This is a genomic window from Ruegeria sp. K3, from assembly GCF_056531845.1.
In genome coordinates, this window is record NZ_JBQFMM010000009.1 from 55,490 (window position 1) to 111,535 (window position 56,046).

The window sequence follows — 56,046 nt, forward strand, 5'->3', positions numbered from 1 at the left end:
AGCGGTTGCGGCGCAGGATCAGCATTTCAGTGCGGGTGATGGCGAGGAAGCGGGTCATTGCAAATCCTCCTGTGCGTAGTGGCGATAGAGGTCTTCCAGCTTGGGCGGGGTCATTTCCACATCCGCCACCGCGTCGCCCAACCCGGCGATCCGGCGCAGCGCCTCCATCTTGTCTTCGGGTGCGCAGAGCAATTCAACGGATGCACAATTGATCCGGTTGCCACCCAGTTCGGCGGCCAGCACATCAGGATTGGCACTGGCGCGCACCTTCAGGCGGATCGGCAGACCGGCCAGAGCCGACAAATTGTTCAGGGTGTCATCAGCGACCATCCGGCCCTTGCGCATGATGGCGATGCGATCAGTACGGGCCTCGACCTCGGTCAGCGCATGGCTGGCGATTAGAACGGCGGTGCCTTGGGCAGCCAGCTCGTCGATGATGGCATAAAGGTCCTGCCGCGAGATCGGGTCCAGCCCGCTTGTCGGCTCATCCAGCAAAGCCACTTTCGGTTGACCCAACAGCACCTGCGCCAGACCCAGACGTTGCCGCATGCCTTTGGAATAGGTACCGATCCGGCGGTCCAATGCGTCGCTGAGACCAACGCGCTCCAACAGGCCAAGCACGTCGGCCTTTGCACCTGAAAGCTGCGCAAACAGGGTCAACTGCTCGCGCCCTGTCAAAGCGGGATGAAACGACACCGCTTCGGGCAGATAGGCCGTCTCGCGACGCGCCTGCGCGCTGCCGGGGGTGGCATCTCCGATCCGAATGGCTCCGCCATGGATCGGCGTCAGGCCGAGGATAGATTTGATCAGCGTCGACTTGCCCGCACCGTTATGGCCCAACAGCGCAACGCGCTGACCGGGGGCAAGAGACAGGGTGATATCGTCAAGAACGCGGTTTTTTCCACGGTCCTTGAGAACATGGTCGATTGACAGGGCCTTATCCGTCATGAGGCACCTTTTTCATAGCTGGGGGTTCAGGGGCTTGCATCAATGGGTTGCTGTCAATCACACCCCCCGGCAACAGCGCCGGGAAGGCCGATTGAGACCAGCGCACCAGCTGCACGGCAGGGGAGCCGAGCAACAATTTGGCTGAGGGTTGGGTCCACAGCACATGGTCCATACTGTCATTGGGGCGATAGGGGGCATCGGCAATGCCGTTGCCATCCACATCATAAGCGGCGAAATCGGACCAGTAGTTGCCGCGCCCGTCCCCGGACCACTCGACCCATTTGGTCGAGACATATTTCACCTGCGTCCGGTTCCCGATGAATGAATTGCCAACGATGCGGTTGCGCTCGCTGCCAGCGGTAAAGTGGATGCCGATGCCGCACCCCTCAAACCAGTTATCAGTGAACTCGTTCTTGTTCGAGTTATAGAGGAAGGTGCATTTTTCCTTGGCACCTTTCACTACGTTTCCGGTGATGGTGCTTTTGTTGGCATAGTTCAGCATGACGCCATGTTCGCGGTCGCCGATCGAGACGTTATCGGCCACGGTCACATTGGTCGTGAACATCACCGCGTAGCCCAGATCATTGCCGATCGAGACGTTGTCGCTGACCACCGAATTGTCGGCATACATGTAATGCACGGCAAAACGCAGATCGCGAAACAGGTTGCCGGTGAAGGTGTTCTTCTTCGACGAGTTTACAAAGATTCCGTCGCGGCCATAGCGGATATCGTTGTCCTCAACCACCGCACCCGGCGCGTTCCAGACATAGACGCCATTGCCACGCTCGTTCATGCGCTGGTCTTGCCGCCCTTCAATCCGGTTTCGCCGGACGATACTGTCCTTGGCCCCATGGATGTCGATGCCATAGAGATTGCCCAGCAGCACATTGTCTTCGACCACCGGCGCATGGGCCGTCTTGGTCAACTGGATGCCGCTGTCGATCCCGTCATGGTCCGAGCCCGATCCGATCACCGTCAGCCCGCGCACCGTCACACCCGGCCCGGTCACGGTGATGACGCTGCCTTCGCCTTGTCCGTCGATGGTGGCCTGTCCCAGCCCGTCAATCGTGACGGGCCGGTCCAGAACCAGCGTTTCTGTGTAAACGCCGGGGCTCAGGCGGAGGGTGTCCCCATCCGCCGCCTGCGCCAGTATCTCGTTGATGGCCCCTGCCCGGTTGGGCACATCCCAATCCGCCGCCCAAAGGGGCGAGCCGAGCAGGAGCGGTATGAGCAGGGACCAACGCATGGTTATGCGCTCCGCGGCTCAACGAACATCCGGCCGCGCATCTCCATATGCAGCGCGTGGCAGAACCACTGGCAATAGAACCAATGCACGCCCGGACGGTCGGCAATGAAGGTGACCGACGCGGTGGCTTGCGGCGCAACCTCCATCGCGATGCCGAAGTTCGACAGACACAACCCGTGGGTCACGTCATCCACGTCATCCAGGTTGGTGACATACAACGTTACCTCGTCACCCTGTTTGACGGTGAACTTCTCAAGGCTGAACACCGGCGCGGTCGAGGTCATGTAGACCCGCACCTTGTTGCCATCGCGGATCGGCTCCTCGGCACCCTCTTCCAGATCTACACCATCAGCCTCGGCCTGTTTGCGGGCATCTTCCCACATCGGGTCGTTGCGATCCCAGACATTGACCGGGTTCACTTTGGACCGGTGCACGAGGATCGAGTCATGCGGTTCCGCAAAGGTCGGCCCGTCATGGACCACCTTCATCTTATCACCCGAGATATCGATCAACTGCTCGTTTTCCGGCTTCAGCGGCCCGACGTTCAGGAAGCGGTCTTTCGAGAACTTGTTCATCGAAATCAGCCACTTGCCATCAGCCTCAGCCGTTTCGCCCATCGAGGTCGAATTGTGGCCCGGCTGATAATGCACATCCACTTTGTCGAGGATTGGATCAACATCCGCACCACCGTAGGCTTCGATGGCCTTGGCGATGTCCCACTTCACCACCTGGCTGTCCAGGAACAGGGTGGTGTAGGCGTTGCCTTTGCCATCAAACGCGGTGTGAAGCGGGCCAAGACCCAGCTGCGGTTCCGCCACGATGGCCGAGCGTGGATCGGCATTGTCGGCAAACAGCGCATCGACCTTTTCCACATCGATCACGGATACGGTCGGGGACAGCTTGCCGTTGATCATGATGTGTTTCTTGTCGGGTGCTGCGTTCACTCCGTGCGGCGAGTTCGGGATCGGGATGTAACGGGTCAGGTTACCGCCCGCCTCTTTGCGCCCGTCCACGACCTTGACGCCGTTCAGCTCCTGATAGTTGCCAGCAGCAATCGCGTCTTCGATGCCTTTCAGGTTGAACACGACCACGTGGTCCAGCTCATTCTCGGTCATCTCGGCCAGGTTCATACCCATTTCCGAGTTATACGAGGTCGAGAATGCGTATTTGCCCTGATAGTCGCAGTCAGTGTTGTCGAGGTTGCCCGACACCATCACCTGCCATGCGATCTCCATCGTGTCACCGTCGATGGCAGTGAAGATGTTCACATATTGCGACGGATCATCGAGGATCTCGCCATCATTGACCAGCGGGGCCTCGTGTTCGCCATTGGCGAAGATATAGCCGGTGCGCGGGTATTTCTGCGGACGCAGACCGTGGATGTCATGCGCGTTCGGGATTTCGATGATCTTGTCGCATTTCATCACGTCGCAGCGGATGCGCGCGACGCGTGTGTTGGCCTTGTCATTCATGAACAGATAGCGGCCATCATAGGTGCCATCGGTGAAGGACATGTGCGGGTGGTGCAGGTCGCCATTGTCGTAGGTGACTTTGCCATTGGCGGCCAGGTACTGCTTGGTCTCTGGCAGCAGCCCTTCGGTCAGGATCTTCAGCGACTCGTTGGTCTGGCCCCAGCCGGTGGCCGAGCAGCGGTTGAATACCGGAATGCGCATCAACTCGCGCATCGACGGCACGCCGAGGATACGCACCTCGCCGGTCTGACCCGAGGACCAGAAGCCGTAATATTCGTCCAACTCGCCGGGCTCCAGCGCGGCATTGGCGGCGGCGCTGGCCTCTTTCGCAGTCATCAGGGTGCTGCCCAGACCGGTCCCGGCCAACACGGCGCCGGTTGCAGATGCACCCAGCAGTCCGCGGCGTGTGACGTTCAGTTTCTTATCGTGTTCCGACATGATCGTTCCTCCTTTTTAGGAAACGGTTTGCGGTTTGGCGTTCGGATGGTTCGCCGGTGGTTGTCCGAGGGGGGTTTTCGGTTGAACCGACCCTGTTTTGGCCCGCCGTTTCAACTGGCGGATAACGACGGGACATTTGTCCTCGGACTGGTAGAGCACCTGACAATGCAGGCAGGTGACGCACTCGTTCGGATTGATCTCACCGGTTGGGTGGATCGCCTGAACGGGGCATTCGTTGGCGCAGGTCTGACAGGGGGTGCCGCAATCCTTGTAGCGGCGCAGCCAGTCGAACATGCGGATACGGGCAGGGATCGCCAGCGCACCACCCAAGGGGCAGAGATAGCGGCAATAGAACCGTTCGATGAACAGCCCGATCCCCAGCAGGGTCAGCGCAAAGACCACGAAGGGCCAGTCGCGCATGAATTTCAGAATGATCGCGGTCTTGAACGGCTCGACCTCGGCATAGGTTTCAGCCAGCGGGATCGAGACAAAACTGATCCCGAACAGCACGAGGAAGATCATGTATTTCGCGGGCCAGAGCCGCTCATTCAGGCCCCAGGGCAGTGTCCATTGCGGCACCTTGAAGGCCCGCGCGATCTTGTTGGTCAGTTCCTGAAGCGCGCCGAACGGGCACAGCCAGCCGCAATAAGCACCCCGACCCCAGAACAGCAGCGCGGCAGCGACAGCGAACCATTGGATGAAGACCAACGGGTCCAGCAAGAAGGCATCCCAAGAGAATCCCGTGCGCAAGCTGCCTGCCAGCGCCATCAGGTTCACCACGCTCAGCTGCGCATTGGCGTACCAGCCGATGAAGAACAGCGTCATGGTCAGGTATCCGATGCGGAACCAATAGAAGACGCGGGCGTTCATGGTGGCGTGGAACTGGAAGAAGAATGTCGCTGTCAGCACCAAAAGCATGACGCCCAGCACCCCGATCTCAACCGTGCGATCCTTCCAGATGCGTTTCCAAAGCGCGGCCTTGGCTGCTGCCTCGCCGGTGGCGTCATCGACGACTACAGGGGCCGTAACGGGCAGCAGATACTGCTCGGGCAGTTTGTAGCCCAGATCGAAGGTCAGAAAGGTCTTCTCAACCGCGCCCACAGTCCGCTGCGCCAACAGTTGCAGGCGGAAGGGCTCGGCCGGATCAAACTCGGCCTCAGCGGGGATCTTGAAGATGTCCAACTCGGTAAAGGTGGGCGCATCCGCTGCCGCAACCTTGCCCAACCGGCGCTGTTGCTTGTCAAAGAACCGGACCGAATTGTCGCCCTGGATCAGCTGTATCCGGTCAAAGATACCGCCCCGGACATAGCCCGAGCCCTTGAAGCTGTAGGCCCCACGCCCCAGCACCAGAATGGCCTGCTCGCTTTCGTCCAGCCAGTCGACCATGTTTTGATATTCGGCCTCACCCAGCAGCGACTTGCCGATCGACGGCACGGATACCAACGCCATATGCATATCAATATAGGTGTCATCTGGTTCGCCGGGTTCAGGGCGTTTGATGGCGCGCTGATCTCCGGTGGCTTCGAACGCAGCGTTGACCTGCCCGATATCCAGCGTTAGTCGCCGGACCGAGCCGTCGCCGGACAGGGTGGTCCAGTCGTATACCGCATCCTGCGCCAGATCGACTTCGCGTTTCGGCCCATCGGCCTGCAGCGGAGACAAACCGCCCAACCCCAGCGCCCGCGCCACCTTGATGCCGCCGCGCACAAGACTGTCATCAATCACCATGATCGTGACGGTGGCCCCCGAGATGATATCGAGGTCATGCCCCTCACCGCCGGTTTCAGCCTCAACCTTCAAGTCCAGACCGGCATAGCCTTCGGTCAGCTCAACCATGCGCGCGTTGGGGATGCCAATCAGAACGATGGGCTCCGAGTGTTTGACCAGTTGCACACCGGTTAGCACCGCTTGATCATCGATGGCGGCGACCACATGGATCGGTTTGCCGGAATAGCCGGTGGTGCCAACGAAGTCAGAGGTTAGGAAGGCCCAGGCAACGGTCTCGCCGGCCTTCAGAACGGGTGCAACCGGAACGTCATCGCGGACCGGCCCAATGGCATCAGCACCGGGGGCCAGATCGGCGGGTTCAATCTCGGGCAGGAAGCTGGCAAGGCTGTCGGCATGGGCACTGATCGCCATTAGGCAGGACAGGGCAAGGGCCAGCATTATATGGATTGCGCGACTTACGACCACGGCGCACCTCCGATACTTAGGGTGGACACCATGGTCGCGCGCAGGGCGCGTTCAGCAGTTTCTTGGGTCGGGCGCGGAGGTCCCCGGGTTTCGGGCCACAGCTTATGCGACTTGTACAACATGGAAGATTTGCTGTTCTGAAGCTGTACAACACGGAAGTTTCCGATTTGCGGTATCTGCACCAGCTCGGGTGCGGGCGCTGCACTGGTGACAGCGCACAGCGCGCAATCGGCGCATTTTGGGCAGTACGCGGTCGGGTCTTCGGTGTCCTCCTCAAGATCAACTTCAACCCAGACCGCGCCGCCTTCCGAGCAGATCTCCATCCAGACACTTTCACCGGGACTCGCCAGCGCCGGTCCAAAGGCCTGCAACAACAGAAGGAATATGCCTGCCAACCCACATGCCGCGCGAGTTGCGCGTACAGGGAGATTGTGCAGAGGGATCAGGGCAGGCATGGAGTCTCCGACTCGGAAAGCTATGCCTTTGGGGTATTGGATTCTACCGAGTCGCGACTTGACTTAGGTTAGGTGAAGCAAATTTCTGATTTTCTTTTCAAATCAATCGTCTGCCTCATCCATCAGGCCACGCACCCAGCGCCCTGCCAGCCATGAGGCGGGCACGCCCAAGGGGATGGACCATAAGATCGCAGGTACTGGTTCAATGGCACCAAACCCCGCGCTGTGCAGGATCAGCCCAGCCAGAAACAGGTTGATGGCCACGGTCAGAGCCGTGGCCGGATAAAGCAGGATGGCCAGCTTCCAGACCGGCCATTTGCCTTCAGTGGCTGGTGCCTTCCGAGAAGGTGATTTTGTTCCAGACATTGTACTTCCCAGACGGTTTGCGCATCGGTAGGCGCCGGACCTCTTCCAGCGTTTGCGCGTCATAGACGATCACCGCGCCGTCATCTTCCCAGATCGAAACCAGCGCGTGACTGCCATCCTTGGTGAATTCTACATGCGCCACGGTTTTGCCCGGCGCGGGGCGCAAAGTTTTCACGATTTCAAGGCTTTGCTTGTCGATCACGTGCATGGCATCCTTGTTCGGGCCAAAGAACACATCGGCCCAGACGTAAGGCGAGTTCTCATGGCTGCGCATGAAAAATCCTGGCCCTTCGGTTTTGATCCGCTTGACGGTTTCCCATGTTCCCATGTCGATCACCGAGACCGTGCCATCGGTCAGATGCGGCGTAGCCATCACGGTGGTGTCGCCTTGCTGCCAGGTGATCCCCGAACCTAAGTGAGGCATACCCGGCAGGTCCAGATCTGCGATCTTATGACCGATCACCAGATCAATCACCTGCCCGCCCTTGCCATCACGCGAGGCGCCCATAACGTATTCATAACTTTGATCGAAAAAGAAATCGTCCAGATAATCAGGCGTGGTGATCTTGCGCACGGGGAACGGGTCGGGGTTCTTGAACTGCCCCTCGATGCGGAAATCGTGGCCTATACCGGATTGCGGCGGGTTGGCCCCGTAGAACACCTCCCAAATCTCGGGGACATCCTTCAGCGCCAGAACAAAGCTTTCGCGCGGCGGTGCCTGATAAACGGCGGAAACACGGCTGGGAACGCCCTTTTTGCTTTTGACTTCAATGACTTTCGCGACCGACAAGTCCTCTGTCGACAGCAGGGTCAGCGAGTTCGGTAAATAGTTCGCTACCGCCACCCATTTGCCGTCACCCGACATGGCGATGTTGCGGCTGTTTAACCCCGCGCGCACGCGGCCCACCTGTTTCAGCGCCCAGATATCATATTTCTGCACCCAGCCATCGCGCGACATGATGAAGACATAGCGCCCATCGGGGCTGAACTTCGGCCCACCATGCACGGCGAACGGGGTTTCGAACCGATCCAGAACCTCGAACGTATCGCCGTCCAGCACGCTGACATGATGATCGCCTGTTTCCACCACCAGCGTGATGTTCATCGGGTCGCTGTCCCAGACAGGCGCGTCAACCGATACGTACTCATCATCCAGAGTCCGGCTGGCCATGATATCGGCCTCGCCCCATTCGGGATCGGTCTCCAGCGGAGATTTCAACCATCCCGCCAGTTCCTCGATCTGCAACGCGTCCAACTCGTGCGAAAACGCAGGCATCTGGGTGGCCGTACGCCCTTCGGCAATCACCGCCGCCACGCGTGGCCCACGCATCCGTTTCAACGTCTCGGGGATCAGCGCCGGACCGACCCCACCCAGACGGTTTTCGCCATGACATGAGGCACAGAATTCAGCATAATCCGAAGGTGCATCAGCCCAAGCTGCGCCGGTCAGCAGCAGCGAGCAGAATGTGCCGATTTTCAAGGTGTCAAAAGAATTGATGCGCCGGATCATGGCTTTTCCCTCGGAACGGCGTGACCTGCAGACGCTCGCCTGCGCCCTGCACGCCGATTTCTTCGTTTGATAGATAGCAGGCCGGGTCCTCGGCCCACGGGTCGCCGGTCAGTTGCAGAGCACGGATGCGGGTGTTGCCGCCGCAGACATCCTTTAACTGACAGGCCCCGCAACGCCCCTTCAAAGGACGCGGACGGGTACGCAGCATCGCCAGCATCGGGTCATCGCTGGTCCACAGCTCGGAAAACGGTTTGGTCTTCACATTGCCGACCGTGTAATCGGACCAATAGGTGTCGGGATGCACGCGGCCCAGATTGTCGATATTGGCCACGCCCAGCCCGCTGGAGTTTCCACCCCACGCCGCCAGATGCTCTCGCACATGCGCTGCCTTATCGTCGTCGAAATGCGCCCGGACCCAGTTCAGGAAATACCCGGCATCGGCATCGTTATTGCCAGTCACGATATCCAGCGAACGACCGCCCGAGACGGCTTCCCACGCACGTTCCAACAACAAATCCAAACCCTTACGGGTGCGCAAATGCTCGGCATCCTCGCCTCGGTTCTTGTCACCGCGCCCGGCATAGACGAGGTGAGACAGGTAGAACTTGTCGACACCCTCGTCGTCGCACAGTTGCAGCAGGTCAGGCAGGTGGTGCTGTGTGCCCTCGGTCAGGCAGAAACGCAGACCCACTTTGATGCCGCGCTTCTTACATTCGCGAACACCGCGCAGGGCGTCGGCAAAGGCCCCTTCGACGCCCCGGAACCAGTCGTTTGTGGCCCCGATCCCGTCCAGCGAAATGCCGACATAGTTGAAGCCCACGTCGGCGATCATGTCGGCGGTTTCGTCGTAAATCCGCGTACCGTTGGTCGACAGTGCCAGCATCGGCACCAGATCGCGGGCGCGTTTGGCGATGTCGAAGAAATCGAACCGGTCCAGCGGTTCCCCACCCGAGAGGATCAGGGCCGGGATGCGGAATTGGCCCAGATCCTCAAGGGTTACCATGGCTTGCTCGTGACTGAGCTCACCGGGGAACGCGACATCTGCTGAAACGGTGTAACAGTGGCGGCATTTCAGATTGCAGCGCCGCGTCAGGTTCCAGATTACTACCGGCTTCACCGGGCCGGGACGGCGTCTGCGCACCGGTGTCGGTTTGACGAGCTGCTGCATGTATTCGGTCAGGCGGAACATGTCTCAGCCTTTCTTTTTCAACCGCAGCCCTGTCTTCTTCAGGATGCGCGTGGAATAGAGGATGTCCTTGGCCCGGCAGGCACCACCCAAAATTGCGGTGATCTCGGCGCGTTTTTCCTCGACCTCGTCCCGGTCAGAACCGTGGACCATGGCGAACAGGTTATATGGCCAATCGGGCAGGGCGCGGGGACGTTCGTAGCAGTGGGTGACAAAGGGCAGCGCCCCGATCTGAGTGCCCAATTCCGCAATCTGGCTGTCGTCTACATCCCAAACAGTCATCCCGTTTGCCGTCATCCCCAGCTTGTAGTGGTTCGGAGCGGCGGCGATGCGGCGGATAACACCATGGGATTTCAGCTCTGCCAGACGATACAAAAGGGCATCCTCGTCCAACCCAAGCGTTTCGGCAACGGCTGCGTAAGGCGCAGGCACAAGCGGCAGACCGCTTTGCAGCGCTTCGATAATCTCTCTATCCTGAACGTCGATCATGCTGCCACCCGGAAGCCGATGAAAAATTCCTGTAGTTTGGGGAAACGGAGAACTTCGATCTCCGTTTCCCGTTCGATCGCATCAGCGGCGGCTTCGATCCCCTCAGGCGTTTCGGTGGCCAGCACGAACCACATGTTCAGCCGGTGCGTACGCTCATAATTATGGGCAACCTCGGCGTGCGCATTGACTTTGGTCAGGACGGTATCGAATTCATCCTCTGGCACTGCCATGGCGCACAGGCAGAACGCTCCACCCATTGCAGCGGCGTCGAAAAACGGGCCGAAACGTGTGATGATCCGCTGCTCTTTCATTCGTGCGAGACGGGTTAGGAGTTCGTCTTCGGCAATCCCAAGTTCCTTGGCTACACTGGCAAAGGGATGCGCGGTCAGCGGCAGGTCATCCTGCATCCGGTTCAGGATTGCGCGGTCGGTTGCGTCCATAATCATGCTGCTGCCTCTTTCGGTTGGATCAACGCGCCGGTCTGTTTGAAACAACGGGTCGAGAACAGCACTTTGTTCCGTGCGCCTGCCAGTTCGGGCAGAGCGGCGGCTGCGGCCAGAACCTCCATCGCTTCGGGGCGCGAGCGTGCATGGATCATGGAATAGAGGCGATAGGGCCAGACATCCTTGACCGGGTTGCGCTCATAGCACAGCGTCACGCCGGGATAGGCCGCCAGCGCCGGTCCAGCCGTGTCCACCTGTTCGGGCGGCATGTCCCAAACAACCATCGCATTGGCTGACCAGCCGAGCGCCCGGTGGCGCACGATAACCCCGAGACGAGAGATTATACCTGCTGTTTGCAGCGCTTCGATACGCCCCATTACGTCGGAATCATCTCTGCCCAGCGTTTGTGCCAATGCGGCATAAGGAATCTCAGTCAGGGTCAGGCCCGAGCTGAGCGCCTGCAGCAACTCGCGATCTCCGGGCTGCATGGCTGAGCGATCCACCTTACGAAGGCCAGGAACATTGCGTGTTTTTCCCGACATACGAAAGCCCAAATCGACGTTGAATGGACGTACGAGGCGCAGGTCCAGAACCCGCAGTCCGGAACGCTGCGATATCCGTGCAAGGGTGTCATCGACATGGGTGCGATCCGGGCCGGTTGCGACGAACCAGAGGTTCCAGTCATCCTCCCGCTGGTAGTTGTGGTTCACGCCCGGTTCGGCGTCGATCAGGGCTGCAATCTCTTCCAACCGATGTTCGGGGGCCGCAACAGCGGCCAAGGTGCTGGCCGAAACCGCGCCCGGAGCGATGGTGGCACCCACGCGTGTAATCCGCCCGGTGGCCTGCATGCGAGTAAGGCGATCAATCACCTCGGCTTCGTCCAGCCCTAGCAAAGACGCCAACACCTGAAACGGACGCTCTGTTATCGGAAAGTCGCGCTGAAACTCGTCCAGCAAACGGCGGTCGATGGGATCGGTGATGTGTTGCATGTCAAAGCCCCATTCTGTGCGCCCGAGCGGTGAAGAAAATGCCGGATGGGCTGTCGGCGTCGATCTCGCGCAGTTTTTCAAACGTTTGCGTGTCGTAGACCATTACTTTGTTGGCGTCGCGCACGCTGATCCAGACCTCATGCCCTCGCGGAGTGAACTCCATATGCAGTACGGCAGGGCCGGGTTTGAATTCGTGAATGATCTCCTTGGTCACAGAATCAATAACCTGAATGGTGTCGTTCAGAGGGTGGGCAAAGTTCACCCAAACCTGCCGCCCGTCAGGACGGGCCATGGCAAAGACCGGCTGACCATGGGTCTGCGTACGTCCGGTTTCGGTCAGAGTGTCGGCGTCGATCCACAGCACCTCGTGATGGCCGACGGCGGGCAGCACAAATTCGCGCCCGGTCAGCGCCCAGCCTTCGAGGTGGGGCATCTTGTAGACCGGCATTTCCTCTTGTCCGCGCCCATAGTTGGGCAGCACGCGGATGGGTTCGGGCGTCTCGGCCCAAAGGTCCAGCGCGGTCAGGCCATCCTCGCCAAACAAGCCGGTGATATAGGTGCGGCCATTGGCGGTGATCAGCGCGTCATATGGGTTCTTGCCCATTTCGGGAATCTTGGTGATCGCGGGTGCGCCGTTGGAGAAATCAGCAATCCAGGTCTCGCCCGTGTCCCACATGGTAAAAACAAACCGGCGGCCGGGTGCATCGACCAATCCGATGGTTTTGCTATCGGTAGGAATGTCCGCGACCATCTCCAGCGTTTCCGCATCGAAGACGCGTACACCGCCAGGTTCATAATTCGATACAGCGACCAGCTCGCCGTCATCCGAAATGGCACCGCCAATGGCGTTGCCCGCCTGCACGACCCGGTTCACGATCTGGCGGGTGACGATATCCACCTTAGTCAGGCCGCCGTCTCGTCCAAATACATAGGCAAAGCGCTCATCGGGTGAATAGACCAGCGAGGCATGGGACAGATCGCCCAGACCTTCGATCCGCGCCAGCGCTGCGCGGTCGGATTGGTCCACCAGAAGAACCGAACCCTTGGCGCGTTCGATCACAAGTCCTAGGTCGCCGGTCGCCGTGGGTTCAGCCTGGGCGGTGGTCATGAGCAAAGTGGCGGCGAGGGTAAGGATGAGCTGTTTCATTGTGCCTCCTGTGCCAGCAGGTAACGGGCGATCCATTCGGCCTCTTCTTCGCTGATCAAGGGCCGCCATGGGGGCATCGCGGTGTCGGGGATGCCGTCGAGGATCACGCCGGTCAGTACCTCGGCATCGTAGTGTTCCAGTGTTTTGGACCGCAGATCGGGGCCGAGGCCGCCTTTCAGCGATAACCCATGGCATGAGCCGCAATCCTGATGGACAAGGCGTTTCAGTGCGTTGGGGTCAAGCGTGTCAGCAGCGAAGGCCGTGGTGGCAACAAGCACTGCGGAAGTGAGAACAGCACGTGCTGCCCATCCTTTGCGTCCTCTCACAGCCGGTTGCTGTGCCGGCCTTCCGGAACCGAACTTAGCCATGCGCCTGCTCCAAAAGGTCGGCCACAGGCCGTTCTGCATAAAGTGAAACTACCTTGCCGATGATGAACAGCGTGGGCGCCTTTAGCCCGGCCTTGCGCACATCAGCGGCCAGCCGATCCAGCCGGGATACCATCCGGCGCTCATCAGGTGTGGTCGCTTTGCCAACCGCCAAAACCGGAGTTGAGCCGGGCAGGTTCTCGGTCATCAGTCCCATGGCGATCTGGCCGATATTGGCGACGCCCATATAGACGACTAAGGTCGAGTCCGGGTCGGCCAGACGTTTCCAATCCAGATCCAGCACCTTGTCGGCCTGTCGGTGCCCGGTGACATATTGCACCGATGTCGCCAACCCGCGATGGGTCAGCGGCACACCTGTCGAACAGGATGCCCCCTGCGCTGCGGTAATGCCCGGCGCGTATTCGACTGGGATGCCGTTTGCCATCAGGTGCGCGGCCTCTTCCGAGCCGCGTCCGAAGATCATCGGATCGCCGCCCTTAAGGCGAGCAACGGTGTGACCGGCGCTGGCTTCCTCGACGAGGATTTCGTTGATGCGATCCTGCGGCACGGTATGACACTTGGGGGCCTTCCCAACCGGGATCAGCCGTGCGCCATCAGCGTGCAGATTGAGGATATCGGCCGAGACCAGACGGTCATAGACCACCACGTCCGCCTCTTGCAGCATCCGCAGCGCGCGCAGGGTCATCAGTTCGGGGTCACCGGGGCCTGCGCCAATCAGAAAAACCTTACCGCTCATGTGCAAACTCGCTTGGTCTGAATGTCTTCGGAGCCCGGAATTCCTGCGCGATCAGGGGACGTTGCTGGGTGAGCCGGGCGTGTCATGCGGCCAGACTGGCGTAATCGGAAAGGAACCTCCTTGACTAAAGTTAAGGAGCGCGGGAATTGCCCCGCGCTCCTTTCGGCTTGCCTGTATGATTGCCTCGGCTCAGGGTTCGACGGTGATCATGCCGATCATGTTCTGTGTCTCCCAATGTGGGCCACACAGATAGTCCTGCGGACCCGGGGTGAGGAAGGTCAGGTCAACCGTCTCCTCAGGAAACAAACGATCGCTTTCGGGCTCGCTGCCGTCTTTCAGTAGGACCGAGTGACTGGTGCGCTTATCGACATTCACCCAGCGCACGGTTGTGCCCGGTTTCACGGTTAGCTCGGCTGGGCAGAACGTGTATTTGTACATCAGCACCACATCGGCATCCTCAACGGCGGAGGAGGGCTGACCGAACAGCTCGACATAGCGCTCTTCGGCTTCGGCACACAGCGCGGCGGTGTCCTCTGCCCATGCGGGCGCGGCCAGAAGCAGCAGCGCAGGGAGAAGGTGTTGGGGTTTCATTGTCCAAGTCTCCTCTTTTAAGCGGAAGGGGCCGGATTGCCCGGCCCCTCTTCCTTATTGTTTGACGACGTTGATGAAGGCATTGTCGTCGTCCAATGCCAGGCTGGTATCCAGCGTCACGTGGTGGAACCGTGCGGCGGCAAAGTCATCGTGGATGGCAAAGCCCACCGTATAGGTCTGACCGGCCTCCAGCGGCACGTCACCAGCTGCGCCCGAGTTCAATGGGCGCGTGAAGACCACGGTCCACATACCTGCATCAAGGCTGGCCGAGGCGGCGATCTCACCGTCATTGACCACGCGCTGTTCCAGCAGATAGCCGTTGGTGGCGCTGCCGTCCGCGTAGACGCGCATCAGATCCAGATAGGTGCCATCGGCCAGATACTGCTCGATCTGATCGGCGGCCTGCAGCTTGTCCCAGCCACCCAGCGCCTTACCGCGGCGGCCTTTGATCTCGACCTCGGTGCGGCTTTCGCTGATGTATTTGGTCACAGTGTCCTGCGTGCTCAGCCGACCCGAGACATCGCCGTTTGCGGCAATCGCATCGGCACCCGGATCAAAGGGCATATAGGAGTTGTCCGCGTGGCACGAGGCCCAGCAGCCGACCTGATCGCCCAGCTCAATCCCAGTGCCGGTGATCATCATGGCCACCTTGATCTGGTTGTCCGGGTCCATCTTGCCGCCATCGACAAAGGGGGCGGGGTTGTGGCCCGCATCCGGCCATTGCAGACGGATATACAGGGTCTCATCATCATGCGCGGCTTGAACGGTGGCGTCTATCACGCCGCGTTTGCCCGGGATCGGGGTTGGTTCCAGATCCCCACCGGCCACGATCTTGTTGCCGATCGCGTCCAGTTCGGCAGCGTGACAGGTGGTGCACTTGTCTCCGCCCTTGGTCAAAGGACGTGCTCCGCCGTGGGATCTGCCGTTCTGAACCCATTCAAACGAGGCCTGACCGGGATAGAACAGTTTCATATCTGCACCGGGGACTGCGGCCCAATCGATATTTGTGCCAACATCGCTGCCGCCACCTGCCGGGGCTGCGGCATCTTCGCCAGAAGCTTTGGCACGCTCTTCCGCGACGGCTGCGTCAACCGCTGCTGCGATCTGGGCCTGTACGGCCTCTTGCTGGGCTACACGCGCGGCTTTCTCAGCCTCGGCATCGGCAGCTTCCTTGGCTTCGATGCGTTCGAGACTTGCCAGGTATTCGGCCGGGATTTCGCGAATGAAATCTGGGTTCGGCGCTTCAAGCTTTTCCAGATACTCTTCGTCGGCCCGGTCGCGGGCGTCCGAGTGCGCAATCCCCTTGTGGCAGTCAATACAGGTCTGACCGACGGTCATCGCGTTTAGGTGCTGCTGACGGGCGCGGGGTTTCTGGAACTCGGGCATCATCGACTCGAAGTCATGGCAGTTGCGGCACTCGCGCGAGTCCGTGGATTTCATCCGCTCCCATTCGTTCATAGCCAGATGTACGCGCTTGGCTTCAAACTTTTCGCGCGTGTTTATGGTGCCGACCACCTTGCCATACAGTTCTTTGGACGCCTTGATCTTGCGGATGATCTTGTGAGTCCAATCCTTGGGCACGTGACAGTCGGAACAGACCGCGCCTACGCCCGAACGGTTCACGTCGTGGATTGTGCCGGTGTATTCTTCGTAAACGAAATCTCGCATCTCGTGGCACGAAACGCAGAATTCCTTGGTGTTGGTAGCTTCCATAGCGGTGTTGAACCCGCCCCAGAAGATGATGCCGGCGGCAAAGGCCGCAGCGATCCCGGCCACGGGCATTCCCCACAGGAAATACCGGCGCCAGATTGGTTTTTTCTTTTCCGGTTCGGAGGTCATATCCGGTCTCCGTTTTGGCTTCTTTTTCTGGCCCTGGATGTCAGGCCTGTGGATTTGGCTGATGAGTCAAACGAGGAAAGGGCGGGCGAGGGGCCCGCCCTTTCCGGTGCTGAGTACAAAACCCGTCAGGTGACGTGGTTCGAACGGTTGTAGACGTTGAACTTGCCGGTGGGTGCAAACAGTCCTTTCACGCGGCCGATCTCTTCCAGCGTCTTGGCGTCGAAGATCACGATCTCACCATTTGGCTCTTTCGAGGTCGAGCGGTTCCACTTGGACACCCAGACCTCGGATCCGTCTTGGTTGAACTCGAAGTGGACGGCGACGTTGCCTTCCTCTTCTGTGATCTGGATCGTTTTCACGATCTCACCGGTTGCCTTGTCGATGACCTGCACCGATTGCTGGATCTCAGGCTCGGGGTGCTTGGTCTGGTCGGCCCAGATGTAGTCCGAGTTCGGATGGGTCCGGATGAACAGACCGGGTCCGTCGGTTTCCACCTCGTAGCAGACCTTCCAGGCATCGTCCGGGCGGCCTTCGGGGTCGTTGCCCCAAACGGTAACCGTGCCTTCGCCCAAGTGGGTCGTACCGGCAACAGGACCGCAATTCGGGTCATCCCAGTTGGCGCCCGGGCCGGGGTGCGGCAGCGGCGCGGTATCGATCATAGCTTCCAGCTTGTGAGTCTCGGTATCGACCACGACCATCTTGTTCGACGCGTTAGCGGCGATCTGGAAATAACGGCCGGTCGGATCAAAGAACCCGTCATGCAGGAACTTTGCGCTGTCGATCTTGTCGATCCGCAGGTTGTCCAGATCGGAGTAGTCCACCTGCCAAAGCTGACCGAGCTCCTTGACGGCCACGATCCATGTGGGCTCGTTCGGGGTGGTGTAGATGGCGGCCACGCGGGCCTCTTCCACATAATCCCCGTCCACGTTGTAACCCCGGGTCGAGACAACCTTTTTCGGCTCCATGGTTTCGGCGTCGACGATGGCGAAATGAGGGGGCCAGTAGGCGCCACCGATGACGTATTTACCGTCACCCGATACCGCCACGTCGCGCGCGTCATAACCAATGGTAACCTCGGCAACCAGCATGTTCTCGGGGTTCTGCCACAGGTCGATCTTGGTCATCTTCCCGTCGCGGCCCATGGTGTACCAGAAGCGGCCCGGATTTTCGGGTTCTTCCAGTTTATGGTGCTCGGACGCTTTCAGGACGTGCACGGCGTAACCGGTCGGGATATGCGCCAGCACCTCTTTGGTGTCGCCGTCGATCACGGCCACTTTGCCCACGTCACGTTCGATGACGACAAAGAAGTTTTCCCAGTTGCGGCCATGCAGCGGCTCGGTCGGGTAATCTTCGGGTTCGACATAGACCTTGCGGGTCGCCATCATCTGTTCAAGCGACATTTCCGGCGGTTGGGGCGGCTCCATCTGGATGTAGGTCGCCATATCGCGGATTTCTTCTTCGGACATCACGTCCGAGAAGTTGTTCATCCCGCCTTCGGTGCCCCATGCGATGATTTTTTCCAGTCGCTCCTGCCCCAGTTTCAGGGTGCCAGACTCGGTTACGGTACCATCGTCATTCTTCGTTTCAACCAGAGGCTCAAGGCTTTTGCCGGTTGCCCCTTTGCGCAACACACCGTGACAACCGGCGCAGCGCTCAAAGTAAAGTTGTTTTGATGATTCAAAGGCTTCCTTGCTCAGGGTTGGCTCTTCGGCAAAGACTGGCGCAGCGACGCTGCCCAGCAACATTGCCAAACCGACCCCTAAGGCGCGGCCAGTTCTGTTGTAGCTGATTCCAAGTGACATGATCACTCTCCATTTGCTGGTGAGGCAGGTCCTAGGGTGAAACATCACGCGTTTGTCATCCTTGACGAAAGTCAACGGAACGCGCGCAAATTGGAAATTGACGGGCTATAATGAGCCATAAAACAAAGGGAAAACCTGAGTTTCAGGGACATGTTTTTCGGATGCTTGATTTCGGTTAAGTCCATCACTGGTCGGCCTTGCTAAACCTGTTCCAACAGCCATTGAGGCCGAGGAGAACAGGCATGTCGGCAGTGATCGCGCGCGTATTGGGCGAGGGGTTTCGCATCTTTTTCCTGTCCGCCGGACTTTTTGGTCTGTTCGCGGGAGGCGCGTGGGGTTTTTGGTTGATGACGCAGACCGGGTTGGTCGGATACGAAGACCCAACCTATTCCATGAGTCCCCCAATGTGGCACGCGCATGAGATGATCTTTGGCTATGCCACAGCAGCTCTGGGCGGGTTCTTTCTGACGGCTGTTCCCAACTGGACCGGGACCCCAGAGGCGCGCGCCCGGTTCATCATGCTGGCTGCAGGTCTCTGGTTGGCCGGGCGGGTAGCGATGTGGTTCTCCGGTGCGCTGCCGCCTGTTCTGGTCGCTGTGTTCGATCTGGTCTTTGTTCCAATTCTGGCGGCAAAGATTGCTACTCAGCTGATCCGACGCCCCAAACCGCAGAACATGGTATTCCTTTTGCTGCTCAGTGCGATCTGGATTGCCAACTTGTTAACCCATTTAGAGTGGATCGGTGTGACCAGCGATACGCTGGACATCGGATTGCGGGCGGGGTTGCTGACGCTCTGTAGCCTAATCGCGATACTTGGTGGGCGCATTACGCCAGCTTTCACCCGAAATGCGATGAAACGCGCGGGAGAGCCCGAATCCAACTGGCCTATTTCGGTAGGAGCGTTTGATAAAGCCGCCATGGGGCTTGCACTGTCACTGCCGCTGAGCGTGCTCGTCTTTGGAATCGGACCTGTATCAGGCGCTATCGCGCTGATGCTTGGCGTTGCTCAGATCCTGCGCATGGCACGTTGGCGCGCACGCTGGGCACTGCGGCAGCCGATCCTGATCGCGTTGCATCTGGGGCTGGGCATGCTGGCGCTGGGCCTGATCCTGTGGGGGCTGGCAGTGCTGGGGTTCGGCAGCGAGATCGGGGCGCTGCATATTTTGGGCATTGGTTGCGTCGGCGGCATGACCCTTGCCGTGATGAGTCGGGCCGCCCTCGGCCATAGTGGCCGTGCCCTCGTGGCCTCGCCACCCATGGCGATCGCTTACGGTTTGATGGCGGCAGCCGCAGTTTTGCGCTGGGTCGGGTCGGCGTTTGACCAGGGATATCTGGTTGCGATGCTGGCCTCAGATGGGCTGTGGATCTGCGCCATCGTCTTGTATCTGGTTGCGATGTGGCCCGCGTTGACCGGGCCACGTCTAGCGGCCTGAGCAACGGTTCTTAGATTAAGAAGGTCGGAGCAACGCCCTGTCATTTTTAATATGCCGTTGCAGCAAAGTATGGATTTGTCTTCCGCGTTTTGGAATCTGGCGGGCTGCGATTGGTTGATGGTCTGGCAAAGCTAACTCTGGGAAGAGCGCAACAATTTCGGCCAGCGCCTCGGGCTGTATTCCTTTCAAGGCTTGCTTGCCTGTGAATAGGCTTTCTGACGGCGCGCCTTCCGCAAGCACGATCTCATGCCGGTCGAACAGAATATGGAAATACACCACGCCCTGAGCTGTCTCGTCGACGGTTATGCCATGTATGCCGACCAGCTTATGGGCTGGGACCAGAACCTCCTCGCTGTCGAACATGCGAACGGCGATACTCGAACGGATCAACATGCGATGCTGCGGCGAGACCAACAGATCACGTCGCGGCAGGTTGCTTCCCAGGCTGCCCGCTGTGATTCGGATCGGGCGCAGCTTGGGATTGAGCGCAAATTCAGACCTATCCAGAGCGCGCGCGCCGATCCAGCGAATTGGTTGTGGTCCATGATCCAAGGTGACAACCTTGTCACCAGCGGAAAGCGTTTCTATCGCGACATCACCATCAGGTGTCGCGATAAGCGTTCCGGCGGAGAAACAAGGAACATCAACGATGGAACCGGGGTCAGTCGTGTCCGGTGCGTTGCTCGGTGTAACGTTGACGACGCTCATCGAATACGTCACCCCGGGATCTAGGGGCTCAGAGGTTATGTAGCCAGCGTTGGTTCCTTCAACCTCGACAAGGTACACAGTGATTGTCCCACCGCCGGGATTCGTCAGAATGTAGGATTCTTCCAGATAGATGTCGCCGCTCAGAAACGTTGTCGAACCATCAAGGTTTGTTACCGTTCCGATCTGTGTATCGTCGTCGCCATTTTCGTTGTTGAATCTGTCGCCGTTGAAAACATCCCCGGTATCGGGAACTGGCGGGCCAAACCCATTTCGAATGAAACCACCGGCCTCGTCCTCAACATTGAATACCCTTCGGTCCGTCGCGGGGTCATAGCTTGCGTCCAGGGTGATCGTATCAGGCCCAATTGTATTCACCGTAATGACGCCGGGTGCGTATCCGATGTATGAGTAGTTCGCCATTCTTTAACCACCACGCTTCAGGTGCCATCTACGCACCTCTATTCACCAATATATCGAGAACGCTCGCTTCAACTGTTCGAACGTCCGGAAACATGCTGTTCTAAGTACTATTTTTCAAGGCAATCTGAGGGCATTTTAGTGATACTGACGCAATTATGACCACAGGTGTCCAATTCCGCGCTTACTTTGGCATGCTTGACTTTCGTTAAGGCAGCCCTGCGACCCACCCGCCATTGTCATCAGACTAGCTAATCTGCGCAAAGGAGAGCGCAATGCGAGAAGTCATGACAAAGAGCATGGCTCGCAACATATTCTATGGCGGGTCACTGTTCTTCATCCTCATCTTCCTGGCCCTGTCGGCCCACTCGCACTGGTACATCGTCAACTCCGAGAATTCGGCGAAGCTTGATGACAGTGTGGTTCGGGGCAAACATGTCTGGGAAAAACATGCCTGCATCAACTGTCACACGATCCTGGGCGAGGGCGCCTACTACGCGCCGGAAGTCGGGAATGTGATGACCCGCTGGGGTGTGCTGGACGACCCGGAATCGGCCTTTGAAGCGCTCAAGGGCTGGATGGAGGCGCAGCCGACCGGCATTCCCGGTCGTCGGCAGATGCCCAATTTCAACCTCAGCGACGAAGAGATCCGCGATCTGACCAACTTCTTGATCTGGACGGACAACATCGATGCGCAGGGCTGGCCGCCCAACGAGGCAGGCTGAGAAAGGGAACGGAGCAATGAAATACGAATCCCAAAAAATCGCCTACGCCTACTTCGCAGTAGCGATGGCCCTGTTCGCGGTACAGGTAATCGGCGGCCTGCTGGCCGGTTTCATCTATGTATTCCCGAACTTCCTGAGTGAGCTTCTGCCGTTCAATATCGTACGGATGCTGCACACCAACTCTCTGATCGTCTGGCTGCTGCTGGGCTTCTTCGGTGCGGCCTACTTCCTGATCCCCGAAGAGACCGAGCGCGAGATTCATTCGACCAAGCTGGCCTATCTGCAGTTGATTATTCTTGTGGTTGGTACGCTGGGCGTGGTCGTGACCTATGTCTTCAACCTGTTCGAAGGCAACTGGCTGCTGGGCAAAGAGGGGCGCGAGTTCCTTGAACAACCCAAATGGGTCAAGGCGGGCATCGTCGTGGCCGCGCTGATGTTCCTTTACAACGTGTCACTGACCGTTCTGAAGGGCAAGAAGACGGCGATTTCGAGCATCCTTGTTCTGGGCCTCTGGGGTCTGGCGCTTCTGTTCCTGTTTGCTTTCTACAACCCGGGCAACCTGTCGCTCGACAAGCAATACTGGTGGTATGTCGTCCACCTATGGGTCGAAGGCGTATGGGAGCTGATCATGGCCTCGATCCTGGCCTACCTGATGCTGAAGCTTACGGGCGTTGACCGTGAGGTGGTCGAGAAATGGCTCTATGTCATCGTCGCCGCCGCGCTGTTCTCGGGCATCCTTGGGACAGGTCACCACTACTATTGGATCGGTACACCCGGCTATTGGCAGTGGATCGGTTCGATCTTCTCAAGCCTCGAGGTGATCCCGTTCTTCGCGATGATGGCCTTTGCCTTCGTCATGGTCTGGAAGGGCCGTCGTGACCACCCTAACAAGGCTGCTCTGCTGTGGTCACTGGGCTGTGCAACGCTTGCCTTCTTCGGTGCCGGTGTCTGGGGCTTCCTGCACACGCTGCACGGGGTGAACTACTATACCCATGGCACGCAGATTACCGCAGCCCACGGTCACCTGGCTTTCTACGGTGCTTATGTCTGCCTCAACCTGGCGATCTTCAGCTATGCGATGCCGATCCTGAAGAACCGTGATCCCTACAATCAGGTTCTGAACATGGGCTCGTTCTGGCTTATGACCAGCGGCATGGTCTTCATGACCTTCGTCCTGACCTTCGGTGGTACCGTGCAGACTCACATGCAACGTGTGGTCGGTGACTACTTCATGGACGTGCAGGACCAGATCGCGATCTTCTACTGGATGCGTCTTGGCTCTGGTGTGGTCGTGGTCCTTGGTGCGCTGCTGTTCATCTACTCGATCTGGGTGCCCCGGAAAGAGGTGATTGAACCCGGTGCCTCTGAAACCCCGGCGGAGTAATGGATATGGATGGCTCCATGAAACTGAATGAGGGGGCGGCGAACGCCCCCTTCTACCTCGCCCAAAGCGATGAATGCGATGTGTTCACCGCCGCCTACAACAACGACCTGCCGGTTTTGCTGAAAGGTCCAACAGGTTGCGGTAAGACCCGCTTTGTGGCCCATATGGCCGCCAAGCTTGGCCGCCCGCTTTACACCGTGGCCTGCCACGATGACCTCGCCGCCGCCGACCTGATCGGTCGCTACCTTTTGAAGGGCGGCGAAACCGTCTGGGTTGATGGCCCTCTGACTCGTGCGGTGCGAGAAGGCGCGATCTGCTACCTTGATGAGGTGGTCGAAGCCCGCAAGGACGTCACCGTTGTGCTGCACCCGCTGACCGATGACCGGCGCATCCTGCCGATCGACCGCACCGGTGAAGAGCTTGAGGCCGCGCCCGGCTTCATGCTGGTGGCCTCGTACAACCCCGGATACCAGAATATCCTGAAAACCCTGAAACCCTCGACCAGGCAGCGGTTCATCTCGCTGGAATTCGACTTTCCTTCGCCCGAGATGGAGGCCGAAGTCGTCGCGCAAGAAAGCGGTCTGCCGCTTGAACGCTGTAAACCGCTGGTACGCCTTGCAGGTAAGTTGCGCGGGCTTAAGGGTCAGGACCTTGAGGAAGGCGTGTCCACCCGGCTGGTCGTTTATGCCGCGACGCTGATCGCACAGGGCATGTCCACCGACCGCGCCATCCTCGCCGCAATGATCGAACCTCTGACTGATGATGAGGATATCAAACGCGGGCTCCTCGATCTTGTCACGGCTGTCTTTGGGTGAGGCCGGCCGATGGTCAGGATCGATTTTGAGCCATGGGAACCCGAAGAAACGATCGGGAAACTGTGGCACACCCTTGCCAGTCGCCTTGATGCACCTGAAGTGCATGATGGAGCCGCGGTCGACCTCTCAGAGGTCGCAGGGCGGCTGGCAGTCCTCTTTCGAGGACTTGGGGGTAGTCCGGGCGTAGAATTGCGCCCGGTCTCGCCCGAGATTTCGCGCCACCGTCTGGGGTGGCGTCGTCGTCTGGCAACCGAGGCCGAGATGATGCCGCGTGCGTCGTTCGATGGCGAAGTTCTGCGTTTGCCGGATCGGCTGGCGGTGTTTCCCGCGCGTGAAGCCAACGGTGCGCTTTATGTCTGGCTGGCCGCCGCCGCTGCACATGCCGGAACTCGTATCGACGAAGACGACCCGTTGCGCGCCGACCTGCATGCGCTTGTTGCCGCCCGACAGATGGTCGAGGCGGCGTTGCACAACGCCCCCGGCCTGCGCCCGCTATATGCGGAACTGTGTAAGGGCGTGCTGTATCAACGCGACATTTCCGGGCTGCCACCCGTCGAGGCAGCGGTTGAAGAATTGGTCCGCCACATGCTGGGTGACCCCGCGCCTTTGTCGCCAAAGGCTGAACATCTTCTAGCGTTGGATGACGACCTCACTGCCCCGCGCGGCTATCAGCATTTCCGGCCTGTCCCGCTGTGGCCCGAGTTGCGCCCGGTCGGGTTCTCCGAACATAACGAAGTGGAGAACCCCGAAACCGAAGGACCACCTGAGGAATCCGGCGAAAAAACTCACCGTGCCCGCCGCCGCAAATCGGATCAGGCCAACCGCAGCGACAGTTTCATCCTGCACAAGTTCGAAGCGATCCTCAGTTGGGCCGAGTTCCTGAACATCAACCGGCGCATCGACGATGACGATCCTGATAACGCCAAGAAAGCCGCCGATGATCAGGAAGAGATTGGCTTGGGTCAGATCTCGAAGGCGCCGCCGACCAAACTGAAACTTCATCTGGACCTCGCTCCGGAGGACGTGAACCGCGAACGCCTGTCGGGACGGGTTTTGTATCCCGAATGGGACGTGCGCATCGGCCAATACTTGCCCGATCATGTCAACGTTCTGACCTCGGATGCCGAGATTCGCGAAGATGCCGCCGAGTTCGGCAAAGACCCCGCCACTGCCCGCCGCATCCGCGCCGTGAAACGCCAGTTCGAGGCGCTGCGCCCGGGCCGCGTGATGACACGCGGTCATCTGGATGGCGACCAATTGGATATCGAGGCAGCCGTTCGGGCGCAGGTAGACCGTTGTGCCAATGGCGAAGGCACCGAACGCATTTGGATGCAATCGCGCCCCGAGGCGCGCGATCTGGCGGTGTCTATCCTGCTGGATGTCAGCCGCTCGACCGAAAGCGCCGTCACAGGCCGCGCCGTGATCGACATTGAACGCGAGGCTCTTGCGGCACTCGCCTGGGGTTTGAACGCCTGCGGCGACGATTTCGCCATCCACGCCTTCAGCTCGCTGAAACGCCAGCGGGTTTACGTGCAGCGCTGTAAACGCTTCGATGAGCCGATGGGTGGTTTGGTGGAACAGCGCATAGCCTCGCTGCGCCCCGGCCACTATACCCGCCTCGGCGCCGCAATCCGCCATTGTTCCGCCGATCTGGCCTGCCAATCGCGCAAACGCCGGTTGCTGTTGATCATCACTGACGGCAAACCCAACGACCTGGACCATTACGAGGGTCGCCACGGTATCGAAGACACCTGCATGGCCGTGCGCGAGGCGCGTCGGGCAGGGCAATCGGTCTTTGGCGTTACCATCGACAAAACCGGCAAAAGCTGGTTCCCGCGCATGTTCGGTCAAGGCGGCTTCGCCGTCATCCCCGACCCGCACCGGCTGTTCATGGCCCTGCCTCAGATCTACCGCCAACTGGTTGGAGCATGAGTGACGCCTCATTGATCGATGAGCTTCCGGGCGAGCTGCTGATGTGGGTTCTGATCATCTCGGAATTGCTGGTTTTCGGTGCGGGCCTGATTGCCTTTATGGGCGTGCGCCTGACCGACCCGACAGGATTTGCCGAGGCTCAATCGCACCTTTACCGGACAGGGGCGGCGCTCAACACGGTGGTGCTGGTCACCTCGGGCTATCTGGCGGCGCAGGCGCTGCAGTGGCGAAAAATCGCGCGCCGGGGCGTGGCTCGAATGGCCTTGATCACTGCCGCCGTGCTGGGTGTCGTGTTCCTGATCATCAAAGGTGCGGAATACGCGGGCAAAGCCGCACAGGGGATCACCTATGAGACCCACCCATTTTTCCTGTTCTATTATCTGCTGACCGGGTTTCACGCCGCACATGTGTTGGCAGGGGTCGGTATCCTGCTGCTGGTCGCCTGGCGTGACGATCCACGCAACATTGAGGCAGGTGCGCAGTTCTGGCACATGGTCGATCTGGTCTGGATCATGCTTTTCCCCGTGATCTACCTGCTGGGATAATTCCGATGCCTGCAGCACCATCTTTTCCCAAATACTGGCGAAGGGCGCTCCATAATTCGCTCACACGTGCATGGCTGACCCTTTTGGTGCTCAGCGTCGCATCAGCACTGCTGACTGTGCTGCCCATCCCGCCATCCGTTCTGGCGGGGTGTATTCTGGTCCTCGCACTGGCGAAATGTCGCGTTATCCTGGCTTGTTATCTTGATCTCGTAAACAGCCCGGCCTGGCTGCGAGGTTTCACCATGGTGCTGACGGGCTTTGCCATCATTGTCTTCGCCCTCTACCTGATCTGACTCAAAAAACGCCGCCTCCGGGGAGACGGCGAAGTATTACGCTAGGGGGCGCTTCTTGGTTACTGGGCTGCCATCGGCATGCGCGCAATCTGACAGCGTTGCCAGAGGGTGGACAGCGCGCCAACCAGATGCTCGATATCCTCATCCGTATGTACCGGAGACGGCGTGATCCGCAGACGCTCGGTCCCTTTAGGTACGGTGGGATAATTGATCGGCTGAATGTAGATGCCGAACTCTTCCAGCAGCGTGTCCGAGATAAACTTGCACTTCACCGGATCGCCAACCATCACCGGGATGATGTGGCTGGGGTTAGGAATATGAGGAATACCTTCCGCATCCAAACGGGCCCGAACCTGCGCTACACGGGCTTTCTGCAGGTCGCGTTCAGCATTCGATTGTTTCAGATGCCGGATCGAGGCCGCGGCCCCGGCCGCGATCGATGGTGGCAGGGCGGTGGTAAAAATAAACCCGCTGGCGAAGCTGCGCACGAAATCGCACAGCGCAGCCGATGCAGCGATATACCCGCCTACCACACCGAACGCTTTACCAAGCGTCCCTTCGATCACCGTCAGGCGATCCATGAGGCCTTCTCGTTCAGCGATACCACCGCCGCGTGGCCCATAGAGGCCAACGGCATGAACCTCATCCAGATAGGTCATCGCGCCGTATTTGTCGGCGAGATCGCAAATCTCTTTGATGGGGGCGATGTCACCATCCATCGAATAGACCGACTCGAACGCGATCATCTTCGGCGCATCGGGATCAGCTGCGGCCAGTTTCGCTTCAAGGTCATCCAGATCGTTGTGTTTCCAGATCACCTTCTGCGCCCGCGAGTGGCGGATGCCTTCGATCATCGAGGCATGATTCAGTGCATCAGAGAATACGATCAGGCCGGGGATTTTCGCGGCGAGAGTGCCAAGGGCTGCCCAATTCGAAACATACCCGGAAGTAAACAGAAGCGCGGCTTCCTTTCCATGCAGATCGGCCAGTTCGGCCTCAAGCAGCACGTGGTCGTGAGTGGTGCCTGATATGTTTCGCGTGCCCCCGGCCCCCGCGCCACAGCGATCCAATGCGTCATGCATTGCATCGATAACAGATGGGTGCTGACCCATGCCAAGATAGTCATTCGAACACCAGATCCGCACATTTCGCTGGACAGATCCATCCGTCTGACGTGCGTTCGGGAAAGAACCACAGCGACGTTGCAAGTCTATGAAAACACGATAGTTCCCTTCATCCCGAAGGTCACTGAGGCTTTGATTGAAATAACGCTCGTAGTCCATGTTACGTGCTCCCCGGAATACTGGCTTTGAGCCGAGAATAGGGCAGCGAACCAAGCCGCAACATGACAATAGTCAAGTTTAGACAACATAAAACTATGGTGCACAACTGCCGGCTCTGGCATAGCGTGGAACAGGGATGGACAGACCGCGCCCATGCGCCGGCAGGAAATAACAGGGGTATTCTCTTGTCTCACGAAGCACAAAAAGCGATCGCACGTCAGTCGCTGCTGCTGCGCAGTTTACCGGAACAGCATGTGGAAACACTGCTGAGCCACGCGATCTGGCGTCAGTATGACCGTGGTGAGACAATATTCCTGCAGGAGGAAAAAGCGCAGGCCATCCACGTCGTGCTTGAGGGTTGGGTCAAGCTGTTCCGCATGACCCCCACCGGGGCCGAAGCCGTCGTGAGCGTCTTCAAACGTGGTGACAGCTTTGGTGAGGCCGTAGCTCTGCGTAACGTTCCCTATCCTGTTTCCGCCGAGGCCGTATCGGCCTGTGATGTCATGCATATCCCCAGTCCGATCCTGATCTCATTGATGAGAGAGGACCCTGAGATCGGTATTTCTATTCTGGCCGCGACCTTTACCCATCTTCACTCGTTGGTGGCGCAGCTAGAGCAACTCAAGGCTCAGACCGGAGCGCAACGCGTGGCCGAGTTTTTGTTGAATCTCTGCGACAGCGACAAAGGCGGATGCGAGGTTTTGCTGCCCTACGACAAGATGCTCATCGCAGGCCGTCTGGGGATGAAGCCGGAAAGCCTGAGCCGGGCGTTTTCGCGGCTCAAGGCGGTGGGTGTGAAGATCAACCGCAACCATGCCGAAATCTCGGATATCGCGCTTTTGCGGGACTATGCGGAAAGCGATCCGGCGGAAAACTGGGGGCGGTGACCCCGGAATTGCCGCCGGGCCCGACCAACCACTTCAGACGGTTGCGCCCTTGCGGCGAATGGCGGTGCCCAGACTTCCGGCGCAGAGACCAACGATAATTGCGATCAGCAGCGCTATCGTTCCAACGTGGGAAATCTGCCAACCGGCAAAGAGCAGAGGCGCGATCAGGCCAACCAATCCACCCATCAGTGCGCCCAACCAGTATTGGCGCGTCATCATTCCCAGTGCCAGACCCAGAATGCCGGGCAGACCCAGTACGTTACCGCCGATGGTTCCAAGTATCTCTAACATCTCAGTCCCCACCTTGTTCCGAGCTTTTGTTCAGGAACGCGCGGATGTCGTCCCCTGATGCTGCAGCGTGTTCCTGCAGAACCTCACCATCTACCTCTTTCGCAATCTTCTCATACGTTTCCAAATAATTGGGTGGGAGACTGTGTGCGATGCCCTGGTGGCAATCGATGCAGGTCATGCCGGTGTCGATTGCGCGCTGGTGTTCGCTGGCTGCGCGGGTTTCCTGAAGGGTGAAGTCCATATAGTCAAAGTTGTGGCAGTTGCGGCATTCGCGGCTGTCGGATTCCTTCATCTTCTTCCATACGGCCGACGCCATGGAAAGACGATGGTCCTCATACTTCTCTTTCGTGCTGATGGTGCCTGCCAGTTCGTGGTAGACGTCCTTCACGGCCATGATCTTGGCCTTGATCTTGTGGTTCCACTCGTCCGGGACGTGGCAATCGGAACAGATGGCCCGCACGCCGGAATCGTTATTGTAATGGACCGTTTCCCGATATTCGCCCAGATTGGTTTCCATCGTGTGGCAGGATACGCAGAACTCTTCCGTGTTGGTCAATTCCAGTGCCCAGTGGAACCCACCCCAGAACAGGATGCCTGCCAGAAACCCGGCCAGTAGTGTAAAGCCGACACTGAGGACGGCGATCGGGCTCCAGAACCAGGTCCAGAGGCGCCGGATGAGTCCTTGTTTTTCTTGGGAGTCGGACATGTCGCGCTCTCCTTTTCGACCTGTGTTCAGTTTCCGGAGGAAGGTTCAAAAGTGTTATCGACCAGAGGCAGCGCATCGGCCTGTGGTACGTGGCACTGATTGCAGAAATACCGTGTGCCGGCGATCTGATCCAACTCTCGCCCTTCGCGGTCCAGATAGTGAGTCATCGACAACGTCGGAGCGTTGCGTTCACCAGCCTTGGTCCAGTCATGGCAGGAGAGGCACTGATTGGTACGCAGGTCGATCTGGTACTGTTCGATCGAATGTGGGATCAGCGGCGGCTGCTGGCGATAATTGCGCTGCATACGGCCTTCGACTGTCCGATGCACCTGATCCAGGACGGCGGGTTCATCGACTTCGGCACCGCGTAGGCTGTTAACTCCGGCAGACTGCGCGAGGGCCAGGCCACCGAGGAGCAGCGGCGGGATCAGGGCAAGGCCCACTAGGATCGGCTTTTTCATCTTCTCACTCCTTCAAAAAGGTCTTGAGGCGCGCGGCTGGGGCGCGGCGGTTGATTCCGGCGGCGCGACGGTCAGGGCGTCGAACCGATGGGTGAATTTGAAAACGTCTTCAGCGCAGACATCGATGCAGCGACCGCAATTGGTGCAGTCGGGCGACAGGATCAGCGGGTTGTCTTTGCCTTTCAGCGCCGGAGAGATCACATGGTTTTCTGGGCAAACCGCGTAGCAGTCCATGCAATCGTCACAGGCGTTGCGATTGGCGGCGCTGACCCGCAGCATCGCCTTGCTGCCCACCAGTCCGTAGAATGCGCCTACGGGGCAGACATGGCCGCACCATCCATGGCGCGAGACAAGCAAGTCAAACAGGAAGATCGCGGCGACCATCGCCCAGACGAAGCCCATGCCAAAGATCAACCCGCGATGCAGCATGGTGATCGGGTTGACCAGTTCCCAAGCAATTGCGCCAGTCAGGCCAGAGACGATCAGCACAGTGGCCATGATCCACAGCCGCGTTCCGCGTTTGGGCTGCCAGCCTTTTTGCAGACCCAGCTTGCGGTGCAGCCAGTGCGCGCCGTCGGTTACAGGGTTGATCGGGCAGACCCACGAGCAATAGACGCGGCCTCCGACCAACGCGTAGGTCGCCAGAATGATGACGGCACCAATGGCGGCGGTCAGCTCGGGCCAGTGCCCTGCGATCAGACTTTGCAGCAAGACGAACGGATCGGTCAGGGGCAGTACGCCTAGGGTCAGCGACCCGGCCAGAGTGCCCTGCACGATCCAGATGCCGAACCACGGGCCCAACAGGAACAGTACCAGGAAGAACACTTGGCTGGCGCGGCGCAGCAGCAGGTATTTATGGGCACTCAGCCAACCTTTGGCGGCGATAGCTTCATGCCCCAGCGGCATGTTTGTGCGGACGGTCATTGAGTGACCTCCGGCAATTTGAATCTGGGCTCAAACCCGCCCGGTGCGACAAGGTTATCGGTGCCCGGTCCCGGCAGGCGATCAGGCAAATCGATGATACCTTCGACGACGGGCGCGCCTTTGGCTTCTTTCTCTTCCCAGCCCTTGCGGTAGTGATCGGCGCTGCTGCCCCGAGCCAATCGGGCGGGCAGCACCTTGATCGCCGCTTCGGGCAGAACGCAGCTTTTCTCGCAAACGCCGCAGCCGGTGCAATGATCGGCGTGAACGGTTGGAATGAAGATTGCATGACTGCCCGAGCGGGCGTTGTGTTCGGTCTCCAGCGTAATGGCCTCGTCGATGACGGGGCAGACGCGGTAACAGACATCGCAGCGCAGGCCGAAGAAGTTCAGGCAGTTTTCCTGATCGACCAGAACGGCGACACCCATCTTGGCGTCGTCGATATTGTCCAGGCCGGGGTCCAGCGCCCCGGTCGGGCAGGCAGCGACACAGGGGATGTCGTCACACATTTCGCAAGGGATATCACGGGCGGTGAAATACGGCGTGCCGGTGGCCACCGCATCGACACCCAGCTCGGCCAGTTTCAGCGTGTCATAGGGACACTCTCTCACGCACAGACCACAGCGGATGCAGGCTGACAGAAAGTCTTTTTCCGGCAAGGCACCGGGGGGGCGCAACGCCTCGGCCGGCAACGCCCGTGCGTCCCGCGCCAGCCAGGCCAGCAAAGACCCGGCTGCTACGCAACCACCCGCTGCGCGCGCCGAGTCCTGCAGGAACCGGCGCCGCTGCGGCGAAAGGGGTGTGCCAACACGAGACATGGGGACGACCTTTGCCTTGCCAGCCTTTTACGCGCGCTCGACCTTACAGGCGCATTTCTTGAAGTCGGTCTCTTTCGAGAGCGGGCAGGTCGCGTCCAAAGTCAGCTTGTTTGTCAACTGGCCTTCGTCGAACCATGGCATGAACACCAGGCCACGCGGCACTTTGTTCCGGCCTCGGGTTTCGACCCGGCTGTTAACTTCGCCGCGGCGGGTGGAAAGAACGATCTCCTGCCCGCGGCGCAGACCGCGGTCGCGCGCATCGTCCGGGTGCATGTAGACAACGGCGGCGGGATAGGAGCGGTGTAGTTCGGGCACGCGGCGGGTCATCGAACCTGAATGCCAATGTTCCAGCACACGCCCTGTGCAGAGCCACAGGTTGAATTCCTCATCCGGTACCTCGGGGGCGGGTTCGTATGGCGCGAAGATGATCTTGGCCTTGCCGTCCTTATGGCCATAGAATTTCACGTCTTCGCCTTCAGGCACATACGGATCATAGCCTTCTCGGAAGCGGTACAGTGTTTCCTTACCATCCACGACTGGCCAGCGCAGGCCACGCGCCTGGTGGTAGGTTTCGAATGGGGCCAGATCGTGCGCGTGGCCGCGCCCAAACTCGGCATATTCCTCGAACAGGCCCTTTTGCACGTAGTAGCCAAAGTGCTCGGACTCGTCGTTGTCGAATCCTTCTGCGGTCTCTGACAGCGGGAACTTGTCGATCGTGCCATTGGCGAACAGCACGTCATACATGGTCTTACCACGATGTTCTGGCATGGTCGCCAGCAGTTCCTCGCCCCAAACCTCTTCAACGGTGAAGCGTTTGGAGAACTCCATCAACTGCCACAGATCGGATTTCGCTTCGCCCGGCGCTTTGACCTGTTGCCGCCAGAATTGGGTGCGACGCTCGGCGTTGCCATAGGCGCCTTCCTTCTCGACCCACATGGCGGTAGGCAGGATCAGGTCAGCCGACAGGGCTGTTACAGTAGGATAGGGATCGGAGACGGCAATGAAGTTCTCCGGGTTGCGATAGCCGGGATAGCCTTCTTCGTTGATATTAGGCGCGGCCTGCATGTTGTTGGTGCACTGCACCCAATAGGCATTCAGATCGCCGTCCTTCAGCTTGCGGTGCTGCAAAACGGCGTGGAACCCGGGTTTGGGTGGGATGGTGCCCGCAGGAATTTTCCACGCGGTCTCGCAAATCTCGCGGTGTTTGTCGTTTGCCACAACCATATCAGCCGGCAGACGGTGAGCGAAGGTTCCGACCTCACGTGCCGTACCACAGGCCGAAGGTTGACCGGTCAGCGAGAAGGGCGAGTTTCCGGGTTCGGAAATCTTACCCACCAGCAGGTGCACATTGTACATCAGCGAGTTCACCCACGATCCGCGAGTGTGCTGGTTGAAGCCCATGGTCCACAGGCTCATCACCTTGCGGTTGGGGTCGGCATATTGCTGGGCCAGACGCTCAAGCTGAGCGGCAGGAACACCGGAGAGTTCCGATGTGTATTCCAGCGTGTATTCCGATACCGCTTCGGCATATTCTTCGAAGCTGATCGGCTCCATCTTGCCAGAGTTTGGATTCTCTGCCTCTTCCTGCAGCGGGTTGTTATCGCGCAGTCCATAGCCAATATCGGTGGCGGTCTTGGTGATGTTGACGTGTTTGTTGACGAACTCTTCGTTCACCGCGCCGTTCTGGATAATGTAGTTGGCGATATAGTTCAGGATCGCCAGATCGGTCTGCGGCGCAAAGACCATTCCATTGTCGGCCAACTCGAACGAGCGGTGTTCATAGGTCGACAGTACATGCACTTCGGATCCCGGTTTGGTCAGACGCGTGTCGGTCAGGCGTGACCACAGAATCGGGTGCATCTCGGCCATGTTCGAGCCCCAGAGCACGAATGTGTCTGCGTGCTCGAAATCGTCATAGCAGCCCATTGGTTCATCAATGCCGAAGGTGCGCATGAAGCCGACAACCGCCGAGGCCATACAATGGCGCGCGTTGGGGTCGATGTTGTTGGATCGGAAACCGGCTTTCATCATCTTGGCAGCAGCGTAGCCCTCCCAAACGGTCCACTGGCCCGAACCGAACATGCCGACACTGGTCGGGCCTTTCTTGGCAAGGGCCTCTTTCCACTTGGCAGCCATGACGTCGAAGGCTTCGTCCCAGCTGACGGGTTCGAACTCACCATTCTTGTCATATTCGCCGTTGGTTTTGCGCAGCATCGGCGTGGTCAGGCGGTCTTTGCCGTACATGATCTTGGACAGGAAATAGCCCTTGATACAGTTCAGACCGCGGTTCACCGGCGCATCCGGGTCGCCTTGCGTGGCGACCACGCGCCCGTCTTTGGTGCCAACCAGAACCGAGCATCCGGTGCCGCAGAACCGGCAGGCGGCTTTGTCCCAACGGATATCAGGGTTGCCGACCTGAGCGCTGGCTTGTCCGGTCGCAAGGGGAAGTCCTGCGGCTGATGCTGTCGCAGCGGCGGCGGTTGATTTCAAAAAGGTCCGGCGGGATTCAGAGATGGTCATGACATGGGTCTCCGGCTTTAGATCTGGCGAGAAGCGTTAAGGTGCGGACGGGTCTCCGCGAGGTCTTCGAAATGGTGGTAGGTCAGGGTCAGAGAGATCACACCCGGGATCTGGTGCAGATCCATGATCGTCTCGGACGCCATTTTTTCCGGCGTATCCTCGACCACAACAACAATGCGGCCATCCTCGGATGCCGCGTGAACTTCTGCCCCGTTTGTACCTGCAATCGCGGCCTGTGCACTCTGCGTGGTTTCGGGGGTTACATGGACGAGGCATCCACAGATATTCATAAGGCTACCTCCTGAGTGGGCGGGGTGTGGCGTTCAAAGCTGACAGAACCGGCAGGACAGGCGCTGGCACAAGCGCCACAGCCGGTACAAACATCGGTGTCGAGTTGAGGTTCAGCACGACCACCGGTTTGCAGCCGAAAGCGGATCGCGTTGTGGTCGCAGACATCCTGACAAACCCGACAGCTGACACCATTCATCGACAGGCAAGAGGCCGACACCGCAGCGCGCCAAGGCCAATCAGCCACGTGTTCAGGATTCAGCGCCCCGGTCGGGCAAGCATTGGCGCAATCACCGCAAAATGTGCATGGGCCTGCGTCCAATTGCACAACAGGCCAGCCTTGCGCGTCGAAACGGATGATATCTTCAGGGCAGGCCTCGCGGCATTCGTCGCATTGAGTGCAAAGCTCAAGAAACTCGGTCACCGCACCCGGTGGGTGGATGGCTGATGTATCCTCGCGCAGCACTTTCCCTTTCAGGAATGCGCGTCGGCTGGCTAGCTTGTTCATTCGCTCGCGACCTTTGAGTGATCGACAGGGGTTGGCCTGCCTGACTCGGGTGTTAGCGTAGCACAGCGTGTAAGGAATTGACCTAGATCATTTTTGAACTGCTTATTTTATCAGCATCCAGGGGCGGCAACACCCGAATATCAGGCGCGTTTCTCACCGATTGTAGCAACGCCAAGAACCGAAAGCACCTTTGCCTCGATCTGTTCTGCGTTCATTCCTGCGACGGCGTACATATCCGCCGGGCTCGCCTGATCGATGAAGATATCCGGCAGCACCATCGAGCGATACTTCAACCCTTCGTCAAACACGCCCTCATCCGCAAGCAATTGCGCAACATGGCTGCCAAAGCCGCCGATGGCCCCTTCCTCGATGGTGATCAGTGCCTCGTGATTGGCAGCCAGATCAAGGATCAGGTCCCGATCCAGCGGTTTGGCAAAGCGTGCATCGGCGATGGTGGGCTTGATCCCGCGCGCCGACAGCGCCTCTGTTGCTTTCTGCACTTCGGCCAGCCGCGTACCGAAAGACAGCAGCGCCACCCGGGCACCTTTCTGGATCAATCGGCCCTTGCCGATCTCCAATATTTCTCCGCGCTCGGGCAGATCAACGCCCGCTCCTTCGCCGCGAGGATACCGGAAAGCGATCGGGCCATCGTCATGTGCCACCGCAGTGGCGACCATGTGCATCAATTCGGCCTCATCTGCAGCCGCCATGACAACCATACCCGGAAGGTTGGCCATGTAAGCAATATCAAACGACCCCGCATGGGTCGCACCGTCTGCCCCAACCAGACCCGCACGGTCGATGGCAAATCGCACCGGCAGGCGTTGGATCGCCACATCATGCACAACCTGATCATAGCCACGCTGCAGGAAGGTTGAATACATCGCACAGAAAGGCTTCATTCCCCCGGCGGCCAACGCAGCCGAGAAGGTCACGCCATGCTGTTCGGCAATCGCTACGTCGAAACAGCGCGACGGATAGCGCTCGGCAAACAGGTTCAGCCCGGTCCCGTCCGGCATCGCGGCTGTAACCGCGACGATCTTGTCATCCCGCGCTGCTTCATCGACCAGTGTCGTGCCAAAGACCGAGGTATAGGAAGGCGCGTTCGAAGGCGCCTTTTTCTGCTCGCCCGTCACCACATCGAACTTGGCGGTCGCGTGACCCTTGTCGCGGGCCTGTTCGGCGGGGGCATACCCCTTGCCTTTCTTGGTCAGCACATGGATCAGGATCGGTCCGCTTGCCTTCGCCTTGACCGCACGCAGAACCGGCAGCAACTGGTCCAGATCATGCCCGTCGATGGGGCCGAGATAGGAAAAGCCGAGCTCTTCAAATAGCGTCCCGCCCATGGCCATGCCCTTCAGCATATCCTTGGCGCGCTTTGCCCCTTCGCGGAAGGGTTCCGGCAGCAACGACACCGCACCTTTGGCAGCAGCTTTCAGATCGTGAAACGGTTCTTCGGCATAGATGCGCGATAGATAGTTCGATAGGGCACCCACCGGCGGTGCAATGCTCATCTCATTGTCATTGAGAATTACGATCAAGCGTTTCTTCAGGTGGCCTGCGTTGTTCATCGCCTCAAAGGCCATGCCGGCGGACATAGAGCCATCGCCGATCACAGCGATCGCATCGCCCAGCCCTTCAGGCGTAACGCCGCCCAGATCACGCGCGACAGCAAAGCCTAGCGCGGCACTGATCGAAGTACTGGAATGTGCAGCGCCGAATGGATCATAGGCGCTTTCACTGCGCTTGGTGAATCCGCTTAGGCCGTCTTTTGTGCGCAGGGTGCGAATTCGGTCCCGGCGTTCTGTCAGAATCTTGTGCGGATAACACTGGTGACCTACGTCCCAGATGATCTTGTCTCGTGGCGTGTCGAATACCGCGTGCAGCGCCGTGGTCAGCTCGACGACACCCAGACCCGCGCCCAGATGCCCTCCGGTCACCGAAACTGCTGAAATCGTCTCGGCCCGCAACTCATGTGCGACCTGATGCAACTGCGCATCTGAAAACTGCTTCAGATCCGCTGGGCGGCTCACAAGGTCCAACAAGGGCGTATTCGGGCGGTCAGACATTTGGCGTTCCTGGCTTAGCTGTCCCGGGCAATAACGAAGCGGGCAGCCTGCTTCAAGGTTTCTGCAGCGGGGCCATGTTCGTCCAGCGCAGCACAAGCCTGATCCACAAGCTCAATTGCACGGGATCTGGCGGCGTCCAGACCAAGTAGCGAGACAAAGGTCGCTTTGCCCGCCTCGGCGTCTTTCTGCAGCCGCTTTCCGGCCTTTTCGGCATCTCCTTCGACATCCAAAATGTCATCCGCGATCTGAAAGGCAAGCCCAAGCGCCTGGGCATATTGGCGCAAGGGGGTGGGATCGGCCTGCGCCAATCGCGCACCCGCGCAGGCGGACCATTCGATCAACGCACCGGTCTTGCCCGCTTGCAGATGTGTAATCTCATCCAGTGTCAGCGGCTCCGCCGCCGTCTCAGCGGCGATATCCAGCGCCTGACCCAGAACCATACCCTGTGCGCCGCTCGCTTTTGCCAGCGTTAGAGCCAGTTCAGCGCGTATTTCAGCGTTTCCAACCTCTGGTCGAGCGCAAAGCTCAAACGCAAGTGTCTGCAGCGCATCCCCGGCCAGAACGGCGGTGCCCTCATCCCATTTCACGTGCACCGTCGGGCGTCCACGCCTCAGGTCGTCATCATCCATGCAAGGCAGGTCGTCATGGACCAGAGAGTATGCATGCAGCGCTTCAATACCTGTCGCTGGCCAGATTGCCCGAGCTGTATCGACGCCAAGCAACCGCGCGCTTTCCAATACCAGAAACCCTCGCAGACGCTTGCCGCCCTCGGTGGCATAGGCCATGGCCCGTGTCACATCCAGATCATCCAGCGCGCTCAGAACCAGATCGAAATGGCTCTGAATCAGCGCGGCATCCTGTGCCAGCTTTTCACGAAACATTTACTGACCTTCGACAGGCGTCGTCCCGGTTGGCTGGCCATCTGCGTCCAGAGTGATCGCGGCCACTTTTTCCTCAGCACGCTTCAACTCATCCTCGCAGCGCTTCTTCAATGCGGCGCCACGTTCGTACAGCGCAATCGATTGATCCAGCGCCACATCACCACGTTCCAACTGGCCAACCACGGCCTCAAGCTCTTTCATCGCTTGTTCGAACGTCATCTGTTCAACTGGGGTATCGGTCATCGTGCTGCCTTTATCAGTTCTTCCACATGGGCGCGTGTCGCCTCGGCCAGTGCGTTCAGATCATACCCGCCTTCCAGAGTCGAGACGATACGGCCATCACACACCTCATCAGCAATCTTGCACAGCTCCGCCGTGATCCAGGCGAAATCGCCGGTGGACCAGTTGAGATTGGCCAACGGATCATCCTGATGCGCGTCGAACCCGGCAGAGATAATGATCAGTTCTGGTTTGAATTCCCGCAGTCGTGGAAAAGCTTGCGTTTCATAAACGGCCCGCATCTCCGCTCCGCCTGTGCCTGGGGCTAAAGGAATATTCAAAACCGTCTCATAGGCCCCGGTCTCATCCGGGCGGCCCGAGCCCGGCCACAAGGGCATCTGCTGGCTGGTAATCACCAAAGCGCGTTTCTCATCCCACAGCAGGTCTTGCGTGCCATTGCCATGATGCACGTCGAAATCCACCACTGCCACGCGATTCAACCCGTGATGATCCAACGCGTGCTTTGCAGCCAGCGCGGCATTCCCAAACAGGCAGAACCCCATGGCCGTCTCGGTCTCGGCATGATGCCCCGGAGGCCGAATAGCGCAAAACGCGTTCGGCGCTTCGCCGGTCAGTACCAAATCAACGGCCCGCACCACCGCGCCCGCCGCACGATAGGCCGCATCAACAGATCCCGGAGACATGAACGTATCCCCATCAATCTGCTTGAACCCATCCGGGGGCCTATGGTCGAGAATATCGCTGATATGGTTCTGCGGATGCACCCTTAGCAGATCATCATCCGCCGCCAACGGCGCCGTCACACGCTGAAGATCCAGCCTCTCAAGCGCATGCAGGATATGCTCCAACCGCGCCACCCGTTCCGGATGTCCCTCAGGTGTCACATGGTGCAAACAATCTGCATGGGTCAAAAGGGCGGTTTTCATCAGGATCCCATCTTCATCTCGCTAAAAATACCTTCGCCGAAGGCTTAAAATCGCCGCGCAGCGGCAAAATCAATCCGGTGCCAACATATACCCTGCACCCCGTACGGTCTGCAGATACCGGGGTTGCTTCGGATCTTGCTCAAGCTTCCGACGCAAGCGGGTGATCTGTACGTCCACAGCGCGCTCCTGTGCCTGACCTTTGTCACGCCCCAGATCTTCGACCAGCTTGGCTCGGCTGATCGGTTCGCCGGGTTGAGCCGAGAATATTTTCATCAACTGGCTTTCGGTCGCGGTTAGGCGCACCGGGTCTTCGCCCTGCCACATCTCACCGCGTTCGATATCATAGCGAATGGGTCCAAGATGCAGAATTTTTGCTGCTGTGTCTTGCGCGGGCGTCTCTGGCATCCGACGCAGAATGGCGTTGATCCTCAGCAGCAATTCTTTCGGCTCGAATGGCTTGGCCAGATAGTCATCTGCGCCTGCCTCAAGCCCGGCAATCCGATGCTCGGTCTCGCCTTTGGCCGTCAAAAGCAGGATCGGGGTGGAATGGGTGTCGCGCAGGGATCGGGTCAGGCTAACGCCGTCTTCGCCGGGCATCATCACATCCAGTACAATCAAGTCGAAATCGAGCCCCGACAAAACCCGCCGTGCGTGCGCTGCATCCCGCGCCGCGGTTACAAGAAAACCGCTGCGCATCAGGAATTTCTTGAGCAAATCACGAATACGCTCGTCATCGTCGACGATCAGAAGATGGGCGTCCATTTCGCTCATGAAGTCGTATCCCGCAGTTTCGTATATGCACGACGCATATCAGCATCCATCATCGCTTCAAGCACTTTGCGAAACCCGGCCACCGCTTCGGGGCCCGCATCTTTGTAGGCCGCACGCATCCGGGCGCGCTGGGCGTCAGATAGTCTGGCCTCGAGTGCCTTTCCTTTATCCGTCAGAAATAGGTGGCGTTCGCGTTTGTCCACTGTTCCGACCCGGCTTTCTACCAACCCATCTTCAATCAGGCTGCGCAAGACGCGATTCAGCGATTGCTTCGTGACACCCAATATGGCCAGCAGATTGTTCACCGTCGTTCCCGGCGCTCGGTTGATAAAGTGGATGGCCCGGTGATGCGCCCGGCCATAGGCCAATTCAGTCAGGATGCGATCAGGATCAGCGGTAAAACCTCGATAGGCAAAAAACATGGCCTCGATGCCCTGCCTCAGTTGTTCATCTGTCAGAAACAACAGGCTTTCTCCGCCAAAGACCGGGGCGGGACGGATGTCGGTCATGTTGGGCCTCATTCGCAATATAACCTGACTTTATGTCAGCCTTATTGACATTCCAAGAGCGCGCAGGTATCGAATCGCAGTTTTTGCGCAACATTGTGTCCGATACGGACCTAAGCGGCGCAACATTCGGAAATATCGACCGGTTCAGGAGGTTTCGCATGGCTGGATATGACGATCGCGACGGTGTCATCTGGATGGATGGCGAATTGGTGCCCTGGCGTGAGGCCAATGTGCACATCCTGTCCCACGCGATGCATTATGCGTCTTCGGTGTTCGAGGGTGAGCGCGCTTACAACGGCAAGATCTTCAAAAGCCGCGAACATTCCGAACGCCTGATCGCGTCGGCAGAGGCGCTGGATATGCCGATGCCATACTCGGTCGATGAGATCGAGGCCGCCAAGGAAGAAGCGCTCAAAGCCAGTGGTCTTCAAGATGCGTATGTACGTGCGCTGGTCTGGCGCGGTTCGGGCGAGGATATGGGTGTGGCGTCCGCCAAAAACCCGGTTCGGATGGCCATCGCTGTTTGGCCTTGGGGTGCCTATTACGGTGACGCTAAGATGCAAGGCGCCAAGTTGGACATCGCCGAGTGGAAACGACCAAGCCCGGAAACCATTCCAGTCCATGCCAAGGCAGCAGGTCTTTACATGATCTGCACCATTTCCAAACACAAAGCTGAGGCCAAAGGCTGCTCGGACGCTTTGTTCATGGATTATAATGGCAACGTCGCCGAGGCGACGGGGGCAAATGTCTTCTTCGTTAAGGATGGCGAAGTGCACACCCCGCTGGCCGATTGCTTCCTCAACGGCATCACTCGTCAGACGGTGATCCAGATGCTGAAAGACAAGGGCATCACTGTTCATGAACGTCGGATCCGTCCCGAGGAGATGGCCGATTTCGAGCAATGCTGGCTGACTGGCACTGCAGCCGAGGTTACACCTGTCGGGCAGATCGGCGAATATACCTTCGAGGTTGGCGATCTGACCCGCGAAATCGCCGAAGATTATGAGAAATTGGTCCGCGCGTAAGTTAACACCGTATTGAACCCCCGCTCAGGCGGGGGTTTTGATTGCAGATCATGCAAATATGCATGCAGATTGTTCGAAGGTATGGACGCTGCCGGGCCAAGCCGTATCGTTGGCTCATGTTAGATCTTCTCAGCGATATCCTTACACGCCTTTCTCTGCGTGGCACATTTTATTTCCGCACATCCTTTACTCCGCCGTTTGGGATACAGGTGCCGGGCTTCGAGAACGTGGCCCGGTTTCACTTTGTGCAACGCGGTGAATTGAAGGTGCACCTGCCAACAACCGGCGAGACCTTGCGGTTGCGGCAGGGTGATCTGATTCTTATTCCCCACGGTGCGCCGCATGCGCTGCTGTGTAATGAAGTCAAACCCTATGATGCCTTGCCCCTTGAGCGGGTGTTAGAGCTGTCAGGCTACAAAGGCGATGGTGTCCTGGTCTATGGCGGTGAGGAAGACGAGCGCGATACGCAACTGATTTGCGGACATTTCTCATTCACCGGGCCAGCCGGGCGAAACGGAACCGGTCATATGCTGATCGACCGGTTGCCACCTTTTATACTGATCGAGAATTACGGTGAAGAAGCGGGTGCCTGGATCGAGGCGACATTGCGTATGATCGGATCTGAAGTGTCCGGTGCTCGTATCGGCGGTGACCTGATCGCGCTGAAACTGTCCGAAGTGCTGTTTGCGCAAGCGATCCGGGCATACCTTGAACATCAAAGTCCTCATGATGCCGCACTTGCCGGATTTGCCGATCCGCGCATCTCGCGGGCGCTGACAGCATTTCACCAGTCTCCGGCGCAGGAGTGGAGCGTTGCGATGCTCGCGCGAGAAGCAGCAATGTCACGCACCGCATTTGCGCAGCTTTTCTCACAAAAGATGGGGACTACCCCGATGCAGTACCTGACGGACTGGCGGATGCAGATCGCGTGCCATGGGTTGACCGAAAATCGCTGGAACGTTGCGGATGCTGCAGCAGAAGTGGGATACGCGTCCGAGGCTGCGTTTTCACGCGTGTTCAAGAAGCAGGTCGGACTGTCGCCCGCCGCGTACCGTGCGATGCACTGATCGTACTGATCAATTGAACGATCTGCAATAAATGCAAAACGAACTGGGATGTTGCGTTCAATCGCGCGCCCCTAATCTTTGATCATCACTGATTGAAGAAAGGAAGTTCACATGTCCCTGCGTTTTGTCACCCGCTCTGTCCATGCCTATCTTGACTACCCGGTTGCGATTGCGCTGATGGTTTTGCCTTTTGTACTGGGGTTGGGCCAGTCCAACCCGCTGGCACTCTGGCTGTCCGTTGTGACCGGCATTGCCGCATTCGTACTGACCGTTCTGACAGACCATCACCTTGGGATTTGGCGGGTTCTGCCATACAAGTTTCACTTGGCTGTTGATCTGCTTGTCGGCGTCACGTTCCTTTTGGCACCCAGCCTGTTTGGGTTTTCTGGGCTTGATGCGTTGTTCTACTGGGTGAACGGGGCCGCAGTCGTTGTGGTGATCTCGCTCAGCGCGCCCGAACAGAGCGCTATTGCTTGAAGTGAGTCAGAACCGTAGCGATCAGCTGGGCCATGCGGGCATCCGGATGGCCCTTTTTTGTTTTAGACACTAATAAGGCCAAATTTGCCCAATAGGTCGCCCCTTTTGCATCAGATTTTCAGGCTTGAATTTTCCGACAAAAACCATCAGATATAACGCAACGCCAGATGACACCATCAAGCAACTGGTTCCGGGGCGATCTGTGGGCTCAGCAAAAGCAGATGTGAAAGCCCGCCATCGCCCCGGGAACGACCAAAGGAGCCCGCGATTGCGTGATCGATTTGAAGAACTGATGGCCGACCCCTGCTGTGCATCGTGTGATTGCGACGCGCTAACCTCAGAAGTCGCGGCCTATCTCGATCACAAGACCTGCAACGCCGAGCGCTGCCGGGCGCTCGAAGAACGCTCAGCCGCAAAGATGTACGCAGTCAGGCGCGATTCGATGCGCGCGCTGAATGAGGGTGGTGCGCGGGCCTAGAAATCCACACCACGTTGGGCTTTGATGCCGGCTTGAAACGGGTGTTTTTCTTCGGTCATCTCGGTCACCAGATCCGCATAGTCCCTTAGGGCTTGCGGGGCATCCCGGCCAGTCAGGAACACGCTGGTTTTGTCTGATCGGGTCTGAAGCCCTTCAATAACAGTGTCTACTGAAAGGTATTCGTAGCGCAGGGCGATATTGATCTCGTCGAGGACAACCAGATCGTAGTCGCCGCTTTTCATCAGATCACAGGCCTTGTTGAAGGCCGAAGTCGCTGCCGCGATGTCGCGCTCGCGGTCCTGCGTATCCCAGGTAAACCCTTCGCCCATCGTGTGCCAGGTGACCAGATCGCGTCCCTCAAAGAACCTGCGCTCACCGGTTTTCCACTTGCCCTTGATGAACTGAACCACAGCCACTTTCTGGCCCCAGCCCAATGCCCGGATCACCACGCCAAACGCAGCCGAGGATTTTCCCTTGCCCTTACCTGTATTGATCAGCACCAGTCCCCGGCCGGGATCGACCGCTTCCGAGACTTTCTTGCGGTGCTTGGCTTGCACCTCTTGCATCTTTTCTTTGTGGTTCTGTGCGTCGCTCATCGGGAAACCTCATAGGTGTATCGCGACCCAACCTAGGGAAAGATTGCGAAAGGTAAAGTCAGGCTTTGGGATCCGTTGCTGATCGCGCTTTGGTCCGATCAAGGCCAAGTTGTCGTTCACGCAGGATCACCACGACGTTGCCTGCAATTACCAATGCCGCGCCGCCCAGCATCACAAGGGTTGGCAACTCATCGAACCAGAAATAACCAATGACAATGGCGAACAGCATTGTGGTGTAGTCATAAGGTGCCAGCATTGACGCTTGTCCAAACTTGTAGGACGAGGTCACCAGAATCTGCGCCACTCCGCCGATCAGGCCGATTGTCACCAGCAATGCGGCTTGCTCCCATGTCGGGATAACCCAGCCCCAAAACACTGTGAGACCCGAAAGCAAGGTCGCTGTGAGAGAGAAATAGAACACGATTGCGGCGGGATGATCCACCTGTACCAGTTGTCGAATATGTATCTGCACAAAGGCACGGGCAACGGTTGCAGCCAGCACGCAAAGCGCACCTATTGTTGCGGCGGTTTCGGCAGTGCCTGAACCCAGCCGGGGCCAGATCATGATCAGAACGCCGACAAGGCCAAGCGCGACGGCCCCGATACGAATCATTCGTATCCGCTCGCCCAACATGATTGCAGCCAGAATCAGCGTGAAGATCGGGGTTGCATATCCGATGGCGGTTACCTCGGGCAGCGGCAAAAGGCTAAGACCAGTAAAGGTCAGCCCCATGGCCGAGGTTCCCAGAACCCCGCGCCAGAAATGGCCCATCGGCTTCTTGACGACAAAGCCATGCACCAGCTCTCGTCGCCAGACCAGCCAGGCGATGATAACCGGAATCGCGAAAAGCGAGCGGAAAAACACCATCTCTCCCGGCGGGAAATCATCTGACAAAGCCTTGACCAATGCAGACATCGTCGTGAACAGCACGAGCGCACTAAGCTTGAGCGCCACGGCCAATGCCGGACGATGCGATGTTAAGGATTTCGCCATGGTCGCGAACCTGCGCCTTTGAGGCGGAAAGATCAACTGGCCAAAGTTGCCGGATCAGAGATTGGACCAGTCTAGTGGAAGCTGAGCTCCAATTTCCTCTGACAGGTCCTTTAGAAACCTCATCATCCGCGCGGCTCGGTCCTGCGCGATGGCCCTGCCTTTTTCCGTCAGCATATCATTGGGTAAGCGCAGCAATTTTATTTGCCAGTGATCGATTGAAAAAATCAGGTCATTCGGCAAACGGTTTTCGGCAAACGGATCTGACGGGTCATAAAGGGTGCGTCCCAGGGCGCCCGATACTGAAAAGTTGCGGGCGATACCGATAGCACCCAACGCATCCAGACGATCGGCATCCCGTAATATTCGCGCTTCGGGTGTTTCGGGCTGGATGTTAGCCGAAAAGCTATGGGCGGCAATCGCGTGCTGCACGGCTCCAATTTCAGTGGTGGAATAGCCGAATTCTTGAAGAATAGGCTCTGATTCAGCGGCGGATCGCATCGAGGCCAGATGCCGATCCGGATCATCTTTTGACAGGTTGATCAGATCATGCAGATAACACGCCGCCAGCAAGACACGCGGGTTGGTTTCATCATCCGCAATCGCCTGCGCATTAACCCAAACCCGATCCAGGTGCGCCAGATCATGCGCCGGATCCGTCTGCATCCGTTGCCTGACGACAGCGCGCAGCGAAGCGCGCAGATCAGCCAATCCGTCCACGGTTCTCGCCGATTTGACCACGGTGCAGGAGCAGGTGATCAAGTATCACGCAAGCCATCATTGCCTCACCTACCGGAACGGCGCGGATGCCGACGCAGGGGTCGTGGCGGCCTTTGGTAATGATCTCGGTCTCTTCGCCGGATTTGGTGATGGTCTTGCGGGTGGTCAGAATGGACGAGGTCGGCTTGACCGCAAAGCGCACCACAACATCCTGGCCGGTCGAAATGCCGCCCAGAATACCGCCTGCGTGGTTCGAGCTGTATTGAGGGCCGTCCTGTCCCATGAATATCTCGTCAGCATTGGCCTCGCCGGTCAGTTCGGCGGCGCCCATGCCTTCACCGATTTCGACCCCTTTAACGGCGTTTATCGACATCATGGCTGCAGCCAGATCAGTGTCTAACTTGGCATAAACCGGCGCGCCGAGCCCCGCCGGAACGCCGCGCGCGACCACTTCGACCACTGCGCCGACCGAGTTGCCGGATTTGCGCAGGTCGTCCAGATAGGCCGCCCAATCCTCGGCAGCCTTGGCATCGGGGGTCCAGAACGGATTCTGTTCGATCTGAGACCAGTCGATATTGTCACGACTGATTTTGTGCGGACCGATCTGCGTCATGTAACCAGTGATCTGAACATTCGGAGCGATCTGTTGGATAGCCTCACGCGCGAGTCCTCCGGCTGCCACACGTGATGCCGTTTCCCTCGCCGAACTGCGCCCGCCGCCGCGATAGTCACGGATCCCGTACTTCTGCCAGTATGTGATGTCGGCGTGTCCCGGACGAAACTTGTCCATGATGTCGCCGTAGTCTTTCGAGCGCTGATCGGTGTTCTCGATCATCAACTGCACCGGTGTGCCTGTGGTCTGGCCTTCGAAAACACCAGACAGGATTTTGACCTGATCGGGTTCGCGCCGCTGTGTGGTGAATTTGTTCTGACCTGGTTTGCGCTTGTCCAGCCAATGCTGGATCATGCCTTCATCGATCGTGACGCCCGGAGGGCAGCCATCTATGGTCGCACCCAAAGCGGGCCCGTGGCTTTCACCCCAGGTGGTAACGCGGAAGAGGTGGCCAAAACTGTTCATCGACATGGGGCATGCTCCTTTGAGCGATGTGATTAGCGGGGAGTGCCTTGGTCCTCAAGCGGATTTGCATTTGCAGAGAAGCAAGCGCCGCCCTGTGGGCGGCGCGATTGGAATAAATCAGGCGGCTTGAGCCACCGCGGCGCGGGTTGCGTTGATCTTAAGCGCTGCAAGTGCCGCCTCGCGCCCTTTCTCGATGAAATGCGCGCGATAGATGGCGTTGTGGTGATCCGTTTCCTGATACTGATGCGGTGTCAGCGAGACCGACAGGACCGGAACACCTGAATCGAGCCCGGCCCGCATCAAGCCATCGACAACCGCTTGTGCGACGAAGTCATGCCGGTAGATGCCGCCATCTACTACAAAGGCAGCGCAGGCTACGGCGGCGTAGCGCCCCGTTTGCGCCAGGTCACGGGCCAGCAGGGGCATCTCGAAAGCGCCCGGAACGTCGAATACATCAACCTGATCGGCTGGAATTAGTTCGAGAAACCCATCCAGCGCGCGATCCACGATATCTGAATGCCAGTTGGCTTTGACAAAAGCATAGCGGGTGTGTGTCATCATGATCTCCTTTCGTAACAGACACGTCACCCAAGGCGATCACGAGCAGGCACACCGCATTACCGGCGTGCTGCACGTTCTCTTTCATCCGGACTGTAACCGTCGGCTCTGGCTTCTCACCAGATCTGCTGACACCCCGGAGACCGGGGCCGCTCGCGGGCTTACGGGTCATGCCCGCATACCGCCGGTGGGGAATTTCGCCCCGCCCTGAGAACGAGTGGGACCTTGCCAAGGAGATATCGCTTCTGCAAGAGAAATTGGCAGGAGGACGAATATGCATCCCAATCCCACCTTTCGCGCCGAGACGCGCGAGCGTCACATCGAGTTTGCGCGTGACCGCGCCTTTGGTGTTCTGGCGGTGTCGACATCGGATGCACCGTTGTTAGGCCACGTTCCCTTTCTTCTGAACGAGGATGCTTCATTGGCTGACCTGCATCTGGTCCGGTCAAATCCGATTGTTAGGGCGCTGAAAAAGCCGCAACCTGCGAAGATCGCTGTGTTAGGGCCGGATGGGTATATCTCGCCTGACTGGTACGAAGTCGATGATCAGGTGCCGACCTGGAACTATGTAGCGGTGCATCTGACTGGAGTGCTTGAGATGCGGCCAACGGACGACCTGCGAAATCTGCTCGACCGGCAGGCGGCAGACTTTGAAAATCGCCTGCTGCCAAAGCCGCCATGGTTGGCGTCTAAGATGACACCAGACGCGCTGGATAGAATGATGCGCATGATCGTTCCCTGCCGACTCATGATCTCGGATATCGACGGCACTTGGAAGCTGAATCAGAACAAACCCGATGAGGCGCGACATCGCGCGGCTGATCACGTGCACTCAGCAGGACTTGGCAGCGAGGTGGCGCGCTTGGCCTCGTTGATGCGCAAGGCCTGAGGCACGCGTTCTCGCCTTCCATTCATTGAGCGCTGAATGTGGCGAGATAAGCAGCGATGTCATCTGCGCCTTTTTTCAGCTTGACGCTCATGTTCGGGCGGGCGGTGTCATCATCCAGATATTCCTTGATGAACCCAATCGGATCCCGAGAATAGGCGGCGATGTTTTCTTCAGTCCACACAAGCCCTTCTTGCCCGGCGCGGATCATGTCGTCGGTGAACATCCCGATGGGCAAACGTTTACTTCCATAAAGATAATCGTTCTCAGTTCCGGCGGTGCGGCCAACTACGCCAAAGAGATTCGGCCCGGTGATGCCGCCTTTGACCAGAACCTCGCCATTTTTGATGATCGCATGGCACGAAGAGCATCTGTTATAGAGCTGTTCGCCTTTCGCCGGATCGCCGGCTGCGATCGCCTGTACTGAAGTCAGAAACGAAACAAAAACTACGGTTGCTGCTATCTTGAGCATTGAACATCTCCGGCTGGGAATATTGCGCCTATGGCCTTTCACGCATTCCCGTTTAGAGTGCAATCGAATTCTGGTAGATAATCACGTGTTTGAAATATCTATTTTATATTAATAATTTAAGAGGAATCGTATCGCGCTAAAATAGAAGGAATACAGTGTTCCTAAGGTAGAGATGCACGTGAAATCGGCGGCGTTCGCATAGGGTGAGGAGATTTCAATTTGGGGATCTACCAGCGCGGGTCGATGCCGAATCACGTCCCGCCTGCCTGGCGCCAATTCGCCGCTCTGAGGGTTAAAATCTGCATTTGAGATTGAAATTTTGCCCTTTCACCGTGACATGAATGCTTAGATGCGGCGTATTGCGCGTTTAAGAGCGCTGGACGAACTCTATTCTCCCCGATAGATACCCCGTTTAAGACGCCGCACTTGTGCGGTGCGCGAGCTTTATGCCCGTTCGCGGGCGCCAGATAATCGGAGATAACCTCGTGTCCCAAGCTGAAGACCACGAAGGCACCCGCAGAGATTTCCTCTACTACGTCGCTGGCGGCGCAGGTGTCGTTGCCACCGGGGCTGCCGTTTGGCCCCTGGTAAATCAAATGAACCCATCGGCAGACGTCCAGGCGCTGTCCTCGATCCGTGTGGATGTAAGCGGGGTAGAGCCGGGTACGCAGCTGACTGCAAAGTGGTTGGGTAAGCCTGTTTTCATCCGTCACCGCACAGGTGCCGAGATTCAGGAAGCTCAGGAGCAGGACGCTGAAGGTGTCGACGCGCTGCCTGACCCGCTGGCTCGCAACTTCAATTTGAACGCCGACGCACCAGCGACCGACGCCAATCGCGTCATGCCTTCGCCCGAAGGCGAAGGAGAAGGGGCGTGGATCGTTCAGATGGGTGTTTGTACACACCTGGGTTGTGTGCCGCTTGGCGATGCTGGCGACTTTGGCGGTTGGTTCTGCCCCTGCCACGGCTCGCACTACGATCTTGCCGGTCGTATCCGCAAAGGCCCCGCGCCTGAAAACCTGCCCATTCCGCCCGTTGAATGGGTAGACGCCACCACCATCAAGCTCGGCTAAGGGAGACCTAACTTATGTCCGGAATTCCCCACGATCATTACGAGCCGAAGACAAATGGCGAGAAGTGGCTGAACAGCCGTCTGCCCATCGTCGGCCTGCTTTATGACACCCTGATGATCCCAACCCCCAAGAACCTGAACTGGTGGTGGATCTGGGGCATCGTCCTGGCATTCTGCCTGGCGTTGCAGATCGTCACCGGTATCGTTCTGGTGATGCACTACACCCCGCATGTTGATCTGGCCTTTGCTAGCATCGAACACATCATGCGCAACGTGAACGGCGGCTATATGCTGCGCTATCTGCACATGAACGGCGCATCGCTGTTCTTTGTAGCAGTCTACATCCACATCTTCCGCGGCCTGTTCTACGGCTCGTACAAAGCCCCGCGTGAGATTACGTGGATCATCGGGATGCTCATTTACCTGATGATGATGGGCACTGCGTTCATGGGCTACGTTCTGCCCTGGGGTCAGATGTCCTTCTGGGGTGCGACCGTGATCACCGGCCTGTTTGGCGCGATCCCGTTTGTGGGCGAGGCGATCCAGACCTGGCTGCTGGGCGGACCTGCGGTGGATAATGCCACGCTGAACCGCTTCTTCTCGCTGCACTATCTGCTGCCGTTTGTGATAGCGGCACTGGTGATCGTGCATATCTGGGCCTTCCACACCACTGGCAACAACAACCCCACAGGTGTTGAAGTGCGCCGTGGCTCGAAAGCCGAGGCCGAGAAAGACACGCTGCCGTTCTGGCCCTATTTCGTGATCAAGGACCTGTTCGCGCTGGCGGTCATTCTGGTCGTGTTCTGGGCCATCGTGGGCTACATGCCGAACTACTTGGGTCACCCGGATAACTACATCGAAGCCAACCCGCTGGTTACTCCTGCGCACATCGTCCCTGAATGGTACTTCCTGCCATTCTATGCGATCCTGCGTGCGTTCACTGGCGAAGTCTGGGTCGTTCAGTTCGCCAGCTTCATCACCGGCGGCATCATCGACGCCAAGTTCTTTGGTGTGATTGCGATGTTTGGTGCGATCCTGGCCATGGCCCTAGCCCCTTGGCTGGACACCTCGACCGTGCGTTCGGGCAAGTATCGTCCGATGTTCAAATGGTGGTTCTACCTTTTGATCATCGACTTCTTTGCTTTGATGTGGCTGGGTGCGATGCCCGCGGAAGAGCCCTATGCGACCTTCTCGCTGATCGCTTCGGCTTACTGGTTCGCCTATTTCTTCGTGATCCTACCGATTCTGGGTGTCATCGAAAAACCCGAGGCGCAGCCGGAAACCATCGAAGAAGACTTCAACGCGCATTATGGCAAGGCAAACGCCGACGCCACGCCGGCCGAGTAAGAAGAGGGACCGGAAACATGTTCAAGAAACTTGCAATCGGTGCCGCGTTCGCTTTGGCCCTTGCGCCCGCCTCGACTTTTGCGGCAGGTGGCGGTGAGCAGCACATCGAAGATTTCGACTTCTCGTTCGAGGGACCGTTTGGAACCTGGGATCAGAACCAGCTTCAGCGCGGCCTACAGATCTATACCGAGGTCTGCGCAGCCTGCCATGGTCTGCAATATGTACCTCTTCGGACCCTTGAAGATTTGGGGTATTCGGAAGAGCAAGTCATCACCTACGCGGCCGACAACTTCGAGGTGTTCGATCCCGAGCTGGATGATTTCCGCCCGGCAATCCCGACCGACCACTTCCCGGCCAACAACGGTGTCGGCGCGCCTGACCTGAGCCTGATGGCGAAGGCCCGTGCCGGTTTCCATGGTCCTTACGGTCTGGGCATCAACCAGCTGGTCAAAGGCATGGGGGGCGCGGAATATATTGCCTCGCTTCTGGATGGTTATACCGGTGAAGAAAAGGAAGAAGCCGGTACTGTTCTCTATGAGAACAAGGCCTTCCCCGGTGGTTGGATTTCCATGGCTCCGCCGCTGGCAGAAGATCAGGTTGAATTTGCCGACGGACATCCTGCAACCGTTGAGGCAATGTCCGAAGACATAGCAGCCTTCTTGATGTGGAGCGCCGAGCCGAAAATGATGGAGCGCAAAAATGCCGGTTTCGTCGGTGTTCTGTTCCTGACAGTTCTGTCTGTTCTGCTGTACCTTGTGAACAAGCGCCTGTGGGCACCGATAAAGGGCAAACGTCTGGACTAAGGTCGACGTATAACTAAAAACTAAACCCCCGCGCCATCACGGTGACGGGGGTTTTTTTGTTGCGATGGTGTGGAAGGGGCCAGCCCCTTCTTGGCCTGCGGCCAATTCATCCCCGAGGTATTTTTGGCCAGATGAAGAACGGATCACACTTGTAATTGAGCTTTGCTGTGCCCCCGTATCGTCGCGATTACGATCTCGCCTTCGGGTTGGGCGTTGCCGAAGGTTACTTCGGTAAATTGTTCGGTGCGGCCCATTGTGGGATTTTCCATCAGGATATTGTGGGTTTTGCCGATCTGTGCCGTCAGATGCTTGATGACCTGTGCATCGCCGGCTGCACGCAGGCGCGCGGCGCGTTCTTTGATGACATTGCCGTTGATCTGTTGCGGTATGCGGGCTGCCGGAGTGCCTTTGCGTTTGGAATAGGGGAATACATGCAGCCAGGTCAGGTTGCACTCGGTGACGAGCTTGAGGGAATTCTCGAAATGAGTCTCGGACTCGGTCGGGAAGCCAGCGATGATGTCCGCGCCAAAAGTCATGTCGGGTCGTAGTTTGATGGCGTCTTCAGTGAAACGAATCGCATCTTCGCGCAGGTGGCGGCGTTTCATGCGCTTCAGGATCAGATCGTCGCCATGCTGCAAGGACAGATGTAAATGGGGCATCAGGCGCGGCTCGGTCGCGATGGCATGCATCAGGTTCTCGTCGACTTCGATCGAGTCGATTGAGCTGATGCGCAGACGAGACAGATCGGGCACCAGTTTAAGGATACGCATCACGAGATCGCCTAGTTTCGGCTGAGCGGGCAGATCCGCACCCCATGAGGTCAGATCGACCCCGGTCAGAACCACTTCGTTGTAACCCTTATCGACCAATCGTTTGATCTGATCCACCACAACACCCGCAGGGACGCTGCGAGAATTGCCCCGGCCGTAAGGGATAATACAGAAGGTGCAGCGATGATCGCAGCCATTCTGAACCTGTACATAGGCGCGTGAGCGGGTTCCGAAGCCATCAATCAGATGCCCGGCGGTTTCCGTGACAGACATGATGTCGTCAACCTGAACCGCCTCGGTCTGACCGATGAAATCGGCGGCCATGCCTTTCCAGGTATCCGGTTGCATCTTTTCGGTGTTGCCGATGACCGCGTCTACTTCGTCCATAGCAGCAAAGGTCTGCGGCTCGGTTTGCGCCGCGCACCCGGTGACGATCAGACGTGCCGAGGGGTTTTCGCGGCGCAGCTTGCGAATCTCCTGCCGCGCCTTGCGGACGGCCTCGGCGGTCACCGCGCAGGTGTTGACGATCACAGCATCCGTTAGGCCAGCCTGCTGCGACAGTTCTTTCATCGCTTCGGTCTCATAGGCGTTCAGGCGGCAGCCCAGAGTGCTGAACTTAGGCGGGTTCATTCCAGTGACCTCAGGTATTCAGGCGTCAGCGTGCCCGAAAACACATGGGCTGTGGGCCCCGTCATCCAGACCCCATCCTCGCGCCAGTCGACCCAGATCGTGCCGCCGTCCAGATCCACTTGCACCTTACGCCCAGTGAGGCCTCGACGTGAGGCAGCAACAGCCGTGGCGCAAGATGATGACCCCGAGGCCAGAGTGATCCCCACTCCTCGCTCCCATACCCGCATGCGGATGCGGTCGGGGGCGACTATTTGTGCGACCTGAACATTGGTGCGTTCGGGATAGAGTGGATGGTATTCGTAACGCGCGCCGAACTCTTCCATCGGAATGGCCTCGGCGTTGTCGACAAAGAAAGTGCAGTGCGGGTTGCCCATGCCAGTCGCTGTTGGACCACCTTCTATCGGCAGTTCCAGCGTGTCCATCTCTTCCGCCAGGGGAATCTCGTTCCAAAGAAGTTGGGGGTGCCCCATATTCACCGACGTCAGCCCATCGCCAGCGTCGCGGGCCTGCAGTGTGCCGCGTTCAGTTGTGAGCGTGAGTTCGGATTTGCCTGTTTCGTTCATCAAAAACCGGGCGATACAGCGCGTGGCGTTGCCACATGCAGCCGAAGTCGACCCGTCGGCATTGTAGAACACCAGATGCGCATCCGCTTCGCCGCGTTCGATAACCGCCAACTGATCGAACCCCACGCCGAACTGCCGGTGCCCGATTCCCCTGGCAAGGGCCGGGGTGACCGGCACGGCATGCGCGCGCGCATCGACAACGACAAAGTCGTTGCCCAACCCGTGCATCTTCATGAAAGCCAAACCGGTGTCGAGTATCTGTTGCATGGCGGGCATATAACGCCGGTCCAGACATGAATCCACCCTGTCGCGTAGATTCCTGAAAAAAGGGGTTGACCCCCCAGTTCCACCTGCCTAATTAGGCCGCCTATCGGGGCGCCGAACTCATACGAATGACGGCGAACTGAAGTACGAAATAAGGTCTTGAACCCGGTCGGGTATTTACCTTAAAGAGTGCTGCGGATCGAAGAGATCCTTAAAAGAGTGGGCCGTTAGCTCAGTTGGTAGAGCAACTGACTTTTAATCAGTGGGTCGCAGGTTCGAATCCTGCACGGCTCACCACTTTTCAAATTAAATCAAATACCTATACGAAGTACCGTATGCCATTTTTGGGAGTCAACTGCTTCCCGGAAGCATGTCGCTCCGGCTCGCCCGTCTCGATAGTAAGGCAATCACGCAACATTATAGATGCCAAAAGTCCCAACTACAGAACCGAGCGTATCGAAGCCGACGATCGTATTTAGTGAAGAGTTCGAGTATTTTTCTAGATACGAGTATTAAAAGCCCATCACTCTTTCAAGCTTCTTTGCGAATGTCTTCATGCGCAGGTTCATCTAAAACTGCGAACCTTCGAAGTAATCTCTACGCCGATAGAGACTTCTTGCTCTAAGTGGCCACTAGAGGTGATCCGTATTCCCTTTTTTCTGTTCTAGAGCGAAACCATTGCAATGCTGCGAAAAAGGCGGAAGAAGCTATTTCGTTGACACGATACGGTCCGCTTCAGAATAAAGACTGCTTGCCACCTGAACCGACTCTGCGATGAGGTGACTTATAAGCTGTTTTAAGGAATACACTTATCAACGCATAAGGTAGTAGTAGTATTGGCTCCTGCATTCGGAAAGCTCGTTCTGGCTTCGATGTTTAACCCCACAGAGGGCGCTGTCGCCAGACACAAAATAAGCCTCTAGCGATCCTCAACTGTGATTTGGATGGCAGAAAGCTAAGCTTCTCTTGCCTACAGAATTGTGCCCAAGCCTTTTAGGCAGTCGCAACATCGGCTCAACGTCAACCAATTTTGCCCTTCGAGCTGCTTTGTACGTCAACGGCGTCAATCTCTACCGCGATTGATGATGCTAGTCCTAGCTACCCGATTTACTGCGTTCATAAAAACAGACCCTGGCGCACATGCAGCGAAAGGTCACTTTGTCTCGCGGAGCGGGCGTTGGTGAGAGTTGCAACGAATGGCTACTTTGAACCAAATTGACCGATGCTGCTCGAAGCTCCCATAAAAGCAAGGCGCCGAAATCTGACTTTGCAAAGGTGCCGTTCAAAGTTTCGCTTGCCCAACCTGAACTGCCCAGATGGTCGGAGGCTCTTGGTGGAAGTGCGGCACTTTAGAGTGTTGGCCTATGTGAAGTAAATTTAGGTACGGAGCATTGTTGGGCTACGTCAGTCAACGTAAACGCCAGGGAATAAGGGTAATGCGAAATCCGATTAACCAGATGACAATTGACAAACTAGTGGTCGATTAATCTCATTGTCCGCGCAAAACCTACCAAGCGAGCTTCAGCGCTGCTTTCGTTTAACCGATATAATGCACCCAGAGTGTTTTGGATGCCGAGCAGGTACATCCCGGGCCATTGCGTCCACGTTTCCGAGGTGCCGCAACGCTCCGTTGTTCAGCAACACGCCTCGCCCGGCATCATACCGGCGCTGTCCAAATCCGCTGG

58 protein-coding genes, 1 tRNA gene and 1 riboswitch (1 of these 60 running past the window's edge) are annotated in these 56,046 nt (G+C 58.2%); of the genes, 17 read left to right on the forward strand and 42 right to left on the reverse strand.

Annotation, left to right across the window (positions count from 1 at the left end; all coding sequences use genetic code 11):
• From ACR0MP_RS15960 to ACR0MP_RS16045, 18 genes are all read right to left on the reverse strand, one after another.
• On the reverse strand, positions 1–58 hold the start of the coding sequence (locus ACR0MP_RS15960; protein WP_170408066.1) for an ABC transporter permease. Its footprint begins 764 nt before the window's first position; the window shows 58 of its 822 coding nt (coding positions 1–58); its start codon is at positions 56–58; its stop codon lies beyond the left edge, outside the window.
• A complete protein-coding gene (locus ACR0MP_RS15965; protein ID WP_480887287.1) occupies positions 55–948 on the reverse strand; it encodes an ABC transporter ATP-binding protein in 894 nt (297 codons plus the stop codon). Before ACR0MP_RS15965 ends, ACR0MP_RS15960 begins: the two co-directional genes overlap by 4 nt.
• A complete protein-coding gene (locus tag ACR0MP_RS15970; RefSeq protein ID WP_480887285.1) occupies positions 938–2,194 on the reverse strand; it encodes a nitrous oxide reductase family maturation protein NosD in 1,257 nt (418 codons plus the stop codon). The genes ACR0MP_RS15965 and ACR0MP_RS15970 overlap by 11 nt, the downstream gene beginning before the upstream one ends.
• A gap of 2 nt (positions 2,195–2,196) precedes the next feature.
• Positions 2,197–4,104 (reverse strand): TAT-dependent nitrous-oxide reductase, encoded by a 1,908-nt coding sequence (nosZ, locus tag ACR0MP_RS15975; protein ID WP_170398107.1) that lies wholly within the window; start codon positions 4,102–4,104, stop codon positions 2,197–2,199.
• Between the two features lie 15 nt (positions 4,105–4,119).
• Positions 4,120–6,270 (reverse strand): 4Fe-4S binding protein, encoded by a 2,151-nt coding sequence (locus ACR0MP_RS15980; protein WP_480887342.1) that lies wholly within the window; start codon positions 6,268–6,270, stop codon positions 4,120–4,122.
• A gap of 17 nt (positions 6,271–6,287) precedes the next feature.
• Complete coding sequence (locus tag ACR0MP_RS15985; RefSeq protein WP_480887283.1) at positions 6,288–6,752, reverse strand: DUF2946 family protein; 465 nt, start codon at positions 6,750–6,752, stop codon at positions 6,288–6,290.
• Between the two features lie 102 nt (positions 6,753–6,854).
• Entirely contained in the window at positions 6,855–7,118 is a 264-nt protein-coding gene (locus ACR0MP_RS15990; protein WP_170398115.1) for a hypothetical protein, read from the reverse strand.
• A complete protein-coding gene (locus ACR0MP_RS15995) occupies positions 7,075–8,628 on the reverse strand; it encodes a nitrite reductase (RefSeq protein ID WP_170408077.1) in 1,554 nt (517 codons plus the stop codon). The genes ACR0MP_RS15990 and ACR0MP_RS15995 overlap by 44 nt, the downstream gene beginning before the upstream one ends.
• Positions 8,603–9,817, reverse strand: a complete 1,215-nt coding sequence (gene nirJ, locus ACR0MP_RS16000) for a heme d1 biosynthesis radical SAM protein NirJ (protein WP_480887281.1) — start codon at positions 9,815–9,817, stop codon at positions 8,603–8,605. The genes ACR0MP_RS15995 and nirJ overlap by 26 nt, the downstream gene beginning before the upstream one ends.
• 3 nt (positions 9,818–9,820) lie before the next feature.
• Positions 9,821–10,303, reverse strand: a complete 483-nt coding sequence (gene ahbB / locus ACR0MP_RS16005; protein WP_480887280.1) for a siroheme decarboxylase subunit beta — start codon at positions 10,301–10,303, stop codon at positions 9,821–9,823.
• Positions 10,300–10,749, reverse strand: a complete 450-nt coding sequence (locus ACR0MP_RS16010; protein WP_480887278.1) for an Lrp/AsnC family transcriptional regulator — start codon at positions 10,747–10,749, stop codon at positions 10,300–10,302. The genes ahbB (ACR0MP_RS16005) and ACR0MP_RS16010 overlap by 4 nt, the downstream gene beginning before the upstream one ends.
• Positions 10,746–11,735 (reverse strand): siroheme decarboxylase subunit beta, encoded by a 990-nt coding sequence (ahbB, locus tag ACR0MP_RS16015; RefSeq protein WP_170398130.1) that lies wholly within the window; start codon positions 11,733–11,735, stop codon positions 10,746–10,748. The genes ACR0MP_RS16010 and ahbB (ACR0MP_RS16015) overlap by 4 nt, the downstream gene beginning before the upstream one ends.
• A 1-nt stretch (position 11,736) precedes the next feature.
• The gene (locus ACR0MP_RS16020) at positions 11,737–12,882 is read right to left on the reverse strand and encodes a cytochrome D1 domain-containing protein (protein WP_480814867.1); all 1,146 of its coding nucleotides are present in this window, start codon (positions 12,880–12,882) and stop codon (positions 11,737–11,739) included.
• The gene (locus ACR0MP_RS16025) at positions 12,879–13,250 is read right to left on the reverse strand and encodes a c-type cytochrome (RefSeq protein WP_480454391.1); all 372 of its coding nucleotides are present in this window, start codon (positions 13,248–13,250) and stop codon (positions 12,879–12,881) included. The genes ACR0MP_RS16020 and ACR0MP_RS16025 overlap by 4 nt, the downstream gene beginning before the upstream one ends.
• Positions 13,243–14,004, reverse strand: coding sequence for a uroporphyrinogen-III C-methyltransferase (gene cobA / locus ACR0MP_RS16030; protein ID WP_170408092.1), 762 nt, complete (start codon positions 14,002–14,004; stop codon positions 13,243–13,245). Before cobA ends, ACR0MP_RS16025 begins: the two co-directional genes overlap by 8 nt.
• A 189-nt stretch (positions 14,005–14,193) precedes the next feature.
• Positions 14,194–14,595, reverse strand: a complete 402-nt coding sequence (locus ACR0MP_RS16035; RefSeq protein ID WP_170408094.1) for a plastocyanin/azurin family copper-binding protein — start codon at positions 14,593–14,595, stop codon at positions 14,194–14,196.
• Between the two features lie 54 nt (positions 14,596–14,649).
• The gene (locus ACR0MP_RS16040) at positions 14,650–16,434 is read right to left on the reverse strand and encodes a NapC/NirT family cytochrome c (RefSeq protein ID WP_480887276.1); all 1,785 of its coding nucleotides are present in this window, start codon (positions 16,432–16,434) and stop codon (positions 14,650–14,652) included.
• Between the two features lie 125 nt (positions 16,435–16,559).
• On the reverse strand, positions 16,560–18,236 hold the full coding sequence (locus ACR0MP_RS16045; protein WP_170398146.1) for a cytochrome D1 domain-containing protein: 1,677 nt from the start codon (positions 18,234–18,236) through the stop codon (positions 16,560–16,562).
• A 242-nt stretch (positions 18,237–18,478) separates the two neighbouring features.
• On the opposite strand from ACR0MP_RS16045, the gene ACR0MP_RS16050 reads away from it, so the two are divergent.
• On the forward strand, positions 18,479–19,669 hold the full coding sequence (locus tag ACR0MP_RS16050; RefSeq protein WP_170514414.1) for an NnrS family protein: 1,191 nt from the start codon (positions 18,479–18,481) through the stop codon (positions 19,667–19,669).
• Between the two features lie 15 nt (positions 19,670–19,684).
• Here the strand turns inward: ACR0MP_RS16050 and ACR0MP_RS16055 are convergent, their stop codons facing one another.
• Positions 19,685–20,797, reverse strand: a complete 1,113-nt coding sequence (locus tag ACR0MP_RS16055; protein WP_480571899.1) for a Hint domain-containing protein — start codon at positions 20,795–20,797, stop codon at positions 19,685–19,687.
• A gap of 272 nt (positions 20,798–21,069) precedes the next feature.
• On the opposite strand from ACR0MP_RS16055, the gene ACR0MP_RS16060 reads away from it, so the two are divergent.
• From ACR0MP_RS16060 to ACR0MP_RS16085, 6 genes are read left to right on the forward strand one after another with little or no spacing between them, the layout of a single operon-like run.
• Positions 21,070–21,519, forward strand: coding sequence for a c-type cytochrome (locus ACR0MP_RS16060; protein ID WP_170398152.1), 450 nt, complete (start codon positions 21,070–21,072; stop codon positions 21,517–21,519).
• A 16-nt stretch (positions 21,520–21,535) separates the two neighbouring features.
• Positions 21,536–22,903 (forward strand): cbb3-type cytochrome c oxidase subunit I, encoded by a 1,368-nt coding sequence (locus tag ACR0MP_RS16065; RefSeq protein ID WP_170398155.1) that lies wholly within the window; start codon positions 21,536–21,538, stop codon positions 22,901–22,903.
• A 5-nt stretch (positions 22,904–22,908) separates the two neighbouring features.
• Complete coding sequence (locus ACR0MP_RS16070) at positions 22,909–23,718, forward strand: CbbQ/NirQ/NorQ/GpvN family protein (protein ID WP_170398158.1); 810 nt, start codon at positions 22,909–22,911, stop codon at positions 23,716–23,718.
• 9 nt (positions 23,719–23,727) lie between these two features.
• Positions 23,728–25,650, forward strand: coding sequence for a nitric oxide reductase D protein (locus ACR0MP_RS16075; RefSeq protein ID WP_170408100.1), 1,923 nt, complete (start codon positions 23,728–23,730; stop codon positions 25,648–25,650).
• Complete coding sequence (locus ACR0MP_RS16080; protein ID WP_170408108.1) at positions 25,647–26,195, forward strand: cytochrome c oxidase subunit 3; 549 nt, start codon at positions 25,647–25,649, stop codon at positions 26,193–26,195. Before ACR0MP_RS16075 ends, ACR0MP_RS16080 begins: the two co-directional genes overlap by 4 nt.
• Before the next feature lie 5 nt (positions 26,196–26,200).
• On the forward strand, positions 26,201–26,488 hold the full coding sequence (locus ACR0MP_RS16085) for a cytochrome C oxidase subunit IV family protein (RefSeq protein ID WP_170408110.1): 288 nt from the start codon (positions 26,201–26,203) through the stop codon (positions 26,486–26,488).
• Positions 26,489–26,547: 59 nt separating this feature from the next.
• Here the strand turns inward: ACR0MP_RS16085 and hemA are convergent, their stop codons facing one another.
• Positions 26,548–27,771 carry a 5-aminolevulinate synthase gene (gene hemA / locus ACR0MP_RS16090; protein WP_170737079.1) on the reverse strand — a complete coding sequence of 408 codons (1,224 nt, stop codon included), beginning with the start codon at positions 27,769–27,771 and terminating at the stop codon, positions 26,548–26,550.
• 185 nt (positions 27,772–27,956) lie between these two features.
• Here hemA and ACR0MP_RS16095 point away from each other — a divergent pair, with 185 nt between their 5' ends.
• On the forward strand, positions 27,957–28,658 hold the full coding sequence (locus ACR0MP_RS16095) for a Crp/Fnr family transcriptional regulator (protein ID WP_170398170.1): 702 nt from the start codon (positions 27,957–27,959) through the stop codon (positions 28,656–28,658).
• A 33-nt stretch (positions 28,659–28,691) separates the two neighbouring features.
• Here the strand turns inward: ACR0MP_RS16095 and ACR0MP_RS16100 are convergent, their stop codons facing one another.
• The 14 genes from ACR0MP_RS16100 to ACR0MP_RS16165 form a co-directional block, all read right to left on the reverse strand.
• Complete coding sequence (locus ACR0MP_RS16100) at positions 28,692–28,949, reverse strand: hypothetical protein (RefSeq protein WP_170408114.1); 258 nt, start codon at positions 28,947–28,949, stop codon at positions 28,692–28,694.
• A gap of 1 nt (position 28,950) precedes the next feature.
• Entirely contained in the window at positions 28,951–29,655 is a 705-nt protein-coding gene (locus ACR0MP_RS16105) for a NapC/NirT family cytochrome c (RefSeq protein ID WP_170398176.1), read from the reverse strand.
• A gap of 26 nt (positions 29,656–29,681) precedes the next feature.
• Entirely contained in the window at positions 29,682–30,116 is a 435-nt protein-coding gene (locus tag ACR0MP_RS16110; RefSeq protein WP_170398181.1) for a nitrate reductase cytochrome c-type subunit, read from the reverse strand.
• Positions 30,117–30,128: 12 nt separating this feature from the next.
• Positions 30,129–31,040 (reverse strand): quinol dehydrogenase ferredoxin subunit NapH, encoded by a 912-nt coding sequence (gene napH / locus ACR0MP_RS16115; RefSeq protein ID WP_480887274.1) that lies wholly within the window; start codon positions 31,038–31,040, stop codon positions 30,129–30,131.
• The gene (gene napG, locus ACR0MP_RS16120) at positions 31,037–31,855 is read right to left on the reverse strand and encodes a ferredoxin-type protein NapG (protein ID WP_170737076.1); all 819 of its coding nucleotides are present in this window, start codon (positions 31,853–31,855) and stop codon (positions 31,037–31,039) included. The genes napH and napG overlap by 4 nt, the downstream gene beginning before the upstream one ends.
• Before the next feature lie 27 nt (positions 31,856–31,882).
• Positions 31,883–34,375, reverse strand: coding sequence for a nitrate reductase catalytic subunit NapA (gene napA / locus ACR0MP_RS16125; RefSeq protein ID WP_170398190.1), 2,493 nt, complete (start codon positions 34,373–34,375; stop codon positions 31,883–31,885).
• A 17-nt stretch (positions 34,376–34,392) separates the two neighbouring features.
• Entirely contained in the window at positions 34,393–34,665 is a 273-nt protein-coding gene (locus ACR0MP_RS16130; RefSeq protein WP_170425561.1) for a chaperone NapD, read from the reverse strand.
• Positions 34,662–35,171, reverse strand: a complete 510-nt coding sequence (gene napF, locus ACR0MP_RS16135; RefSeq protein ID WP_480887273.1) for a ferredoxin-type protein NapF — start codon at positions 35,169–35,171, stop codon at positions 34,662–34,664. The genes ACR0MP_RS16130 and napF overlap by 4 nt, the downstream gene beginning before the upstream one ends.
• Before the next feature lie 140 nt (positions 35,172–35,311).
• Positions 35,312–37,240, reverse strand: a complete 1,929-nt coding sequence (dxs, locus tag ACR0MP_RS16140; RefSeq protein ID WP_480887271.1) for a 1-deoxy-D-xylulose-5-phosphate synthase — start codon at positions 37,238–37,240, stop codon at positions 35,312–35,314.
• Between the two features lie 14 nt (positions 37,241–37,254).
• Positions 37,255–38,121, reverse strand: coding sequence for a polyprenyl synthetase family protein (locus ACR0MP_RS16145; protein WP_170425564.1), 867 nt, complete (start codon positions 38,119–38,121; stop codon positions 37,255–37,257).
• On the reverse strand, positions 38,122–38,364 hold the full coding sequence (locus tag ACR0MP_RS16150) for an exodeoxyribonuclease VII small subunit (RefSeq protein ID WP_010443127.1): 243 nt from the start codon (positions 38,362–38,364) through the stop codon (positions 38,122–38,124). It abuts the gene before it with no gap.
• Positions 38,361–39,287, reverse strand: coding sequence for a histone deacetylase family protein (locus tag ACR0MP_RS16155; protein WP_480887269.1), 927 nt, complete (start codon positions 39,285–39,287; stop codon positions 38,361–38,363). The genes ACR0MP_RS16150 and ACR0MP_RS16155 overlap by 4 nt, the downstream gene beginning before the upstream one ends.
• A 69-nt stretch (positions 39,288–39,356) precedes the next feature.
• Positions 39,357–40,058: a response regulator gene (locus ACR0MP_RS16160; protein WP_170513633.1), complete on the reverse strand. Its 702-nt coding sequence runs from the start codon at positions 40,056–40,058 to the stop codon at positions 39,357–39,359.
• Complete coding sequence (locus ACR0MP_RS16165; RefSeq protein ID WP_480887267.1) at positions 40,055–40,567, reverse strand: MarR family winged helix-turn-helix transcriptional regulator; 513 nt, start codon at positions 40,565–40,567, stop codon at positions 40,055–40,057. The genes ACR0MP_RS16160 and ACR0MP_RS16165 overlap by 4 nt, the downstream gene beginning before the upstream one ends.
• A gap of 158 nt (positions 40,568–40,725) precedes the next feature.
• On the opposite strand from ACR0MP_RS16165, the gene ACR0MP_RS16170 reads away from it, so the two are divergent.
• The 4 genes from ACR0MP_RS16170 to ACR0MP_RS16185 all read left to right on the forward strand — a co-directional run bounded on the left by ACR0MP_RS16170 (position 40,726) and on the right by ACR0MP_RS16185 (position 43,614).
• Complete coding sequence (locus tag ACR0MP_RS16170; RefSeq protein ID WP_480887265.1) at positions 40,726–41,592, forward strand: branched-chain amino acid aminotransferase; 867 nt, start codon at positions 40,726–40,728, stop codon at positions 41,590–41,592.
• 116 nt (positions 41,593–41,708) lie between these two features.
• Entirely contained in the window at positions 41,709–42,659 is a 951-nt protein-coding gene (locus ACR0MP_RS16175) for an AraC family transcriptional regulator (RefSeq protein WP_170408132.1), read from the forward strand.
• Between the two features lie 111 nt (positions 42,660–42,770).
• Positions 42,771–43,136 carry an SPW repeat domain-containing protein gene (locus ACR0MP_RS16180; protein WP_170408134.1) on the forward strand — a complete coding sequence of 122 codons (366 nt, stop codon included), beginning with the start codon at positions 42,771–42,773 and terminating at the stop codon, positions 43,134–43,136.
• Positions 43,137–43,404: 268 nt separating this feature from the next.
• A complete protein-coding gene (locus tag ACR0MP_RS16185) occupies positions 43,405–43,614 on the forward strand; it encodes a hypothetical protein (RefSeq protein WP_170408136.1) in 210 nt (69 codons plus the stop codon).
• On the opposite strand, the gene cobO is transcribed toward ACR0MP_RS16185, so the two are convergent.
• The 5 genes from cobO to ACR0MP_RS16210 form a co-directional block, all read right to left on the reverse strand.
• Positions 43,611–44,210, reverse strand: a complete 600-nt coding sequence (cobO, locus tag ACR0MP_RS16190) for a cob(I)yrinic acid a,c-diamide adenosyltransferase (protein WP_170625409.1) — start codon at positions 44,208–44,210, stop codon at positions 43,611–43,613. The genes ACR0MP_RS16185 and cobO overlap by 4 nt on opposite strands.
• Positions 44,211–44,268: 58 nt before the next feature.
• Entirely contained in the window at positions 44,269–45,204 is a 936-nt protein-coding gene (locus ACR0MP_RS16195; protein WP_170636647.1) for a DMT family transporter, read from the reverse strand.
• 54 nt (positions 45,205–45,258) lie between these two features.
• On the reverse strand, positions 45,259–45,921 hold the full coding sequence (locus ACR0MP_RS16200) for an HD domain-containing protein (protein ID WP_170737071.1): 663 nt from the start codon (positions 45,919–45,921) through the stop codon (positions 45,259–45,261).
• Positions 45,905–47,005, reverse strand: a complete 1,101-nt coding sequence (aroC, locus tag ACR0MP_RS16205; protein WP_170737069.1) for a chorismate synthase — start codon at positions 47,003–47,005, stop codon at positions 45,905–45,907. Before aroC ends, ACR0MP_RS16200 begins: the two co-directional genes overlap by 17 nt.
• 111 nt (positions 47,006–47,116) lie before the next feature.
• Positions 47,117–47,557 (reverse strand): 6,7-dimethyl-8-ribityllumazine synthase, encoded by a 441-nt coding sequence (locus tag ACR0MP_RS16210; protein ID WP_170613155.1) that lies wholly within the window; start codon positions 47,555–47,557, stop codon positions 47,117–47,119.
• A gap of 72 nt (positions 47,558–47,629) precedes the next feature.
• A riboswitch (FMN riboswitch) is annotated at positions 47,630–47,776 on the reverse strand.
• A gap of 55 nt (positions 47,777–47,831) precedes the next feature.
• Between ACR0MP_RS16210 and ACR0MP_RS16215 the strand changes: the two genes are divergently transcribed.
• Positions 47,832–48,446, forward strand: a complete 615-nt coding sequence (locus ACR0MP_RS16215; RefSeq protein ID WP_170737067.1) for an FMN-binding negative transcriptional regulator — start codon at positions 47,832–47,834, stop codon at positions 48,444–48,446.
• Between the two features lie 22 nt (positions 48,447–48,468).
• Here the strand turns inward: ACR0MP_RS16215 and ACR0MP_RS16220 are convergent, their stop codons facing one another.
• Complete coding sequence (locus ACR0MP_RS16220; RefSeq protein ID WP_170408146.1) at positions 48,469–48,915, reverse strand: cytochrome c family protein; 447 nt, start codon at positions 48,913–48,915, stop codon at positions 48,469–48,471.
• 485 nt (positions 48,916–49,400) lie between these two features.
• Here ACR0MP_RS16220 and petA point away from each other — a divergent pair, with 485 nt between their 5' ends.
• From petA to ACR0MP_RS16235, 3 genes are read left to right on the forward strand one after another with little or no spacing between them, the layout of a single operon-like run.
• Positions 49,401–49,985, forward strand: a complete 585-nt coding sequence (gene petA / locus ACR0MP_RS16225; RefSeq protein WP_170398293.1) for a ubiquinol-cytochrome c reductase iron-sulfur subunit — start codon at positions 49,401–49,403, stop codon at positions 49,983–49,985.
• Positions 49,986–49,999: 14 nt separating this feature from the next.
• On the forward strand, positions 50,000–51,331 hold the full coding sequence (gene petB, locus ACR0MP_RS16230; RefSeq protein WP_170408148.1) for a cytochrome b: 1,332 nt from the start codon (positions 50,000–50,002) through the stop codon (positions 51,329–51,331).
• 17 nt (positions 51,332–51,348) lie between these two features.
• A complete protein-coding gene (locus ACR0MP_RS16235) occupies positions 51,349–52,134 on the forward strand; it encodes a cytochrome c1 (RefSeq protein ID WP_170398299.1) in 786 nt (261 codons plus the stop codon).
• A gap of 143 nt (positions 52,135–52,277) precedes the next feature.
• On the opposite strand, the gene mtaB is transcribed toward ACR0MP_RS16235, so the two are convergent.
• Positions 52,278–53,534, reverse strand: coding sequence for a tRNA (N(6)-L-threonylcarbamoyladenosine(37)-C(2))-methylthiotransferase MtaB (gene mtaB, locus ACR0MP_RS16240; protein WP_170398302.1), 1,257 nt, complete (start codon positions 53,532–53,534; stop codon positions 52,278–52,280).
• Complete coding sequence (gene dapF, locus ACR0MP_RS16245; RefSeq protein ID WP_170408150.1) at positions 53,531–54,373, reverse strand: diaminopimelate epimerase; 843 nt, start codon at positions 54,371–54,373, stop codon at positions 53,531–53,533. The genes mtaB and dapF overlap by 4 nt, the downstream gene beginning before the upstream one ends.
• 209 nt (positions 54,374–54,582) lie before the next feature.
• On the opposite strand from dapF, the gene ACR0MP_RS16250 reads away from it, so the two are divergent.
• Positions 54,583–54,658, forward strand: a tRNA-Lys gene (locus tag ACR0MP_RS16250).
• Positions 54,659–56,046: the final 1,388 nt, after the last annotated feature.

Excerpts from the sequence above, each read along its gene's own strand:
- ACR0MP_RS16235 (WP_170398299.1), top strand. The coding sequence starts at position 51,349 with ATGTTCAAGAAACTTGCAATCGGTGCCGCGTTCGCTTTGGCCCTTGCG.
- nirJ (WP_480887281.1), bottom strand. The coding sequence starts at position 9,817 with ATGTTCCGCCTGACCGAATACATGCAGCAGCTCGTCAAACCGACACCG.
- napA (WP_170398190.1), bottom strand. The coding sequence starts at position 34,375 with ATGACCATCTCTGAATCCCGCCGGACCTTTTTGAAATCAACCGCCGCC.
- ACR0MP_RS16020 (WP_480814867.1), bottom strand. The coding sequence starts at position 12,882 with ATGAAACAGCTCATCCTTACCCTCGCCGCCACTTTGCTCATGACCACC.
- ACR0MP_RS16010 (WP_480887278.1), bottom strand. The coding sequence starts at position 10,749 with ATGATTATGGACGCAACCGACCGCGCAATCCTGAACCGGATGCAGGAT.
- ACR0MP_RS16215 (WP_170737067.1), top strand. The coding sequence starts at position 47,832 with ATGCATCCCAATCCCACCTTTCGCGCCGAGACGCGCGAGCGTCACATC.
- ACR0MP_RS16210 (WP_170613155.1), bottom strand. The coding sequence starts at position 47,557 with ATGACACACACCCGCTATGCTTTTGTCAAAGCCAACTGGCATTCAGAT.
- ACR0MP_RS15990 (WP_170398115.1), bottom strand. The coding sequence starts at position 7,118 with ATGTCTGGAACAAAATCACCTTCTCGGAAGGCACCAGCCACTGAAGGC.
- aroC (WP_170737069.1), bottom strand. The coding sequence starts at position 47,005 with ATGTCGATGAACAGTTTTGGCCACCTCTTCCGCGTTACCACCTGGGGT.
- ACR0MP_RS16065 (WP_170398155.1), top strand. The coding sequence starts at position 21,536 with ATGAAATACGAATCCCAAAAAATCGCCTACGCCTACTTCGCAGTAGCG.
- nosZ (WP_170398107.1), bottom strand. The coding sequence starts at position 4,104 with ATGTCGGAACACGATAAGAAACTGAACGTCACACGCCGCGGACTGCTG.
- ACR0MP_RS16060 (WP_170398152.1), top strand. The coding sequence starts at position 21,070 with ATGCGAGAAGTCATGACAAAGAGCATGGCTCGCAACATATTCTATGGC.
- ACR0MP_RS16220 (WP_170408146.1), bottom strand. The coding sequence starts at position 48,915 with ATGCTCAAGATAGCAGCAACCGTAGTTTTTGTTTCGTTTCTGACTTCA.
- ACR0MP_RS15965 (WP_480887287.1), bottom strand. The coding sequence starts at position 948 with ATGACGGATAAGGCCCTGTCAATCGACCATGTTCTCAAGGACCGTGGA.
- ACR0MP_RS16070 (WP_170398158.1), top strand. The coding sequence starts at position 22,909 with ATGGATGGCTCCATGAAACTGAATGAGGGGGCGGCGAACGCCCCCTTC.
- napH (WP_480887274.1), bottom strand. The coding sequence starts at position 31,040 with ATGACCGTCCGCACAAACATGCCGCTGGGGCATGAAGCTATCGCCGCC.
- ACR0MP_RS16155 (WP_480887269.1), bottom strand. The coding sequence starts at position 39,287 with ATGAAAACCGCCCTTTTGACCCATGCAGATTGTTTGCACCATGTGACA.
- ACR0MP_RS16075 (WP_170408100.1), top strand. The coding sequence starts at position 23,728 with ATGGTCAGGATCGATTTTGAGCCATGGGAACCCGAAGAAACGATCGGG.
- ACR0MP_RS16180 (WP_170408134.1), top strand. The coding sequence starts at position 42,771 with ATGTCCCTGCGTTTTGTCACCCGCTCTGTCCATGCCTATCTTGACTAC.
- hemA (WP_170737079.1), bottom strand. The coding sequence starts at position 27,771 with ATGGACTACGAGCGTTATTTCAATCAAAGCCTCAGTGACCTTCGGGAT.
- ACR0MP_RS15985 (WP_480887283.1), bottom strand. The coding sequence starts at position 6,752 with ATGCCTGCCCTGATCCCTCTGCACAATCTCCCTGTACGCGCAACTCGC.
- ahbB (WP_480887280.1), bottom strand. The coding sequence starts at position 10,303 with ATGATCGACGTTCAGGATAGAGAGATTATCGAAGCGCTGCAAAGCGGT.
- ACR0MP_RS16055 (WP_480571899.1), bottom strand. The coding sequence starts at position 20,797 with ATGGCGAACTACTCATACATCGGATACGCACCCGGCGTCATTACGGTG.
- cobA (WP_170408092.1), bottom strand. The coding sequence starts at position 14,004 with ATGAGCGGTAAGGTTTTTCTGATTGGCGCAGGCCCCGGTGACCCCGAA.
- ACR0MP_RS16165 (WP_480887267.1), bottom strand. The coding sequence starts at position 40,567 with ATGACCGACATCCGTCCCGCCCCGGTCTTTGGCGGAGAAAGCCTGTTG.
- ACR0MP_RS16175 (WP_170408132.1), top strand. The coding sequence starts at position 41,709 with ATGTTAGATCTTCTCAGCGATATCCTTACACGCCTTTCTCTGCGTGGC.
- ACR0MP_RS16105 (WP_170398176.1), bottom strand. The coding sequence starts at position 29,655 with ATGTCCGACTCCCAAGAAAAACAAGGACTCATCCGGCGCCTCTGGACC.
- ACR0MP_RS16085 (WP_170408110.1), top strand. The coding sequence starts at position 26,201 with ATGCCTGCAGCACCATCTTTTCCCAAATACTGGCGAAGGGCGCTCCAT.
- ACR0MP_RS16130 (WP_170425561.1), bottom strand. The coding sequence starts at position 34,665 with ATGAATATCTGTGGATGCCTCGTCCATGTAACCCCCGAAACCACGCAG.
- ACR0MP_RS16035 (WP_170408094.1), bottom strand. The coding sequence starts at position 14,595 with ATGAAACCCCAACACCTTCTCCCTGCGCTGCTGCTTCTGGCCGCGCCC.
- ACR0MP_RS15970 (WP_480887285.1), bottom strand. The coding sequence starts at position 2,194 with ATGCGTTGGTCCCTGCTCATACCGCTCCTGCTCGGCTCGCCCCTTTGG.
- ACR0MP_RS16100 (WP_170408114.1), bottom strand. The coding sequence starts at position 28,949 with ATGTTAGAGATACTTGGAACCATCGGCGGTAACGTACTGGGTCTGCCC.
- ACR0MP_RS16080 (WP_170408108.1), top strand. The coding sequence starts at position 25,647 with ATGAGTGACGCCTCATTGATCGATGAGCTTCCGGGCGAGCTGCTGATG.
- mtaB (WP_170398302.1), bottom strand. The coding sequence starts at position 53,534 with ATGAACCCGCCTAAGTTCAGCACTCTGGGCTGCCGCCTGAACGCCTAT.
- ACR0MP_RS16170 (WP_480887265.1), top strand. The coding sequence starts at position 40,726 with ATGGCTGGATATGACGATCGCGACGGTGTCATCTGGATGGATGGCGAA.
- ACR0MP_RS16110 (WP_170398181.1), bottom strand. The coding sequence starts at position 30,116 with ATGAAAAAGCCGATCCTAGTGGGCCTTGCCCTGATCCCGCCGCTGCTC.
- ACR0MP_RS16150 (WP_010443127.1), bottom strand. The coding sequence starts at position 38,364 with ATGACCGATACCCCAGTTGAACAGATGACGTTCGAACAAGCGATGAAA.
- ACR0MP_RS16145 (WP_170425564.1), bottom strand. The coding sequence starts at position 38,121 with ATGTTTCGTGAAAAGCTGGCACAGGATGCCGCGCTGATTCAGAGCCAT.
- ACR0MP_RS15995 (WP_170408077.1), bottom strand. The coding sequence starts at position 8,628 with ATGATCCGGCGCATCAATTCTTTTGACACCTTGAAAATCGGCACATTC.
- ACR0MP_RS16025 (WP_480454391.1), bottom strand. The coding sequence starts at position 13,250 with ATGGCTAAGTTCGGTTCCGGAAGGCCGGCACAGCAACCGGCTGTGAGA.
- ACR0MP_RS16160 (WP_170513633.1), bottom strand. The coding sequence starts at position 40,058 with ATGAGCGAAATGGACGCCCATCTTCTGATCGTCGACGATGACGAGCGT.
- napG (WP_170737076.1), bottom strand. The coding sequence starts at position 31,855 with ATGTCTCGTGTTGGCACACCCCTTTCGCCGCAGCGGCGCCGGTTCCTG.
- ACR0MP_RS16040 (WP_480887276.1), bottom strand. The coding sequence starts at position 16,434 with ATGACCTCCGAACCGGAAAAGAAAAAACCAATCTGGCGCCGGTATTTC.
- dapF (WP_170408150.1), bottom strand. The coding sequence starts at position 54,373 with ATGCCCGCCATGCAACAGATACTCGACACCGGTTTGGCTTTCATGAAG.
- petB (WP_170408148.1), top strand. The coding sequence starts at position 50,000 with ATGTCCGGAATTCCCCACGATCATTACGAGCCGAAGACAAATGGCGAG.
- ACR0MP_RS16195 (WP_170636647.1), bottom strand. The coding sequence starts at position 45,204 with ATGGCGAAATCCTTAACATCGCATCGTCCGGCATTGGCCGTGGCGCTC.
- cobO (WP_170625409.1), bottom strand. The coding sequence starts at position 44,210 with ATGAGCGACGCACAGAACCACAAAGAAAAGATGCAAGAGGTGCAAGCC.
- ACR0MP_RS16045 (WP_170398146.1), bottom strand. The coding sequence starts at position 18,236 with ATGTCACTTGGAATCAGCTACAACAGAACTGGCCGCGCCTTAGGGGTC.
- dxs (WP_480887271.1), bottom strand. The coding sequence starts at position 37,240 with ATGTCTGACCGCCCGAATACGCCCTTGTTGGACCTTGTGAGCCGCCCA.
- ACR0MP_RS16050 (WP_170514414.1), top strand. The coding sequence starts at position 18,479 with ATGTCGGCAGTGATCGCGCGCGTATTGGGCGAGGGGTTTCGCATCTTT.
- ACR0MP_RS15980 (WP_480887342.1), bottom strand. The coding sequence starts at position 6,270 with ATGCTGGCCCTTGCCCTGTCCTGCCTAATGGCGATCAGTGCCCATGCC.
- napF (WP_480887273.1), bottom strand. The coding sequence starts at position 35,171 with ATGAACAAGCTAGCCAGCCGACGCGCATTCCTGAAAGGGAAAGTGCTG.
- ahbB (WP_170398130.1), bottom strand. The coding sequence starts at position 11,735 with ATGCAACACATCACCGATCCCATCGACCGCCGTTTGCTGGACGAGTTT.